The following is a 57,330-nucleotide window of genomic DNA, read 5'->3' on the forward strand; positions in this document are numbered from 1 at the left end:
GTCCTGCTCACCCCTGTGGGGGGGGGGGGGGGGGGGGGGGGGCCGGGGGGGGGGGGGGGGCGCCCGCCGTGCGCGGGGGCACCTGCGGGCAGCACCCCCGCCACCAGCGCGAACAGCGCTCCGCCGGTCACGATCGCCGCTCTCGCCGTACGACGGTGTGTTCCCGCCCTCGTCCGTACGCCCACCGAATCCCCCTCGGTCACCCGTTTTCCACTCTTGCTTTGCTCATGCAAGCTAGTGATTTGCTCAGGTGAACTCAAGGGTTCGGCCGTCACGGTCACGCAACAACGGGCCCCGGACAGCACGAAGCCCCGGCCGCTCGGCGGCCGGGGCTTGTAGCAGACTGTTCCGTCTCACACACCTGAACCTGCGGGCACGGAGTCGGTCGCCTCCGTCCACAGATCCTGCTCGGCGCGATCCGCCTGGATCTGGCGGTACACGAGGAGCCCGCCGATGGCGGCCAGTGCGACCAGGAGAAGCTTCTTCACCGCGCGACCTCGTCTTTCCTTGACGTAAGGGACTTCTGCCGCCCGACTATACACACCGGCCGATACCGATCGGTGACCTCCCCGGAACCCGGCCGCCGCCCCTTCCGGACGCCTTTCGGGACCGTCCGCCACCCTCGGAGCAGCTTCTTCGAGCCGGTTGAACCATAAGAGTGGTGTTCATCGGAAGATCGGCGCACCGGGGGCGTCGGTCCCGGATTCCAGGGGCCCGATCCACATCATCGGAAAGGTAAGCAAACCGGACCACCTGAAAGTGAGGGGCCATGAGCACCATCAGGGCCAAGAGCATCTGGACCGCCTTCGTCACCGCCTTCTTCGCGATTCTCGCGTCGCTGGGCCTCGCCACCGCCCAGGCCACGGCCGCGGAGCCGACGGTCACGAGCCACGAGCACACGGGCGTGACACCGGCAACCGCGACGCCGCCGTCGGTGCGATGGACCCTTCCGCGTGACAGGGCGCTGCCACCCACGATGAAGCAGCGCATCCGCGCCGAGGCGCACGGCTCCTCCCCGGCCACCCGCCAGCTGCCCGCGGACGCCACCGAAGCCGTCCACGCGACGAACAGCACCCGCTCCGCCCACGGCGCCGCACCGGCCGGGAACTCCTCCCCGCTGCCACCGTGAGCGCGCCGCACACGCCCTCCAGGCCCCTGGTCCGGTTCTCCGGCGGGGGCCTTCTTCATGCCCGGAGAACAGGAGAACAGACGGGCGACGGGCGACGGGCGACGGGCGGACGGGCGGACGGGCGGGCGGACGGTGCGAGCCCGCCGGACGGCCCGCACCCGACGGGGCCCAGGAGCCGGCCAGGGCTCACGGCCGTGAGCGAGAAGCCGTCACGACGCTCACGGAGCTCCCGGAAGACGCACCGGTCGGCCGGTGCCACCCACGGACGCCGAAGGCCCCCCACCGTTACCGGTGGGGGGCCTTCGTGCTGGTGGGGCTAACAGGATTTGAACCTGTGGCCTCATCCTTATCAGGGATGCGCTCTAACCAACTGAGCTATAGCCCCGCCGCGCTGTTGCGCTGACTTCTGAAGATTAGCGCACGTCGGGGCCAGTCCCAAAATCGATACCCGTCGCCCTACTCGTCCTCGGCGAGCGTGAGCTCCACGCCACCCACGAAGCCGGCCGACAGGTTGTAGATGAACGCGCCCAGCGTCGCCAGCGCGGTGGCCAGCACCACGTCGATCACCGCGATGACCGAGGTGAAGATGAGCACCCGCGGCAGCGACAGGAACGACTGCAGATCGAAGCCGTTGCTCTCGTTGGATCCGGTGGCCTCGCTGATCGTGCCGCCCACGGTGGAGAAGACACCCATCGCGTCCATCACCATCCAGAGGACGGCGGCCGCGACCACCGTGCAGATGCCGAGCGCGATGGAGAGCAGGAAGCTGACCTTCATCACCGACCACGGATCGGCCTTCGCCACCCGCAGACGCGCCTTCCGGGTACGCGGAGTGGTCCGCGCCCCCGTGCGGGGCAGCCGGGTCGCCTGCGCGCCCCCGACGCCCTGCACGCCGCCCTGTGTTCCTCCGCCCTGCGTACCGCCCCCAGGCGACTGGTACGCCTGGGGCGGGTGATACGGCCCTGCCTGGCCCGGTGCGGGCTCCCGCTCGCCGGGCAAAGGCCCGGTCGCGTACCCCTCGTACTGCGGCTGAGGTCCCCGAGTGTCCGTCACAGTGCCCCCTTGGGAGTCCGTGGCAGAGCCACGGGCGCCGTTCGCGCCGGCTTCGGAAGCGGCCGAACCGGCGCCCGTGGCTCCACTCACGCTCTACTCCTCGTGCTCCCCGGCCGAAGGCGCCGTGCCCTCGACTGTGCCCTCGACCACGTTCTCGGCATGGGCCTCGACCGTGGCGCCTTCGGCTTCATCGGTCCCGTCGACCTCTTCGGCCTCACGACCGGCCTCGGCGTTGCGCGCGATGCCGACGACGGCATCACGCTTGCCCAGATTGATCAGTTGGACGCCCATGGTGTCACGGCCCGTCTCCCTGACTTCATTGACTCGCGTACGAATCACACCACCGCCGAGCGTGATGGCGAGGATCTCGTCCGCCTCCTCCACCACCAGCGCGCCGACGAGCGAACCGCGGTCCTCGACGATCTTGGCAGCCTTGATGCCCAGACCGCCACGACCCTGGACGCGGTACTCGTCGACAGCGGTCCGCTTCGCGTACCCACCGTCGGTGGCAGTGAACACGAACGTACCGGGCCGGACAACATTCATCGAGAGCAGTTCGTCGCCCTCGCGGAAACTCATGCCCTTGACGCCGGAGGTGGCGCGGCCCATGGGGCGCAGCGCGTCGTCCGTGGCGGTGAACCTGATCGACTGTGCCTTCCTGCTGACGAGCAGCAGGTCGTCCTCGGCCGACACCAGTTCGGCGCCGATCAGCTCGTCGTCGCTGCCGTCCTGCGTCTCCCGCAGGTTGATCGCGATGACGCCGCCGGAGCGGGGGGAGTCGTAGTCCTTGAGCGACGTCTTCTTCACCAGGCCGCCCTTGGTGGCCAGGATCAGGTAGGGCGCCGCCTCGTAGTCGCGGATGGCCAGGATCTGTGCGATCTGCTCGTCCGGCTGGAACGCCAGGAGGTTCGCCACGTGCTGGCCACGCGCGTCCCGGCCGGCGTCCGGCAGCTCGTACGCCTTGGCCCGGTAGACCCGGCCCTTGTTCGTGAAGAACAGCAGCCAGTGGTGCGTCGTCGACACGAAGAAGTGGTCGACGATGTCGTCTTCCCTGAGCTTCGTGCCGCGTACGCCCTTGCCGCCGCGCTTCTGCGAGCGGTAGTCGTCCGTCTTGGTGCGCTTGACGTAACCGCCGCGCGAGATGGTGACGACGATGTCTTCCTCGGCGATGAGGTCCTCGATCGACATGTCGCCGTCGAAGGGCACCAGCTTCGAGCGCCGGTCGTCGCCGAACTTGTCGACGATCGCCGCCAGCTCCTCGCTGACGATCTGACGCTGCCGCCCGGGCGACGCGAGGATCTCGTTGTACTCGTTGATCTTCGCCTGGAGCTCGTCGTGCTCGGCGGTGATCTTCTGGTGCTCCAGGGCGGCCAGGCGGCGCAGCTGCATCTCCAGGATCGCGTTCGCCTGGATCTCGTCGATCTCCAGCAGGCCCATCAGGCCCTCACGCGCGATCTCCACGGTGTTGCTGCGGCGGATGAGCGCGATGACCTCTTCGATCGCGTTCAGCGCCTTGAGGAGACCGCGCAGGATGTGCGCCCGCTCCTCGGCCTTGCGCAGGCGGAACCTCGTACGCCGGACGATGACCTCGATCTGGTGCGTCACCCAGTGGCGGATGAAGGCGTCGATCGACAGCGTGCGCGGCACACCGTCGACGAGCGCCAGCATGTTCGCGCCGAAGTTCGACTGCAGATCGGTGTGCTTGTAGAGGTTGTTCAGCACGACCTTGGCGACGGCGTCGCGCTTCAGCACGACCACCAGCCGCTGGCCCGTGCGCGAGGACGTCTCGTCACGGACGTCCGCGATGCCGCCGACCTTGCCGTCCTTCACCAGGTCGGCGATCTTCTGCGCGAGGTTGTCGGGGTTGGTCTGGTACGGAAGCTCCGTGACGACCAGGCACTGCCGGCCCTGGATCTCCTCGACCGCCACCACCGCGCGCATCGTGATCGAGCCGCGTCCGGTGCGGTACGCCTCCTCGATGCCCTTGCGTCCGACGACCAGCGCGCCCGTCGGGAAGTCGGGGCCCTTGATCCGCTCCAGCAGGGCGTCCAGGAGCTCCTCGTTCGAAGCCTCCGGATTCTCCAGGTACCACTGCGCACCGGCGGCGACCTCGCGCAGGTTGTGCGGCGGAATGTTGGTGGCCATGCCCACCGCGATGCCTGCCGAACCGTTGATCAGCAGGTTCGGGAACCGGGCCGGCAGAACGACCGGCTCCTGGTTGCGGCCGTCGTAGTTGTCCTTGAAATCGACGGTCTCCTCGTCGATGTCCCGGACCATCTCCATGGACAGCGGCATCATCTTGCACTCGGTGTACCGCATGGCCGCGGCCGGGTCGTTGCCCGGGGAACCGAAGTTGCCGTTGGAGTCCACCAGCGGCATGCGCATCGACCAGTGCTGCGCCAGTCGCACGAGCGCGTCGTAGATCGAGGAGTCGCCGTGCGGGTGGTACGTACCCATGACGTCACCGACGACGCGGGCGCACTTGTAGAAGCCCTTCTCGGGCCGGTAGCCACCGTCGTACATCGCGTACAGCACCCGTCGGTGGACGGGCTTCAGACCGTCCCTCACGTCGGGGAGGGCACGCGACACGATGACGGACATCGCGTAGTCGAGGTAGGAGCGCTGCATCTCCGTCTCGAGCCCGACGGGCTCGACACGCATGCCCACGCCCGGGACGGCGGGCTCCTCTTCGGGCATCACAGGGGTGTTCTCGTCGGCCATTGCTGGTCAAAGTCCTTTCGCGCTGCGGCTTGGAGGGCCGGACCCTCCACCTTGTTCGGCCGACTCAGATGTCGAGGAAGCGGACGTCCTTGGCGTTGCGCTGGATGAACGAGCGCCGCGCCTCGACGTCCTCGCCCATCAGCACGGAGAACAGGTCGTCGGCCTGAGCCGCGTCGTCCAGCGTGACCTGGCCCAGCACACGGTGGTCGATGTCCATGGTGGTGACGCGCAGCTCCTCGGCGTTCATCTCGCCGAGACCCTTGAAGCGCTGGATCGAGTCTTCCTTGATGCGCTTGCCGTTCTGCTTGCCCAGCGCCACCAGGGCGTCGCGCTCGCGGTCCGAGTACGCGTACTCGAAGTCGTCACGGCCCCACTTGATCTTGTAGAGGGGCGGGCGCGAGAGGTAGACGTGCCCGGACTCGACCAGCGGCCTCATGAAGCGGAACAGGAAGGTCAGCAGCAGGGTGTTGATGTGCTGGCCGTCGACGTCGGCGTCCGCCATGAGAATGATCTTGTGATAGCGGAGCTTCTCGATGTCGAAGTCCTCGTGGACCCCGGTGCCGAAGGCCGAGATCAGCGCCTGGACCTCGGTGTTCTGCAGGATCTTGTCGATACGGGCCTTCTCGACGTTCAGGATCTTGCCGCGGATCGGCAGGATGGCCTGGTACATCGGGTTGCGGCCGGACTTCGCCGAACCACCGGCGGAGTCACCCTCGACGATGAAGATCTCGCACTTCGTCGGGTCGTTGGACTGGCAGTCGCTCAGCTTGCCGGGCAGCGAGGCGCTCTCCAGGAGCCCCTTGCGCCGCGTCAGGTCACGGGCCTTGCGGGCCGCGACCCGGGCCGTGGACGCCGCGATGCCCTTGCGGATGATGTCGGCGGCCTCGTTGGGGTTCCGGTCGAACCAGTCCGTCAGCTGCTCGTGGACGACCTTCTGGACGAAGGTCTTCGCCTCGGTGTTGCCCAGCTTGGTCTTCGTCTGACCCTCGAACTGGGGCTCGCCCAGCTTCACCGAGATGATCGCCGTCAGGCCCTCGCGGACGTCCTCACCGGTGAGGTTGTCGTCCTTCTCGCGCAGCAGCTTCTTGTCGCGCGCGTAGCGGTTGACCAGCGAGGTCAGCGCCGCACGGAAGCCCTCCTCGTGCGTACCGCCCTCATGCGTGTGGATCGCGTTGGCGAAGGAGTAGACGCCCTCCGTGTACTGCGTGTTCCACTGCATGGCGATCTCGGCCGAGAGGAGTCGCTCCTTGTCCTCGGCCTCGATGTCGATCACCGACTGGTGAATGAGCTCGCCCTTGCGGGAGTTGAGGTACTTGACGAAGTCGACGATGCCGTTCTCGTAGTGGTACGTGACCGTGCGGGTCGACTCCTCGTCGGGGACGTCGACCACCTCGGCGCTGTCGGCGCCGGCCGTGGCCTTCGCCGACTCCCGCTCGTCGGTGAGCTTGAGCGTGAGTCCCTTGTTGAGGAACGCCATCTCCTGGAATCGGCGCGAGAGCGTCTCGAAGGAGTAGTCGGTCGTCTCGAAGACATCGCCGTCGGCCCAGAAGGTGACGGTCGTACCCGTCTCCTCCGTGGCTTCGTTCTGCGCCAGCGGAGCGGTCGGGACACCGAGCTTGTAGTCCTGGGTCCAGCGGTAGCCGTCCGTCCTGACCTCGACGGCGACCCGGGTGGACAGGGCGTTGACGACGGAGACGCCGACGCCGTGCAGACCACCGGAGACGGCGTAGCCGCCGCCGCCGAACTTTCCGCCCGCGTGCAGGACGGTGAGCACGACCTCGACGGCCGGCTTGCCTTCGGACGGCACGATCCCGACGGGGATACCGCGGCCGTTGTCGATCACGCGCACCCCGCCGTCGGCGAGGATCGTGACGTCGATGGTGTCCGCGTGCCCGGCCATCGCCTCGTCGACCGAGTTGTCGACAACCTCTTGCACGAGGTGGTGGAGACCGCGCTCACCGGTGGACCCGATGTACATGCCGGGTCGCTTGCGGACCGCGTCCAGGCCCTCGAGCACGGTGATCGCGCTGGCGTCGTACGAGGCGGTCACCTCGCCGGCCGTGGACGGAATGTTCTCGTTGGGGTTGCCGGAATCGGCCACGAAGCGCCCTTTCTGGCACAGCACAGGCCGTTCTCCGGCAGGCGGGAGCGGCTGCGTCGTTCGGCTTGTATCGACGACTCCCGCGAGGAAGCGGGATTGTCCACCAGTCTACCGGTAGCTCTGACATGAATGGGGGTTTGCCGGTGCCTGAGTACGCATGTGCCGCCCTGAATGAGCGGTTGACGACTCCCCATATTCAGGAAGGGCCCCCGAGGGGCTCACGAGGGCTTTGTGCGCTTCGGCCTGTCAACCTCCGGCTACGGTGAGGGACGCCTCTCGCCCCCCGCGCGACGCGAAGTCGAACATAGGGGGACAAACCGGAAACGCCATGCCGGAGGCAAAGCAGGGCAGAAGCGGATGCACCATCCTCGGCCCTTCCTCGCGCGCGTTGGCGCCCTGCGCCGCCGGGCGAGGAAAAGCCCTGCTCAGCCGTAGGTGTCGCCGGGACCCTTGCTTCCGGGCGTACGGAGAGGGCCGAATCTGCGCTGCGGACCCCCCGGGCCCATTACCTTGATCATCCGTACGGTGCCATGGCCCAGATCCGTGTTCAGCCGGGCCACCAGCTGCGGGGCCAGCAGCCTCAGCTGCGTCGCCCACGCCGTCGAATCGCACTGCACGGTCAGGACCCGCTCGGCCGGATCATCGTCGTACCGCACCGGCACGCAGTGATTGGCCAGATCGTCACCTACGATCTGCGGCCAGCGGCCCATCACACCGCCGACAGCCGCCGGGGTCTCCCAGCCCCGCTCGGTGATCAGCCGGCTGACCGCCGACCCGAGCGGCAGCGGATCCCGGCCGTCGGAGCGCGCGCCCGACCGCAGACCGCCACCGCGCCGCGCCTGATTCTTCTGCTGCACCGCCGCCCCCCGGGCCCGGGCCTGTTCCTTCGCCGCGCGCAGGGCCACGCGGGCCAGATCGACCCCGGACGCCTCCGGCGGCTTCGCGGACCCCCGCGAGGGGCCGCCCTGCTCCTCCGAACCGCTCACAGCCGCTCCACCTCCCCGGCGGACACCGCGTACCGCGCTCCGGCCAGCACACCCGGCACGTCGTCGTCCACGGCGGCCGTCACCAGCACCTGCTCACCCGGGGCCACCAGCTCCGCCAGCCGCTCGCGGCGTCGCGCGTCCAGCTCGGCGAACACGTCGTCGAGCACCAGCACCGGTTCGTTGCCCTCGGTGCGGAGCAGATCGTAGGAGGCCAGCCGCAGCGCCAGGGCGTACGACCAGGACTCCCCGTGGCTCGCGTAGCCCTTCGCCGGCATTCCGCGCAGGCCCAGCACCAGGTCGTCGCGGTGCGGGCCCACCAGCGTCACCCCGCGCTCGATCTCCTGCTTGCGTGCCTGCACCAGCGCCGCCATCACCTGCTCGTACAGCTCCTCGCGTGTCCGCGCGGGCTCCACGTCGGCGCCGACGGAGCTGCGGTACTCCAGCGTCACGGGGCCACCGCCCGGGGCGACGTCCGCGTACGCCTTGTCCGCCAGCGGCTGCAGGGTAGCGATCAGATCAAGCCGCTGCGCCAGCAGTTCGGCCCCCACCCGGCCCAGATGCTGGTCCCACACGTCCAGGGTGGACAGGTCCATCGAACGGCCGCCGTGCCTGCGGGCCATCGCCGCGGACTTCAGCAGGGTGTTGCGCTGCTTGAGCACCCGCTCGTAGTCGGAACGCACCCCGGCCATACGGGGGGAGCGCGCCGTGATCAGTTCGTCCAGGAAGCGCCGGCGCTCACCCGGATCGCCCTTCACCAGGGCCAGGTCCTCCGGTGCGAACAGCACCGTCCGCACTATCCCCAGGACGTCGCGCGGCCTGACCTGCGACGACCTGTTGATACGGGCCCGATTGGCGCGGCCGGGGTTGAGCTCGAGCTCGATCAGCTGCGAGCGCTCGCCCTGGGTGACCGCGGCCCGCACGACGGCGCGCTCCGCACCCATCCGCACCAGGGGGGCGTCGGACGAGACCCGGTGGCTGCCGAGCGTGGCGAGATAGCCGACGGCCTCCACGAGGTTGGTCTTGCCCTGGCCGTTGGCCCCCACGAACGCGGTGACGCCCGGGTCGAGAGGAACCTCGACCCGGGCGTACGAGCGGAAGTCGGCCAGCGAGAGATGCGTGACGTGCATGGTCGCCGACCCTTCCGACTGTGCTCTGCTGTGTGCCGCCGTGCCGCGGGCTGTCCGCGGCTGTGTGCTGCGGGCTACTTCTTGTTCTCGACCGCGTGGCCGCCGAACTGGTTGCGCAGCGCGGCGATCATCTTCATCTGCGGCGAGTCGTCCTGTCGCGAGGCGAAGCGCGCGAACAGGGACGCGGTGATCGCGGGCAGCGGCACGGCGTTGTCGATGGCGGCCTCGACCGTCCACCGGCCCTCGCCCGAGTCCGCGGCGAACCCGCGGAGCTGGTCGAGGTGCTCGTCGTCGTCCAGCGCGTTGACCGCGAGGTCGAGCAGCCAGGAACGGATGACCGTGCCCTCCTGCCAGGAGCGGAAGACCTCGCGCACGTCGGTGACGGAGTCGACCTTCTCCAGGAGCTCCCAGCCCTCGGCGTAAGCCTGCATCATGGCGTACTCGATGCCGTTGTGGACCATCTTGGCGAAGTGGCCGGCGCCGACCTTGCCCGCGTGGACGGAGCCGAAGTCGCCCTCGGGCTTGAGCGCGTCGAAGACCGGCTGGACCTTGGCGACGTTCTCCTCGGTGCCGCCGTACATCAGGGCGTAGCCGTTCTCCAGGCCCCAGACACCGCCGGAGACACCGCAGTCGACGAAGCCGATGTCCTTGATCCCCAGCTCGACGGCGTGCTTCTCGTCGTCCGTCCAGCGGGAGTTCCCGCCGTCCACGACGACGTCGCCCGGGGACAGCAGATCGGCCAGCTCGTCGATGGTCGACTGGGTCGCGGCGCCCGCCGGGACCATCACCCACACGACGCGCGGGCCCTTGAGCTTGCCCACAAGCTCTTCGAGGCTGTGGACATCGGCGACGTCCGGGTTGCGGTCGTAACCGATGACCGTGTGCCCTGCGCGGCGGATGCGCTCGCGCATGTTGCCGCCCATCTTGCCGAGGCCGACGAGACCGAGCTCCATCAGAGATTCCTTAAGCGTTGTGCCGATTCGTACCCAGGACCGAGCCTACGCCCGGCCGGGGCAGCACGGCGGGGTGCAGCACGGTGGGCCCGCTCTGCGCTGAGCCTGCCCGCCGGACACTGCCATGACAGGAACGACCGCCGGATCAGCCGGAGAGGCGGACCGGCATGATCAGGTACTTGTAGGCGTCGTCGGCCTCCGCGTCGACGGCCGGCCGGCCGCTGAGCAGAGCCGGCTTGGTCGACGTCGTGAAGGAGAGCTGGGCGACCGGGGAGTCGATCGCGCTGAGCCCGTCCAGCAGGAAGGTCGGGTTGAAGGCGATCGAGATGTCGTCGCCCTCGAGCACGGCGTCGACGCGCTCCACAGCCTGTGCGTCGTCACTGGACCCGGCCTCGAGGATCAGCACGCCCTGCTCGAAGCTGAGCCGCACCGGGGTGTTGCGCTCGGCGACGAGGGCCACACGCTTGACGGCCTCGACGAACGGGGCCGTCTCGATCACCGCGACCGAGTTGAACTCGGTGGGGAAGAGCGTCCGGTACTTCGGGAGGTCGCCCTCGAGCAGCCGCGTGGTCGTGCGGCGCCCTGCGCCCTCGAAGCCGATGAGACCTTCGCCCGCGCCGGAGCCGGACAGCGCCAGCGTCACCGTGTCACCGCTGGTCAGTGCCTTGGCAGTGTCCAGGAGCGTCTTGGCGGGCACCAGGGCAACGGCCGAGGCGTCGGGGTTCTCCGGCTTCCACAGGAACTCGCGGACCGCGAAGCGGTAGCGGTCGGTCGACGCGAGGGTGACGGTCTCGCCCTCGATCTCGATCCGGACGCCGGTCAGGACGGGGAGGGTGTCGTCACGCCCGGCCGCGATCGCCACCTGGGCGGCGGCGGAAGCGAAGACCTCACCCGGGACGGTGCCCGTCGCGGTCGGCATCTGCGGCAGTGCCGGGTACTCCTCCACAGGCAGGGTGTGGAGTGTGAACCGCGAGGAGCCGCAGACCACGGTGGCCCGTACACCGTCTGTGGAAATCTCCACCGGCCGGTTGGGCAGGGCACGGCAGATGTCGGCGAGGAGCCGGCCGGAGACGAGCACCGTGCCGTCCTCCTCGATCTCCGCGTCCACCGAGACCTTGGCCGAGACCTCGTAGTCGAAGCTCGAGAAGCTGAGGGCGCCGTCCTCAGCCTTCAGCAGAAGGCCCGCGAGAACGGGCGCCGGCGGACGGGCCGGGAGGCTGCGGGCCACCCAGGCCACCGCCTCCGCGAGTACATCGCGCTCCACCCGGATCTTCACCGGAACCGCCTCCTGCTGTTGCTCGCTCGCCCTGCTGGCCTTCGTCGTCTGACAGGGGCTCCTCGCCAAGGGGCTGGGGAGACCGCCGGGGTCCAGTCTGACGTACGGCGCCGACACTCGTTGCTGCTCGGGGTCAAGTCGCGCCAAGAGCTCGGCCGAGCTCGCTGCTCGAGTTGTGCACAGGCCCCACTTCGAAGCTGATTCCTGGCTAACTCTGAGTGGTAGTAGTAGTAGGCCCTGTGGAAACCGTGGATAACGTCGTCTGCGCAGGTCAGAAGCTGTTTTTTGTCCACCGAACCTGTGGGTGGCACCGGTGGACAACCGCGCGTTTCTGTGGACACGCGAAAGTTCTGCACACCCGATGCACAGGGCTGGGTGACTTCTCCCCAGGGCTGTCCCCAGCTTTACCCACGTTCCCCACAGCTCAACCGACCCCCCTCGTGTGACGCCTTTCACTCTCGGCAGTGAAAGGCGGTGTCGGGTTGCCGAACAGTGGACAGGGGTGTGGAGAAGCTGGGGACAACCGGGGCCCGCCTGTGGGCCGCCGGTGGACAACATCATCGCGACCCTGTGGACGAAAAATCTGTCCACAGGCTGTGGATCATCGTTGACCACAAATCCCCAGGCACGTGACCTGGCCTGATGGAGTATCGACAGCCGCCCCTGTGGACGCAATCTGGACAACTTCACAGTCCCCAGGCTGTGGACGCCGGATTCCTCGATCTTCTGTGGAGAAGCGCTGGTCAGCGGCACGTATTCGAACACCCCACACGGAACCGGGCCTCCTGAAGGCCTGAAAAGTGGGCTGGGAGCGACTGCGTGGGCCGCCCGGGAGCCGTCCTCGGAGGCCTCCGGCGCTCCCCAGGGACGCTCCTGGAGCCGCTCTCGGAGGCTCCTGACGACGAAAGGCGCCCCACGGAGGACGTCGTGCGTTCCTCGTGGGGCGCCTTCGGGCGCGCTGGGCGGGCCGGTCGCGGTGCCGGCCGTCAGCCGTTCTTGATGCGGTTCGTCAGCTCGGTGACCTGGTTGTAGATGGAGCGCCGCTCCGCCATGAGGGCCCGGATCTTCCGGTCGGCATGCATCACCGTGGTGTGGTCGCGCCCGCCGAACTGGGCGCCGATCTTGGGCAGGGAAAGATCCGTCAGCTCACGGCACAGGTACATGGCGATCTGGCGCGCGGTCACGAGGACTCGGCTGCGCGAGGATCCGCAGAGATCCTCCACGGTCAGCCCGAAGTAGTCCGCGGTCGCCGCCATGATGGCGGGAGCGGTGATCTCGGGAGCCGAGTCCTCGCCTCCCGGGATCAGGTCCTTGAGCACGATCTCGGTCAGACCGAGGTCCACCGGCTGCCGGTTCAGGCTCGCGAAGGCGGTCACACGGATGAGCGCGCCCTCCAGCTCGCGGATGTTGCGCGAGATGCGGGACGCGATGAACTCGAGCACCTCCGGCGGGGCGTTGAGCTGCTCCTGCACGGCCTTCTTACGGAGGATCGCGATCCGCGTCTCCAGCTCCGGCGGCTGCACATCGGTGGTGAGCCCCCACTCGAAGCGGTTGCGAAGCCGGTCCTCGAGAGTCACCAGCTGCTTGGGCGGGCGGTCCGAGGACAGCACGATCTGCTTGTTCGCGTTGTGGAGCGTGTTGAAGGTGTGGAAGAACTCCTCCTGCGTCGACTCCTTGCTCGCCAGGAACTGGATGTCGTCGACCAGGAGGATGTCCACGTCGCGATAGCGCTTGCGGAAGGTGTCGCCCTTGCCGTCGCGGATCGAGTTGATGAACTCGTTGGTGAACTCCTCGGAACTCACGTAGCGCACCCGGGTCCCCGGGTAGAGGCTCCGTGCGTAATGCCCGATGGCGTGCAGCAGGTGGGTCTTGCCGAGCCCCGACTCCCCGTAGATGAAAAGGGGGTTGTACGCCTTCGCGGGGGCCTCGGCGACGGCCACGGCCGCGGCGTGCGCGAAGCGGTTCGACGCGCCGATGACGAAGGTGTCGAAGAGGTACTTCGGATTCAGCCGGGCGTGCGGCTCACCCGTACCCGGAGGGGGCGCGGACTGCGTTCCCATGGGGCCGCCGCCGCCGGCCCTCCCGGTCCCGGGTCCGCTCTGGCGGTGCTGGGGCTGCTGGTCCTGCAGATCGCGGCGGTCGCGGCCGTCCCGCTGCTGCTCGTAGCCCTGGTGCTCCTGCGGCTGCGGACGGTAGTCGTGCTGCGGCTGCTGGGGGCGGGGGCTCGCGTACGGGTCGCGGTCCTGGTAGCCGCCGTGCCGGGGCTGCCAGGAGAGGTCCTCCTGGGCGCGGGGCCAGGCACCGGGCGCGGGGCGGTGCTGCTGGTACTCCGGGTAGGCGGGCCGTGCTGTCGGCATCCCGTCGTCGGAGGGCCGCGGGCCGTAGCTGTCGTACCCGTCGTTGCGCGAGGGCTCGTCGTGCTGCGGTCCCTGGTAGCGGTGGGACTGCTGGCCCTGGTGCTGGTGCATCGGCGGTGCGGGCGGGGCAGGAGGCTCGCCCGCGGAGTCGTCGACGGTGATCGCGATCCGGATCGGGCGCCCGCACTCCCGGGTCAGCGACTCACTGATGAGCGGGGCGAGCCTGCCCTCCAGGACTCGCTTGCCCCACTCGTTGGGTACGGCCAGCAGGGCGGTGTCGGCGACGAGTGCCAGGGGCTGACAGCGCTCGATCCACTGCTTGTCCTTCGGCTCGATGCCCTGCTGGCCCTCCCCGAGGAGTTGTTCCAGCACTCGTGGCCACACTGCGGCAAGATCGGCAGGTACGTCAGCCACAAGGCACGCTCTCTCGCATGTCCCACGAATGTGTGCTTCTCGGGACGGGATGGGTCGGGTCGGGTGAGGCCCGGCAGGCAGGAAGGAAAGGAACCGGAGTTCATCCACGGTAGTCAGGCCGACCCGCGTGGTTCAAGTTGTTGTCCACAGGCTGTGTACAGAACGGGGTGACGCGGAGCCGGTTTGACCGAATGGCGCAGCCGCGCGTACCGTGACCAGGTCGAGTTGTCGATGGCTGCTGCCGCCTGCCTCCGATGGGCAAAGATCACGATCTGTGATTGTGAAGCGGTGCACTAAGGCGTTTACGCGAGTTCCTCGTGGGCGCACGGTGACAGCCAGGCGATGTCCCGCCAACACACGAATCATTTCTGGAGCCCCCGAGTGAGCAAGCGCACCTTCCAGCCGAACAATCGTCGTCGCGCCAAGACCCATGGCTTCCGACTGCGTATGCGTACCCGTGCCGGCCGCGCGATTCTCGCGAACCGTCGCGGCAAGGGTCGCGCCAACCTGTCCGCCTGATCGCGGTCAGGTCATGACGTGCTGCCTACCGAGAATCGGCTGAGGCGGCGCGAGGACTTCGCGGCCGCTGTACGCCGGGGACGTCGGGCCGGACGCCCGCTACTCGTCGTACATCTACGCAGCGGTGTTACGGACCCGCACGTGACAGGGGAGAGTGTTCCCCCGCCGCGTGCGGGTTTCGTTGTCAGCAAAGCAGTGGGTGGAGCGGTCGTTCGCACCGCGGTGAAGCGGAAGCTTCGCCATCTGGTCCGCGATCGGCTTCCTCAGCTGCCCCCCGGTAGCCTTGTTGTCGTACGAGCGCTGCCCGGATCGGGCGACGCCGACCATGCACAGCTGGCCCGAGACCTGGATGCCGCCCTTGAGCGGCTACTGGGAGGGGGCGCGCGATGAAGTACCCGCTGCTGGCTCTCATCAAGCTGTACCAGTGGACGATCAGCCCGCTCCTCGGGCCTGTCTGCCGTTACTACCCGTCGTGTTCCCACTATGGATATACGGCGATCGACCGGCACGGTGCCATCAAGGGAACAGCGCTGACCGCATGGCGCATCCTGCGGTGCAATCCGTGGTCACCCGGCGGCGTGGATCACGTACCGCCACGCAAACGTCCGCGTTGGCACGAACTGCTGCGCAGCTGTGTGCGTGGTGGCAAGGGCGGGGACTCCGCCGCCGATGTGCCTTCCGGGGGGTCGGTCTCCGAACCCCTGAGCCCGGCCACAGAGACCTCGCCCAATGCTCAAGGAGCCTGATTAGTGGACACGATTGCCAGTCTGTTCAGCTTTATCACCACACCCGTCTCGTGGGTCATCGTCCAGTTCCACAAGCTGTACGGAGCGCTCTTCGGCGATGACACGGGGTGGGCCTGGGGCCTGTCCATCGTGTCCCTGGTGGTCCTGATCCGGATCTGCCTGATCCCGCTTTTCGTGAAGCAGATCAAGTCGACCCGGAACATGCAGGTGCTCCAGCCGAAGATGAAGGCGATCCAGGAGCGCTACAAGAACGACAAGCAGCGTCAGTCCGAAGAGATGATGAAGCTGTACAAGGAGACGGGTACCAACCCCCTCTCCTCGTGCCTTCCCATCCTGGCGCAGTCCCCGTTCTTCTTCGCCCTGTACCACGTGCTCTCGGCCATCGCCTCGGGCAAGACGATCGGTGTCATCGACCAGCCGCTGCTGGACAGTGCCCGTCAGGCCCATATCTTCGGTGCCCCGCTGGCCGCGAAGTTCATGGACAGCGAAGAGAAGGTCTCGGCGCTCGGCGCCTCGCTGACCGACGTCCGGGTCGTCACGGCGATCATGATCGTGATGATGTCCGCGTCGCAGTTCTTCACGCAGCGCCAGCTGATGACGAAGAACGTCGACCTGACGGTGAAGACGCCGTACATGCAGCAGCAGAAGATGCTGATGTACGTCTTCCCGCTGATCTTCGCCGTCATGGGCATCAACTTCCCCGTCGGTGTCCTCGTGTACTGGCTGACCACCAACGTCTGGACCATGGGTCAGCAGATGTACGTGATCAACCAGAACCCGACTCCTGGCAGCAAGGCGCAGGACCAGTACCTCGGCCGTCTGCTGAAGAGCGTGACGGCGCACGGCGAGGTCCGCGGCAGGACGCGGCGCAACACGGTCAAGCGGATCTTCGCCAAGGGGACCGACCGCAACGACATCGAGCGCAAGTTCATCACCGGTCTGAGCAAGCTCGGCCTCGCGGCCCAGGAGGACGGGACGGTGGCGAAGAGCGAAGCCGCCGTACTCGAGGCCGAGGGCGGCGCGGCGCCCAAGCGCCAGCAGCCCAAGCGGCAGACCAAGGCACAGCGGCACACCGCTGCCACGCACCCCGGCAGCGCCAAGGAGGAGGACTCCGCCGATACGGAGCCCAAGACCTCGCTGGAGAAGCAGGACGCATCGCAGGACGACAAGCCGAAGCCGGCGGGCAAGCCCGCCGCGTCCGGCTCCTCACGCCAAGCCAAGTCCGGACAGCGCAAGGGCCCGCAGCGGCCCAAGCACCCGTCCAAGAAGTAAGAAGGAGTCCATCCGTGACGGAAGGCACCATCACCACGGCCGCTGAGGGCAGCGACACTCTGACCCGCCTCGAGCAGGAGGGGGAGATCGCGGCTGACTACCTCGAAGGCCTGCTCGACATCGCTGACCTCGACGGCGACATCGACATGGACGTGGAGGCGGACCGGGCCGCGGTCTCGATCATCAGCGACTCGGGGCGTGACCTGCAGAAGCTCGTGGGCCGTGACGGTGAGGTGCTGGAGGCGCTTCAGGAGCTGACGCGCCTGGCCGTGCACCGCGAAACCGGTGACCGCAGCCGGCTGATGCTGGACATCGGCGGCTTCCGTGCCAAGAAGCGCGAGGTTCTCGCTGCACTGGGCGCCAAGGCCGCGGACGAGGTCAAGAGCTCGGGCGAGCCGGTGAAGCTGGAGCCGATGACGCCGTTCGAGCGCAAGGTCGTTCACGACGCGATCGCGGCCGCAGGCCTCCGCAGTGAGTCCGAGGGCGAGGAGCCTCAGCGCTTCGTCGTCGTTCTTCCGGCCTGACCGGATCCTTGTACTGTCGGCCCCGTCTGTTCGCAGGCGGGGCCGATCTTTGTCAGCCTGATAGTCAGCGTGCTAGTGCGGTACGGAAGGACGGTCCCCCGTGACGGAGGAAGCAGAGCTCCCTCAGGCGCCCAAGGAGGCGCAAGCGGTATTCGGTGAGTTCTTCCCAGAGGCTGTCAGGTATGCGGAACTGCTCGCGGACGCGGGCGTCAAGCGTGGCCTGATCGGTCCTCGCGAGGTGCCACGTCTCTGGGAACGGCACTTGCTGAACTGTGCAGTGCTCTCCGAGGTCGTCCCCGAGGGGGTCACGGTGTGCGACGTGGGATCGGGGGCCGGTCTTCCCGGCATCCCCCTCGCCCTGGTGCGCCCCGACCTGAAGATCACGCTGCTCGAGCCGCTGCTGCGCCGCACGAACTTCCTCCAGGAGGTCGTCGAGCTCTTGGGGCTCGATCACGTGACGGTCGTCCGCGGCCGTGCCGAAGAGGTGCTCGGAACGCTTCAGCCCGTCCATGTGGTGACGGCCCGGGCGGTTGCCCCGCTCGACCGGCTGGCCGGGTGGGGGGTGCCCCTGCTCCGCCCGTACGGAGAGATGCTGGCACTCAAGGGAGGGACCGCCGAGGAGGAGATCCAAGGAGCTCGTGCCGCCCTGAGCAAACTCGGAGTGGTGGAGACCGAGGTGCTGCAGGTCGGTGAGGGCTTGGTCGATCCGGCGTCCACGGTGGTGCGTGTCGTGGTCGGGGAAAGTCCTGGCGGTGTGAGGTTCGCCGCAAAGCGAGCCAAGGCCGCACGCGTGGGCCGGACGCGACGACGTCGCTGAGCAAAGGCTCGGCAAGCTAATTTTGTTCCTTTTGCGCGCTAAGTGTCTCTTTGTGGAGATGCTCCATGCAAGCAGCGATATGCCTATCTGCGGAGTGTCGGGACCCCGCCGCTGGGCTGCAGAGGCATCGTGTTTCACGTGAAACGTCGCTCTCTGCTGCAGGGCATCATCGGCCGCGGTCGTGTGGCTGCCACGCCGCGCGACCGCAAGCCCGTAAGGGTTGCCGAGTTGTCCACAGAACCGGATTCATCCACAGAACAGTCGGCCTCGCTGGTTCACGACCCCGAAAGCATGGCAGGCTCTGTTTATTGCGAGCCTGTAGTCGAGGAGAGTGAATCCTTGCGGTCCGACGCCAACATCGCGGGACCGATGACCGATCCGGTCCCCGGTCCCCGTACCGAGTCCTTGGGGGACGGTGTTTCACGTGAAACACCGCCACCGATGGACGACACGCCCATTGGCCGTGCCGCCCAGCTTGCGGTTGAGGCCCTTGGCCGCGCCGGTGAAGGGCTGCCACGGCCCGACCGGACGCGCGTCATGGTCGTCGCCAACCAGAAGGGCGGTGTGGGCAAGACGACCTCGACGGTCAATCTCGCTGCATCACTCGCACTTCATGGTGCCCGCGTCCTGGTGGTGGACCTCGACCCGCAGGGAAATGCCTCCACGGCTCTGGGGATCGACCATCACGCGGAAGTCCCCTCCATCTACGACGTCCTGGTGGAGAGCATGCCGCTCTCCGAGGTGGTACAGCCGGTGCCGGATGTCGAAGGTCTCTTCTGTGCCCCTGCGACCATCGACCTCGCCGGCGCGGAGATCGAACTCGTGTCGTTGGTGGCGCGGGAGAGCCGGCTGCAACGGGCGATCCAGGCTTATGACCAGCCGCTCGACTACATCCTCATCGACTGCCCGCCCTCGCTCGGCCTGCTGACGGTCAACGCCCTCGTGGCAGGAGCGGAGGTGCTCATCCCGATTCAGTGCGAGTACTACGCGCTGGAGGGCCTTGGGCAGCTGTTGCGCAACGTCGACCTGGTCCGGGGGCATCTGAATCCTGACCTGCACGTGTCGACGATCCTCCTCACCATGTACGACGGCCGGACCAGGCTCGCGTCCCAGGTGGCGGAGGAGGTGCGCAGCCACTTCGGCAAGGAGGTGCTGCGCACCAGCATTCCGCGCTCCGTTCGCATCTCGGAGGCGCCGAGCTACGGGCAGACCGTCCTGACGTACGATCCGGGCTCCAGCGGATCCCTGTCCTACCTCGAGGCAGCCCGCGAGATCGCACTGAGAGGCGTAGGGGTGCATTACGAGGCCCAGCACGCCCCTGCGGGCGATCCTGCCCACACGGGCGTCCAGAACAGCCGGCAGAGCAATTCGGAGGGCATGCAGTGAGCGAGCGTCGTAGAGGGCTGGGGCGTGGACTCGGCGCGCTGATTCCCGCAGCTCCGCAGGAGAAGCAGGTCCCGAGCCCGGCGTCCGGTGGAGCCGCGGCAGGAGTGTTGCCCGTACTGACCGCCGAGCGTGGGGTTGCCGCTGCGAAGCTGGCTGCGCTCCCTTCCGGCCCGCTGGTCCCGGAGCCGAGTTCGCCGGTGGGGGAAACGGAGCCCGTCGCCGATCAGGCCAGTACTGCCGGGGCGTACTTCGCTGAGCTTCCCCTTCCTTCCATCACGCCCAACCCGAGGCAGCCTCGAGAGGTCTTCGACGAGGACGCTCTGGCGGAGCTGGTCACCTCCATCAAGGAGGTGGGCCTCCTCCAGCCCGTCGTCGTGCGCAAGGTCGCTGAGGACCGCTACGAGCTCATCATGGGTGAGCGCCGTTGGAGGGCGTGCGGTGAAGCCGGCCTGGAACGCATCCCGGCCATCGTCCGTGCGACTGATGACGAGAAGCTCCTCCTCGACGCGCTTCTGGAGAACCTCCACCGCGCCCAGCTGAATCCGCTGGAAGAGGCGGCTGCGTACGACCAGCTGCTGAAGGACTTCAAGTGCACCCATGACCAGCTGGCCGACCGGATCGGCCGGTCCCGCCCCCAGGTGTCCAATACGCTCCGCCTGCTCCGGCTCTCCCCGCCGGTACAGCGCAGGGTCGCGGCAGGAGTTCTCTCCGCCGGGCATGCAAGGGCTCTGCTTTCGGTGGATGACTCCGCGGAACAGGACCGGCTGGCCCACCGCATCGTGGCCGAAGGGCTCTCGGTGCGCGCAGTCGAGGAGATCGTGAATCTTCTCGGATCCGAGCCCACGAGTTCAGCGAAGCCTCGTGGGCCCAGGGCCGGTGGACGGGTCTCCCCGGCGCTGACCGATCTGGCTTCGCGTCTCTCGGACCGCTTTGAGACGCGAGTGAAGGTCGATCTCGGGCAGAAGAAGGGAAAGATCGTCGTCGAGTTCGCCTCGATGGAGGATCTGGACCGCATTCTCGGCAGCCTTGCTCCAGGCGAGGGGCGTGTCCTGGAGCGGAGCATCGAGGAAGAGGAGGCTGTGGCCGACGAGGCCTGAGTCTGCTGGATGCAAAGGGCGGGCCGAGTCACGGAAAGTTCTTCGTGACTCGGCCCGCCCTTTGCCGTCTCTCGGTATCCCCATCACCTCTGGGTGGATACGATGCGTTCTGGTATGCCGTATCCACCACCGTGATCCACCTCAGAGGAGGCGGGGGCCGTGCGATCAGTGAATCGCAGCCACCTGGTGACAGCCGGGTTGGGGCTTGGTGCTGTCGGAGGGTTCGTCGGCAGCTTGTTCCGAGAACGGAGTGCGCTGACGGCCGCGCGTGATGCGGCGGGCGAAGGAAGTGAGGAACCGCCTACATGGGGCGACGGCTTGTACCGCTCACACTGGACAACCTTCCGGATCTCCCCAGGCGATGCCGCTCGTGTGTCTTCTGGGAACTTGATCCGGTCAGCGGGGAAGCTGCGGTAAAGGAAGGCAGAGCCGAGCTCGAGAAGGAAGCATGGATCTCCGCTGTGCTGCTCGAGTGGGGTTCCTGCGGGCGCGTCGTCTACGTGGACGATGTCGCGGCAGGTTTCGTTCTCTACGCTCCCCCTGCGTATGTTCCCCGGTCCACGGCTTTCCCGACGAGCCCTGTGTCCCCTGACGCCGTGCAGCTGATGACTGCGCTGATCGTTCCGGGCTTCCGGGGGCAAGGGCTCGGCCGCGTGATGGTGCAGACAGTGGCCAAGGACTTGTTGCGCCGTGGCTTCAAGGCTATCGAGGCCTTTGGCGATGCCCGGTGGAGCGAGCCGGCATGTGTACTGCCGGCGGACCATTTGCTCGCGGTCGGCTTCAAGACGGTGCGCCCGCACCCCACGCATCCGCGGCTCAGACTTGAGCTGCGTACGACGCTCTCCTGGAAGGAAGACGTCGAGCTGGCATTGGACAGACTGCTGGGGGCCGTACAGAAGGAGCCGGTGCTCCGGCCTCTCTGAACACCGGGACCGGTGGCGGGAACATGCAGAACGGGCCCACCCTCCGGGTGGGCCCGTTTCACGTGAAACCTTCAGCTGCTACTGCCCTGCTACTTCTGGGCGATGAAGCTCTCGAGGTCCCGAAGGATCGCGGCCTTCGGCTTGGCGCCGACAATGGTCTTGGCGACCTCGCCACCCTGGTACACGTTGAGCGTGGGGATCGACATCACGCCGTACTTGGCAGCGGTGGCCGGGTTCTCGTCGATGTTGAGCTTGACGATTTCGATCTGATCGCCGTGCTCAGCCGCGATGGCTTCCAGCGAAGGTGCGATCTGGCGGCACGGGCCACACCAGGCGGCCCAGAAGTCCACCAGCACGGGCTTGTCGTTCTTCAGGACGTCCTCATCGAATGAGTCGTCAGTTACGTTCTTCAGCGCGCCAGCCACGGCGGCCTCCTTAACTTCGCGGGGGTGTGGGTTAGGGGATGCAGTCAGACTGCCGGGGTCTTCTCCGGCTCGGCGAGCTGCTCGTCCGAGAGCGCGGCCAGGAATCGCTCCGCGTCGAGAGCTGCCGAGCAGCCGGTCCCGGCAGCGGTGATGGCCTGGCGATACGTGTGGTCGACGACGTCACCGGCGCCGAAGACACCCTTCAGGTTGGTGCGCGTCGAGGGGGCGTCGACCTTGAGGTAACCCTCGTCGTCGAGGTCGAGCTGGCCCTTGAAGAGCTCCGTGCGGGGGTCGTGGCCGACAGCGATGAACAGACCCGTCACAGGAAGCTCTGAGGTCTCACCGGTCTTGGTGTTGCGCAGGGTGAGGCTCGAAAGCTTCTGGTCGCCGTGAACCGTGGCGACCTCGCTGTCCCACGCGAACTTGATCTTCGGATCGGCGAAGGCGCGCTCCTGCATGGCCTTGGAGGCGCGCAGCGAGTCACGGCGGTGGACGATCGTGACGGACTTGGCGAACCGGGAGAGGAAGGTCGCCTCCTCCATCGCGGTGTCGCCGCCACCGATCACGGCGATGTCCTGGTCCTTGAAGAAGAAGCCGTCGCAGGTGGCGCACCAGGAGACACCGCGTCCGGAGAGCGCGTCCTCGTTGGGCAGTCCGAGCTTCCGGTGCTGGGAGCCGGTGGTGACGATGACGGCCTTGGCGCGGTGCACCGTACCCGCGGTGTCCGTGACGGTCTTGACGTCTCCGGAGAGATCGACGGAGACGACATCGTCGGGAATGAGCTCGGCACCGAAGCGCTCGGCCTGGGCGCGCATGTTGTCCATGAGCTCCGGTCCCATGATGCCGTCCTGGAAGCCCGGGAAGTTCTCCACGTCGGTGGTGTTCATCAGCGCACCGCCGGCGGTGACAGCGCCCTCGAACACCAGCGGCTTCAGAGACGCGCGAGCGGTGTACAGGGCGGCGGTGTAACCAGCCGGTCCGGAGCCGATGATGATCACATTACGGACGTCGCTCACGGGTTCTTCCTCGTCTCTGCGGACTGCCTACTGACTGCGGGGGCCGGTTCCATGACTCTCACCCCACCCAACGGATCCTACGGGGCGTGCATTCCCGAAATGCCGGTCCGGCTCCCGCCAGGCTGTCAGCGGCGTGCGTAGGAGTGCGTGAACAGGAGCTGTCCCTTTGTCGCAGGCGTCGAATTCACGCAGGCTGCGTCGACCACATAGGCCTGGACACGTCTCGAGTCGGTTGCGTGGGGCAGAAGGACGAGGAAAGCGGCGGTTCCCTGGTAGCTGCCCCCTTCCACGGCCAGGGCAGGGGTGTCCCGCCCGGTGCCCTCCTGGACGCAGGGCGGAACATCCACGGCAGGTGCGCGCATTGGTGTGCGGGGAGACGCGACGGCATCGGGGGAGACGTTCCCCGGGGACGACTTGGTGTCCAGGGACGGCTTGCCCGGGTCGTTGCCCGGAGCCTCGGAGGCCGTTCCCCCATTCAGGAGTGCGTGCACCTGGTTCTCCAGCGTGCCTTCCGAGAAGTCTGCCGCGCTCTTCTCGGCGGAGCTGACTCCTCGGTCAGCCATCGAGCTGCCCGAATCTTGGGACGGCTGGAGGGACTGGAGCAGGAAGACGCTCATGCCTACGGCCGCCGCCCCGAAGGCCGTGCCGAGAATGACCGTGCGGCGGCGACGGCGCGACGTCCGGCCGGGGCCGGTGGCCCCCCGAGGCCGGCCGGCCGGCCGAGGCGCGATAGCTCCCTCGGTGGGAGAGTCATATGTTTCACGTGAAACAGACTTCGTCGCATCGGAGGGCGTGCTGACAGGTGCCGCTTCCGCCACCAGGGCCGCGTCGATCCGATCGGCGACGTCTTGAGGCATGTGTTCGTGAAGCGGCAGGACCGTTCCCAGTAGCGAGCGGATCTCTTCCAGGGAGGCGTGGATGGCGCCGCAGTCCTCGCAGGCGTCGATGTGGCGGCGGAGCGCTACCGCGCGGGACGGCGGGAGGAGGCCTTCGGTGAGGTCGGAGATCTCCGAGACGTCCGGGTGCTGAGCCGTGTCGGCCGTAGATGTCATGCGAGCCCACCTCCACCCTTCATCGCGGCAGGGTCGCCGTCGCCTGCGTCTCTTGGCCCTGACGCCGGTGGGACGGATGCCCCCTGCGTCCGGTTCCTTTCCATGGATCCGACCTCGCCGCCACCTCTGGTGCTGCGCAGGTGAGACAGCAAGGGCAGCAGTCTGGCCCGGCCTCGTGCGCAGCGGCTTTTCACAGTGCCCGTCGGTACCTCGAGGATGCGGGCTGCCTCCGCCACGGGGTATGCCTGCATGTCAACGAGGACAAGGGCGGCGCGCTGTTCGGCGGGCAGAGTGGAGAGTGCTGCCAGAAGTTCGCGGTGCAGGTCCTGCCGTTCGGCGGGGGCCTCGGCGGATTCGTGCGGCTCCATGAGCTGATCGAGTCGCTCTGCGTCGTCGACCGGCGCTGTCTTGCGGGAGGCTGCCTTGCGGGCCCGGTCGAGGCATGCGTTGACAGTGATTCTGTGCAGCCATGTGGTGACGGCGGACTGACCGCGGAAGGTGTGTGCGGCGCGGAATGCGGAGACCAGGGCGTCCTGCACGGCGTCGGCGGCCTCTTCACGGTCGCCCAGCGTGCGCAGGGCCACGGCCCAGAGTCGATCACGGTGTCGCCGCACCAGCTCACCGAAGGCATCCGGCTCGCCGGCTACGTGCTGTGCCAGGAGATCCTGGTCGCTGGTGTCGGCGAATCTGGCGTCGTCCAACGGTGAGCCCCCTCCCCTGGTGCCTTCAGCCCCTTGGTTCCTTCAGCTGGTGACCTTGATCTCCGAGACCTTGCCCCTGTAGTTGCCGTCGTCACTCGGAGGCAGTTTGGTCAGCCAGACCAGAAGGTACCGTGCCTGCACCGGCTTGTCGGGCTTGAGGGACACCTTTGTTCCGGATCCCTTGGCAGCCTTGGTGAATCCGTCGGGCATCTGAGGAACGGACTCGTCTTCGGTGGTCCTCAGCTCCACAGAGGTGCTCCCTCCGAGGAAGGACACTTCGACGTTGCCGACCTGCTGGACCTTGCCGAGGTCGAGAACGACTCCGACGCCTTCCTTGAGCCGTCCGAAATCGGCGCTGAAATAGCCGTCCGTGTTCCAGTAGGAGCTCGTGTCCCCGTCATAGACGTTCTTTATCGAGGCAGGCTTCTCGGAGCCGTCCACGCCGAGCGGATCGTAGTCCTGGGCATGCGCGATGGTGACGGGCTTGCTGGGTTCGACCGTGCTGTTGTTGTCGTCTCCCCCGTCATCGGTGGTCTGCGTGGGGGCCTGCTCATCCGAGCCCTTGTTGCGGTCGAGGACGGTCTCCGCCAGCTGCCAGCTGCCTAGGCCCAGCGCCGCGATGAGCAGCGCGGACACCGCCCACTTCAGCGCCTTGCCCGTGCGGCTCTGGAGAGGGGCCGGAGGGACCGCGATGACAGGCTGGGTGGCCGAGGTGGGGCGTGCCGACGGGCGCCCGTAGGTGCCCTGCTGGTAGGTCGTGCGTTGGTACTCGGGCGGTGCGGTGAAGGTGGGCTCAGGGGGGAGTACACGCGGCATGGCCGCGACTGCCTTCGCGAGCTCGTCCGGTGTGGTGCACGGCTGTTCCTGTCGCGACGCGGTCGCACCGTCGTTGGCCAGCGCGCGCATGGCGAGCTCGGACAGACCTCGGTGGACGCCTGCGCGTACCTGGTCCGGGGAGATCAGGCCCAGGTCCTTGGGGAGGCCGGAGAGGCCGTACGCGTCGCTCTCGTAGGGCCAGCGCCGGGTCAGTGCCGCATAGAGGAGTGCGCCGATGGCCTCGGTGTCCGTGCGGAGCGGCTGATCGGCCGTGATGCCCCGCAGCGCGGCGTTCACGGCCAGGCCGCGGATCCGGTACTGGCCGGTCGAGCTGCGCAGGACCGCACCGGGCGTGAGGCGCAGATGCGCGAGCCCTTCACGGTGCGCGGCGGCCATGGCCTGGGAGATCTGGCTCACGAGCTGGTAGGCGTCGTGGGCTTCCAGAGGACCGGCCGCCAGCAGAGCGGTCAGCTCAGTGGCGTCAGGGAGCCATTCGTGGACGACGTAGACGAGGTCGTCCTCTTCCACCGCGTCCAGGACCTGGACGAAGCGAGGGTCACCGAGCAGAGCGGAGGAGCGGGCCGCGGCCAGCACCGAGCGGGCGCGCGGATGGTCGGCGGGAAGCAGGTGGACACCCACAGCACGCCGCAGCTTCTCGTCCACAGCACGCCAGCTGCTGAATCCGTCCAGCCGGGTGACGCACTCCTCGAGGCGGTAGCGTCTGGCCAGTTTGTGACCGCTGTGCAGATCGGGCGACGCCGGCACGGAGCCCGAGCCGTCCCGCCCGCTCTCCGTGTCTTCGACGCCTGCTCCCTCTGCGTCCTGGGTTTGTGCCGTCCCGTCGGTCGTGGCCGCGTCCGCCTTGGCGGTCAGCGGCTCGTCGCCGCTGTTGTCGGCCACGTCGACAGCAGCCGTGCTACGTTCCGCCACCGTCGTTCCTGCCTCCCCATCCGTTGCGCGATGCCCGCCAGCCGGCTCCGCGCAGTCACGCCAATTGTGCCCACACTCCGGTGCTATGCACGACACGCGGTGTCCAGCGATGGTTGTGCGGTTCGGAGTGTGTTCAGCGTCCGAGGCGTCCCCGGACCATGCCGACCATGCCGTTGAGCTCCTCGATACGCATCTTCTTCGCAGCGACGAAGAAGATGCCCAGCAGCACGACGCTGCCGCAGACCAGTGCCACCACCGACCCTCCGGCCCCCTCACCGAGGGCCTTCAGGAGCGCGAAGCCGACGCCGCCACCGACAACTGCCGCAGGGATCGCGGCCAGGCAGAGTCGGGCGTAGGTACGCACCACACGGGCGCCGTCGAGGTCACCGCCGAGCCGGCTGCTGAGCCTCCGCCAGGCGATTCCGACTCCGACCGCGTAGGCCAGCCCGTAGGAGGCCGCCATACCCACGACTGCCCACTGGGCCGGAAGAATCACGTAGCAGAGGGCAGACGCTGCCGCGTTGAACGCTGCGACGATGACCGTGTTGTAGAAGGGGGTGCGGGTGTCCTCGTACGCGTAGAACCCGCGCAGCACGACGTACTGCACGGAGTACGGGATGAGGCCGAGGCCGAACGCCATCAGGATGAAGCCCATGGACCGGGCGGCCTCGGTGCCGCTGGAGGCGTAGAGCAGGGTGCACATCGGCAGGCCGAGCGCGAGGAAGGTGAAGGCGACCGGCACGATGGCCACCGCCGAGTTGCGCAGCCCCTGCGAGATGTCGTCACGGACGGCGCCGGGGTCGTTGTCGTGGGCGGCGCGGGAGATGCGGGGCAGCAGGGCCGCCATGACCGAGACCGTGATGATGGCCTGGGGCATGCCCCAGATCAGCTGGGCGTTGGAGTAGGCGAGGAAGCCGGAACCGTCTTTGTCCGCGAGCTTGCCCGCAGAGGTCGCGAGCTGGGTGACGACCAGCACGCCGGCCTGGTTGGCAAGGACGAAGAGGACCGTCCACTTGGCGAGCTTGACCGTCTTTCCGAGCCCGTGGCCCTTCCAGTCGAACCGGGGACGGAAGCGGAATCCGGCTTCGCGGAGATACGGGATCATGGCCAGTGCCTGCACCACGAGGCCGAGCAGCGTTCCGATACCCAGGAGCCGGACGCCCTCCGGCGGGATCGTCTCCACGCCCATCCGGGATTCGGCCGAGGTGCCGTAGACCCAGATGAACAGGCCGAACGTGAAGATCATGACGATGTTGTTGAGGACCGGGGTCCACATCATCGCGCCGAACTTCCCGCGGGCGTTGAGGATCTGCCCCATCACCACGTGGACGCCCATGAAGAAGATGGTCGGCAGGCAGTAACGGGCGAAGGTGACCGCCACCGTGTCCGCTGCGGGATCGTTCGCGATCGTGCTCGACATCAGGTGAACCAGCTGCGGTGCCGCGAAGACGGCGATCGCGACGATCACGCCGAGCGCGACCATGACGAGTGTCAGCAGGCGGTTGGCATAGGCCTCGCCGCCGTCCTCGTCGTCCTTCATGGAGCGGACGAGCTGAGGCACGAAGACCGAGTTCAGCCCACCACCCACGGTGAGGATGTAGATCATCGTCGGCAGGGTGTATGCGATGGTGAAGCTGTCACCGAGGAGAGCCGCACCGAGCGCGGCCGTGATCACAAGACTGCGCACGAAACCGGTGAGCCGGGACACCAGGGTGCCCGCCGCCATCAGCGCACTGGACTTCAGTATCCCCGCGGCCTTGCCACCGGACTTCGGCGGAACGGGTGCCGGAGCCGCCTCGGGCTCAGCGGAAGGCCCCGGAGGCCGACCCGACCCCTCTTGGTCGCGGAAGAGGTGAGCGAACGCGTCCTGCTCCTCACGGTCGCCCGAAGCCTGCGTGACCAGGTCGTCCACCCCTACGTACTGGGTGGTCCCGGCGTTGTCCCCGTAGGGAAGGTGCCGGGAGGGGCCTGCAGGCTCCGGTGGCGGCGTCTGGGCCCAGATGCGGGGGTCGGGGGCGTGCTGGGCCGGGGGAGGCTGCTGATAGAGGGCCTGAGGCTCCTGATAGGTGCCCGGAGGAGGTGGGGGGTGTGAGGCGCGGTCGTAGAGCGCCTCGGCCACAGGATCCTGCGAGGCGAGGTCCTGGGCACGGTACGGATCGTGGTCGTACGCGTGCTGCAGGTAGGGGTCAGGTGCTTCCCCGCCCTGGCCGGCGCCCGGAGGCACCGGCGGACCGCTGGAAGACCCAGCTCCGCCCGCGCCCTGGCCGCGGTCACCGTCGTACGGCGCGTTCATCGAAACCCCACCTCATTGTCCCCGGCCGACAGGCCCCGACAGACATCGCTCAACGGTCCACTTTCTCACCCGGGTCCGATGGGTTCCCGCTTTCCGGACCGGTGTCCGGGGTCGGGTCACTCGGCTGCTCGGGTTCGCCGCCGTTGCCGTCCACCGCTCCGCCCGCGACGGTGCGCTTGCGGTGGGTGTACATCCTGATGCCCGCGAGGACAAGCAGCAGCAGCCCGCCGGCGATCACCAGGAGCACCGTCGGTGTGACCTCCGAGACCTTCACCGTGAAGGTCATCTCCTCGCCGTACGGCGCACCGTCCGCGGTGAAGAGCCGTGCCGTGATCTGTGCCTGCCCGTTGGCATTGGCCGCGGCGTCGAACTTCACGGACTGGCTGTGCCCGCCGGCGATCTTGACCGGCTTTTCGGCGACAGCCCCGCCGTCGTTGAGCTTGAGCCGTGTGGCGTTGCCCGATGTCAGACGGAGAACCAGGTGATCGACACCCTGGACCAGCTTGTTCTGCACGGTCACCGGGATCGTCGCGCTGCGCCCGGACAGGGTCAGGTCCGACTTCGTGATCAGCTGGACCTCGTTGCTGAGGCCCTGCAGATAGGTGCGGACCGAGTCACGGTACCGCTGCGCCTCCAGCGGTCTGCCGCGCCACGACGTCGACACGGAGCGGTTGATCGCGTTCCCGAAGGGCGTCACCACCCGGTCGGGCTGCGTCAGGATGACCTGGAAGCTGTTCAGCGAGTCCTGCGTCGTCCTGATGTCCTGGAACGCCTGGGTGGGCAGCTCCTGGCTGCGCAGCTTCTTCGGGTACTGCGAGGCCCCGGGCACCCTGGTGGTGGCCTGTGCGTCGGGTTTCTGTTCAGCTGCCGCCGTGAGGTCGACGGGCTGGGTCCAGTGCTCGGCAGTGAGCGCCTGCAGGGCGCGCGCCATGCTCTGGGCCTGGGCCGCTGTCGGTGTCCGCTGCGGGGCGACGACGATGCTGCGCTCGTTGTCGGGATCCTGCTCCGTCAGGGCCAGTGTCTGGGCGAGGAACTTCTGGACGGCCAAGGTCGAGGCGCCGGCCTTCGACATGTCCCCGGTGAACGCGGTGGAGAGCCGGTAGTCGGCGACGACGGCTGTGGTGCCACCACCGATCGGCCGGGCCGAGGTCGGCGTGTAGAGCAGTCCGCCCGTCTCCTTGAGACTGTCGCTCCGGGCGATCACCTTGTGCGCGCCGGCTGAGGTGGCGACGTCGATCACGGAGGGGTCGACCGCACCGTCCACGGGCCACGCGAAGTCCGTCGACGGCTTCACGTGAAGGACGGTTTCCACTGTCGTGCCCGCCACCTCGGTGGCCGTCTGCAGATGACTGAGGGCACCCGAGACGTTCTTGCCGCGGTGGGCGATGGACGCGAGGTCGGGGTCGGCGAACGGCAGGGCCACCACCTTCCCGTCCTTCACCGCCGCTTGCAGGTCCGTCAGCCACTTCTTGGCGATGGTCTGATTCGTTCCCGCGACCGTGGTGTCACCGACCTTGACGCGGTAGTTCTTCGTCATCGCGTCGACAGTGGCGAGCAGGTCCGGGTCGATCACCCATGTCACAGGGAGCTGGCGGCCCAGCGAGACCAACTGCTCCAGGCGGCCGCCGGGAGCGAGCTCGAGGGCCAGATCGTCGTTGGCGAGCACGGGGGTCTGCTGTTCGTCGGAGCCCGTCTCGGCGGTGACGTGCGCTGAAGCGATCAGCGGCCAGAGGAAGGTGAGTTTCGTCTTGCTCCCGGTGTCCTCGGGCTGCCACGGCAGGAAGGTCCGCTGGATACCGAGCACTTGGTCGTAGGCGTAGTCCGTGGTCGTGCCCGTGACGGACACTCCGAGCTGGTAGACGCCCTCGGCGTCCAGGTCCAGCTTGTCCACCGGGACGGCGAGGGTGAAGTCCTGGCTCACGCCGGAAGCGAGCTTGGGGACCTTCATCGTGTACGAGCCGCCGAGCTTGGCCGGGTCACTGCCGGGCTGGTACCCGGTGCGCTTGGCGGCCTCGTCGACCGCACCCCGTCCGGTCAGCCTCGGGCCGACCCGAAGATCGACCTCGGCGTCGGTGACCGTGTTCTTGCCCTTGTTGGTCAGAGTGCCGGAGACGGTAAGTGTGTCGCCCTCGACCGGGGCGCTGGGGGCGAGCGTGTCCAGGGACACATCGACGGTGCGCGATCCGGTAGGGGCCTTCGTCGCACCCTCGGCCTGGGCCGGGGAAGCTGTCGGACCTGCCAGAAGGCCGGCGACCAGTGGTGCCCCGACGATCAAGGAGGCCGTGCGCCGGAGCCACCGGCGGGCAGGGGAGGGATTCATCCCCTGAAAGTCTGCCGCCTCGGCCACGCGTATCCGTCCCTCGTCGTCGTCAGCTGGTGCCGGCGCTGCCGGTCTCTGCGTCCCCGCATGGTAACGATGCGCCCGACACCTCAGTGCCGGGGACCTTGCCACATGATCGGGAGAGTCTCGCAGGGCCGCAAGAAACGATGACGCCCGGGCCGGTCCGGGCACGTACCCTTTTCTGTTGTGCCGAACGCCAACGAAGACAGCCCCCGTGCACTGAGCCAGGTGCAGCACCGCGCAGTCAGCGAACTGCTGCGGGTGTCCCCCGTCGCCGATGACCTCGCCCGTCGATTCCAGGAGGCCGGATTCGGCCTCGCCCTGGTCGGCGGGTCGGTCCGCGACGCGTTGCTCGACAGGCTGGGGAACGACCTGGACTTCACCACCGATGCCCGCCCGGAGGACGTGCTCAAGATCGTCCGCCCCTGGGCCGACTCGGTCTGGGAGGTCGGGATCGCATTCGGCACCGTCGGTTCGCAGAAGGACGGCTACCAGATCGAGGTCACGACCTACCGGTCCGAGGCGTACGACAGGACCTCGCGCAAGCCCGAGGTCTCCTACGGCGACTCGATCGAGGACGACCTCGTGCGTCGTGACTTCACCGTCAACGCCATGGCCGTCGCGCTGCCGCAGAAGGAGTTCATCGACCCGCACGGCGGGCTCGACGACCTCGCGCAGCGTGTCCTGCGCACGCCGGGCACTCCCGAGGCGTCCTTCTCCGACGATCCGCTGCGCATGCTGCGCGCCGCCCGCTTTGCCGCACAGCTGGACTTCGAGGTCGCCCCCGACGTCGTCAAGGCCATGACGGACATGGCGGGACGCATCGAGATCGTCTCGGCCGAGCGGGTTCGTGAGGAACTCAACAAGCTGCTGCTCTCCGGTCACCCCCGTAAGGGACTGGGGCTTCTCGTGGACACCGGCCTGGCCGACCACGTTCTGCCCGAGCTTCCCGCGCTGCGCCTGGAAAGTGATGAGCATCACCGCCACAAGGACGTCTATGAGCACTCCCTGACGGTCCTGGAGCAGGCCATCGATCTGGAGGAGGACGGGGCGGACCTCGTGCTGCGCCTCGCGGCCCTGCTCCACGACGTCGGGAAGCCGCGGACACGGCGCTTCGAGGAGGACGGACGCGTCTCGTTCCACCACCATGAGGTGGTCGGAGCCAAGATGGCCAGGAAGCGTATGACTGAGCTCAAGTACTCCAACGACATGGTCAAGGACGTGTCGAAGCTGGTGGAGCTGCATCTGCGCTTCCACGGATACGGCGACGGCGAGTGGACCGACTCCGCGGTGCGCAGGTACGTGCGGGACGCTGGGCCCTTGCTGGACAGGCTGCACAAGCTGACGCGCTCCGACTGCACGACGCGGAACAAGCGCAAGGCGAATGCCTTGTCGCGCACGTACGACGGTCTTGAGGAACGCATCGCTCAACTGCAGGAGCGGGAAGAGCTGGAGTCGATCCGGCCCGACCTGGACGGCAACGAGATCATGCGGATCCTGGATGTGGGCCCCGGTCCCGTGATCGGCAAGGCGTACGCGTTCCTACTGGAGCTGCGACTGGAGAACGGTCCGATGGACCGCGATTCCGCGGTCGCGGCTCTCAAGGACTGGTGGGCGACGCAGGGCTGAAGGCACTGTCGCCCCGGGCCCACACGGGGGCGAGAGCTGAGGGGTGCGTCATGTTTCACGTGAAACATGACGCACTCGTCGGCAGGGCGGCCCGTAGGCCAGCAATGACGTTTCACGTGAAACAGCGCCCGTCATTCCTTGATGCGGGAGCGCTGGAGCGCTTTGCTCACACGCCGTCGGCGAAGCATGGCGACCGAGACGAGCGCATAGAGCACAGCCACGGTGAGAACCACGACGACGGACTTCCCGTCAGCGGGGAGCACGAGGGCGGACATGGCGGCCGCGGCCACGAAGGCGACGTTGAACAGCACGTCGTAGAGCGAGAAGATCCGGCCGCGGTAGGCGTCGTCCACGGAGGTCTGCACCTCGGTATCAGTCGCGATCTTCGACCCTTGAGTCACGAGCCCGAGGACGAAGGCCGCCGCCAGCATCGGGGCAGGGGCGAACGGGAGGCCCAGGGTCGGTTCCAGGAACGCGGCCGCCCCGGCGCAGCCCGCGAGCCAGCCGTAGCGACCGAAGCGCCCGACCGCCCAGGGGGACAGGACGGCGGCCGCGAAGAACCCCGCGGCTGAGGCGCCGAGCGCGATGCCGAGGAGGGCCAAGCCGTCCGACTCGCCGTCGGACCAGGCGTAGCGGCACAGCATCAGCACCATCACGGTCAGGGCCCCGTAGCAGAAGCGGAGCACCGTTATGGCGGCAAGTGCGTGCGCCGCGTCCCTCCGCTCGGCCAGATGGCGCAACCCCGCGACGAGACCTCTGGCGGTGGTGGTGAGCGCCTCCCGCAGTGGCACATGGTGCAGGGACCGATCCGGTCCGAGGAGTGTGCGAGGCAGGGTCAGCGAGACGAGGGCCGAGAGAAGGTAGAGGACCGCGCCCAGCAGGACCACAGAGGCATCGGAACCGCCCGTCAGGAGGCTGATGCCCAGGGCGAGGCCCCCGCCCGCGGTGGCGGCGAGCGTGCCGGCTGTCGGGGAGAGGGAGTTGGCGAGAACGAGCCGATCGGTGTCGACGACGCGGGGCAGGGCAGCGGACAGCCCCGCGAGCACGAAGCGGTTGACAGCGGTGACGCAGAGGGCGGAGGCGTAGAACAGCCAGTCCGGGACCGAGGCCAGGAGCAGCAGGGCCGTACAGCAGGCCAGCGCGGCGCGCAGCAGGTTCCCGTACAGGAAGACCTGGCGGCGGGGCCATCGGTCGAGCAGGACTCCCGCGAACGGGCCGATCAGCGAGTACGGGAGCAACAGCACCGCCATGGCGGAGGCAATGGCTCCCGGCGTGGTCTGGTTCTCCGGTGAGAAGACGACGTAGGTGGCGAGCGCGACCTGGTAGACGCCGTCGGCCGACTGCGAGAGAAGTCGTACGGCGAGCAGGCGGCGGAAGTTCCGGAGGCGCAGGAGTACGCCCAGATCACGCACGACAGGCATGTGTGCAAGGGTCACACACGTGGGGGGCCTCCGGGCGGATTGCCGGGGACCCCCCACATGGAGAAGCGTCGATGAAGCAGTGACCCTCCGGGTCAGCGCTCGACGTCGCCGGCGATGAACTTCTCGACGTTCTCGCGGGCCTCGTCGTCGAAGTACTGGACCGGCGGGGACTTCATGAAGTACGAGGAGGCCGAGAGGATCGGGCCGCCGATGCCGCGGTCCTTGGCGATCTTGGCGGCGCGCACCGCGTCGATGATGACACCGGCGGAGTTCGGGGAGTCCCAGACCTCGAGCTTGTACTCCAGGTTCAGCGGAACGTCACCGAAGGCGCGGCCCTCGAGGCGCACGTACGCCCACTTGCGGTCGTCCAGCCAGGCCACGTAGTCCGAGGGGCCGATGTGGACGTTGTCCGCACCCAGCTCGCGGTCACGGATCTGCGAGGTGACGGCCTGCGTCTTCGAGATCTTCTTGGACTCCAGGCGCTCACGCTCGAGCATGTTCTTGAAGTCCATGTTGCCGCCGACGTTCAGCTGCATCGTGCGGTCCAGGATGACGCCCCGGTCCTCGAAGAGCTTCGCCATCACGCGGTGGGTGATCGTGGCGCCGACCTGCGACTTGATGTCGTCGCCGACGATCGGGACACCGGCCTCGGTGAACTTGTCGGCCCACTCCTTGGTGCCGGCGATGAACACCGGGAGGGCGTTGACGAACGCGACCTTGGCGTCGATGGCGCACTGCGCGTAGAACTTCGCAGCCACTTCGGAACCGACGGGCAGGTAGCAGACGAGAACGTCGACCTGCTTGTCCTTGAGGATCTGGACGATGTCGACGGGCGTCTCGGAGGACTCCTCGATCGTCTCGCGGTAGTACTTGCCCAGGCCGTCGTGCGTGTGGCCGCGCTGAACGGTCACGCCCGTGTTCGGCACATCGGCGATCTTGATGGTGTTGTTCTCACTGGCGCCGATGGCGTCCGCGAGGTCGAGGCCGACCTTCTTCGCGTCGACGTCGAAGGCGGCGACGAACTCGACGTCGCTCACGTGGTACTCGCCGAACTGGACGTGCATCAGGCCGGGCACCTTGCCGGCCGGATCGGCGTCCTTGTAGAACTCGACGCCCTGCACCAGCGAGGCGGCGCAGTTGCCCACGCCGACGATGGCTACGCGAACCGAACCCATGCCGATTGCTCCCTGTGTGTTCTCGGTGTTCCCCGTTGACGCCTCACGGGTCTGCGGGGATGTCACTTGGTGTCCTCGGACGGATCCGGCCGGGTGTCGTCCCGGTGCCGGGGCAGGCCGCCCGTCTCTCCTGATGTGTCGTGCTGAGTGGAGCTCTCGGGCGAGGACCGTTGCTGGTCCCGTCCCGACCGCTCGCTCTCGATGAGCTCGTTCAGCCAGCGCACTTCGCGCTCCACGGACTCCATGCCGTGTCGCTGCAGCTCAAGCGTGTAGTCGTCGAGTCGTTCCCGGGTGCGGGCGAGAGAGGCGCGCATCTTCTCGAGGCGCTCCTCCAGCCTGCTGCGGCGGCCTTCGAGCACGCGCATCCGCACCTCGCGCTCCGTCTGCCCGAAGAAGGCGAAACGAGCCGCGAAGTGCTCGTCCTCCCAGGCGTCCGGACCGGTGTGCGAGAGCAGCTCCTCGAAGTGCTCCTTACCTTCTGCCGTCAACCGGTAGACGATCTTGGCCCTGCGTCCTGCCAGCGAGGACGCAGGGGCTACCCCACGGCCTGTGGAAGGCGGCAGGGCCGGAACGTTTCCCGGTTCCTCGATCAACCAGCCGCTGGCGACGAGCGTCTTGAGGCAGGGGTAGAGGGTGCCGTAGCTGAAGGCGCGGAAGATCCCCAGTGAAGTGTTGAGGCGCTTGCGCAGCTCGTACCCGTGCATGGGGGACTCGCGGAGCAGGCCGAGTACCGCGAATTCGAGGATGCCGGAGCGTCTGCTCATTTTCGCCTCCTCCTTCGCCTGGTGCTTCCGCGGGCCGTTGGAGCCCACCTTATGCCGTGCTGATGTATCGACTCGATACATCAGCACGATAGATCGACTCGTGATGTTCGACAAGAGGACGGTTCGTGAGCGGCGTCACATCCCCGATTCATAGGGAGTGACTTGCGTAATTTGGGGTGAAGTTCGGTCCACGGAGGTTTTTGACCGTGCGTAGTCTGTGCGGCATGCAGACCACCGGGAACCATGACGCGCCACTGTGCGTCAGTAATCGCGGACTGCCGGATGTGCTGCGGGTGAGCCTTCCGCAGGGCTTGTCCGTAATTCGGGGGGACCGGATCACAACTGCCGCTTCCAGGCGCTCTCGCCTGCCCGAGGAGTAGTCGTTCGATGAGCGAGCACCGTCGCAAAGCGCCGCAACCTCAAGGTGGCGGGCGCGCAGCGGCCAGACGAGCCGCCCAACAGCCTGCTGGACGCCGCACCGATTCGTCACGCAGAGCAACTTCGTCATCACCTTCCGAAGCGCACGGCGAGGAGCCGACATACGGCAGCCGTGCCGAGGCGCGTCGAGCCGCCCAGCGTGGCGGGGGACGGCGGCGGGGAGGTGGGGACAGCAGCGGTCACGAGGGCCGCGGCCGGGGTCGTACGGACTCCGGGAAGAAGCGCTTCGTCGACTACCCGCGTGCCGGCAAGTACGGCTTCCGCCGCTGGGTCCCGTCGTGGAAGCTGGTCTCCGGCCTGTGCCTGGGATTCCTGGGCCTCATGATGGGCGTGGCCGGCGTCGCGTATGCCTTGGTGGTGCCGCCCGAGCCCCAGAAGCTCGCCACCGCGCAGAACAACGTCTACTACTGGGCCGACGACACTCAGATGGTCGCCACGGGCGGTTCCGTCAACCGTCAGTCGCTCGAGTACGCCCAGATTCCCGCAGCGATGCGGAACGCCGTCATCTCGGCCGAGAACAAGTCGTTCAACTCCGACCGTGGCATCGACCCCATGGGTATCGCCCGCGCCTTCTACAACATGGCCCGGGGTGGTGAGACCCAGGGCGGTTCGACGATCACCCAGCAGTACGTGAAGAACTCCATGCTCTCCCAGGACCAGACGCTGAGCCGGAAGTTCAAGGAGCTCTTCATCACGCTCAAGGTCGGTGAGACCGTGAGCAAGAAGAAGGTCATGGAGGGCTACCTCAACGTCTCCTACTACGGCCGCGGCGCGTCGGGCCTCCAGGCGGCGGCACGTGCGTACTACAACAAGGACGCCACGGATCTCAACGCGAGCGAGTGCGCCTTTCTCGCGACGCTGCTCAAGGGCGCGAGCTACTACGACCCCGCGGGCGCTCCTGAGGTCGACACAGTGAAGGCTTCCGCCAAGGAGAACACCAGGCGGGCCAAGGAGCGTTGGACCTGGATCCTCGACGAAGAGGTCAAGGACGGCACGCTCAGTGCGGAGGAGCGGGCGAAGTACGACACGTTCCCCATGCCGATGCAGCCGAAGAAGGATGCCAAGCTCGGCGGTCAGACCGGATACCTGGTCGACCTCGCGACCAAGTACTTCCTCGCGCACAGCGACGGCAGTGTCACCGAGAAGGAACTGGCTCAGGGCGGCTACGAGATCCACACGACCTTCGAGAAGAAGAAGGTCGACGAGCTCGAGAAGTCGATCCAGAAGGTCCGCGAGGCCAAGATCGATCCGAAGAAGCGTCCCGACAAGGACACGCACGTCCAGTTCGGTGGCGCGTCGGTGGACACCAAGACGGGCGCCATCGTCGCCACGTACGGCGGCGAGGACGCGACCCAGCACTACACCAACAACGCCGACGCGACCGGTGCGCAGGTCGGCTCGACCTTCAAGCCCTTCGTGCTGGCAGCCGCGATGAAGTACGGGAAGCGGAACCCTGAGCTCCCGAAGGAGCAGAGCGAGTCGGAGCGCAAGCCCGTCTCACCGAAGAGCATCTACAACGGTGACAACAAGCTCAAGATCACCAACTATGACCGCTCCGTCTGGATGAACGACGACGACAAGGAGTGGCTCCAGACCAACGACGGAGACCGCAGCTACGGAGACATCAGCCTTCGGTACGCCATGCAGGAATCCGCGAACTCCCCGTACGTCCAGCTCGGTATGGACGTCGGCACCGACAAGGTGAAGGCGGCGGCCATGTCCGCGGGGCTGCGTGACGACGACTACATGGCGAACGCCGACGTCCCCTCCTTCTCCATCGGCACCTCTTCGCCGAGCGCCATCCGGATGGCCGGCTCGTACGCCACCTTCGCCACCAGCGGTAAGCAGCGGGAGCCGTTCTCCGTCACCGAGGTCAAGCACGACGGCGCGGTCATCTACCAGCACAAGATCGAGAGCAAGCCCGCGTTCTCCAGCGCCGTCGCGGACAACGTCACTGATGTGCTGAAGAACGTCGTCGAACACGGCACGGGAACGCCTGCCAAGCTGGCAGGGCGTGACGCGGCCGGCAAGACCGGCACCACCGACGGCAACAAGTCGGCGTGGTTCGTCGGCTACACCCCGCAGCTGTCCACCGCCGTCAGCATGTTCCGCATGGACGACGACGAGAAGAACAAGGACCGCGAGTTCCTGGAGATGTACGGGACCGGCGGTGAGAAGTCCATCCACGGTGCGTCGTTCCCCGCCCAGATCTGGCACGACTACATGACCAAGGCGGTCAAGGGCACCAAGGTCGTCGCCTTCCCGAAGCCGGAACCGATCGGTGAGACCGTCTTCGGCGGCGGCGCGGTGAGCCCCACCCCTACGCCGAGCCCGACGCCCACGCCTTCGGAATCCAGCGCCTCGCCCACGCCGTCCGCCACACCGTCCTCGCCGACCCCCACGCCGAGCGAGACGTGCCAGCCGCTCGACTGGGAGTGCAGGAACAACCAGAACGGCGGGGCCACCAACGGCAACGGCACCGAAGGGAACACCGAGGGAACCACCGACGGTGGGACGGACGCCGGGGCCACCGACGGCGGGACGGACACCGGGACGACCGAGGGAACGACGGAAGGCACGACGGAAGGCGACGAGAACGAACGCGGAGGGATCTTCGGAGGCGGGTAGCACCACCGCCTCCGGAGTCTCCTCGGAGCCTGCCGGGACACATGACGAGGGCCGCCGCACCTGCCGGGTGCGGCGGCCCTCGTCATGTGTGCGGACGTGTGCCACGCCCGCACACAGCGCCGTACGGCAGGATGTGCGGCATGCCAAGCGCAGAAGACACGAGCGTGCACCAGGAGCCGTCCGTCGTACCGCCGACGCGACAGGACGAGATCGCCGCGGCGGGCAGCGAGCTGATCGGCGGTCCCGCGGGCCGTCGGGCACGGTTCGGATCGGGCCCGCTCACACCGGTCCGCGTCATCGTCCTCGTGGCGATCGGGATGTTCGCGCTCGGCATGGTGCAGAAGGTCCCCTGCTACGACTGGGCGTGGTTCCGCGGTGCCAGCTCGCAGTACACGCACGCGTGCTACTCCGACATCCCGCACCTCTACGTCGGCCGCGGCTTCGCCGACGGCCTCGTGCCGTACGCCGACCGGCTCGGCGGCGACATGGCGTACCTCGAGTACCCCGTCCTGACCGGCCTGTTCATGCAGGTCGCGTCCTGGCTGACACTGACCCCTTCCTCGGACCCCGTGCAGCAGCGCGAGCAGATGTACTGGATGGTCAACGCGGGCATGCTCATGGTCTGCGCCGTCATCCTCGCGGTGTGTGTCGCCCGCACGCACCGGCGCCGCCCCTGGGACGGCCTGCTGGTCGCGCTCGCCCCGGCCCTCGCGCTCACCGCGACCATCAACTGGGATCTGCTCGCCGTCGCGCTGACGGCCGCGGCGATGCTCATGTGGTCCCGCGGCAGGAACCTCGCGTTCGGTATTCTCCTCGGCCTGGCGACCGCTGCCAAGCTCTACCCCGTGCTGCTCCTCGGGCCCCTGCTGGTGCTGTGCTGGCGGGCCGGGAAATGGCGGGAGTACGGAATGGCCGTCCTCGGGGCGGCTGCTGCCTGGCTGCTGGTGAACCTTCCGGTGATGGCGTACGCCCCGGAGGGCTGGAAGAAGTTCTACACGTTCAGCCGGGAGCGCCAGATCGACTACGGCTCGTTCTGGCTGGTCATCACCCAGCGCACCGGACGGCCCATCGACGTGGCGACGGTGAACACGGCCTCGGTGCTGTTGATGATCGTGCTGTGCGCGGGGATCGCCGGGCTGGCACTGACCGCCCGGCACCGGCCACGCTTCGCTCAGCTGGCGTTCCTCGTGGTGGCCGCCTTCATCCTGACGAACAAGGTCTACTCACCGCAGTACGTGCTCTGGCTGATCCCGCTGGCCGCCCTGGCCAGGCCCCGCTGGCGGGACTTCCTCGTCTGGCAGGCCTGCGAGGTCATGTACTTCCTGGGGATCTGGCTCTACCTCGCCTACACGACGAGCGGAGACAAGCACCAGGGGCTGCCGCAGGACGGCTACCAGGTCGCGGTCGCCCTGCACCTGCTGGGAACGCTCTACATGTGCGCCGTGATCGTCAGGGACATCCTGAGGCCGGAGCGGGACCCCGTACGGCAGGACGGTTCCGACGATCCGTCGGGCGGGGTGCTCGACGGGGCGCCGGACCGGGTGCCACTGATGCGGGTGCAGCCTCATCCGTCCCGGCACACGGCACCCGCGGTCGAGGGACCGCGGGTGGAGTGGGGGACGGCGCGCACAGCGGCCTCGGACTGAGAGGGCCGGGACTACCGGTCCACGAGGCGGTCGAACTGGGTGGTCGTGTGCCGCAGATGGGCCACCAGTTCGTCGCCGACCTTCGGCTCCTGGGCGTCCGAGGGCACGAAGAGGATCGACACCTGCATGTGCGGAGGCTCGGCGAACCAGCGCTGCTTGCCCGCCCAGACGAACGGCGACAGGTTGCGGTTGACCGTGGCCAGTCCGGCGCGTGCGACCCCCTTGGCTCGGGGCATCACGCCGTGCAGGGCCTTCGGCGCCTCCAGGCCGACACCGTGGGAGGTCCCGCCGGCGACGACCACGAGCCAGCCGTCGGACGCGGCCTTCTGCTGGCGGTAGCCGAACCGGTCGCCCTTGACGACACGCGTGACGTCGAGCACCGCACCGCGGTACTCCGTCGCCTCGTGGTCGCCCAGCCAGAGCCGCGTGCCTATGCGCGCCCGGAAACGGGTCTGCGGGAACTGCTGCCGCAGGCGGGCCAGTTCCTCGGCCCGCAGATGGCTGACGAACATCGTGTGCAGGGGCAGCCGGGCGGCACGCAGCCGGTCCATCCAGGAGATGACCTCCTCGACCGCGTCAGACCCGTCCGTACGGTCGAGCGGCAGATGCAGCGCGAAGCCTTCGAGGCGCACGTCCTCGATGGCCGCGTGCAGCTGGCCGAGCTCCTCCTCCTTCACGCCGTGGCGCTTCATCGAGCTCATGCACTCGATGACCACACGTGCGCCCACCAGGGCGTGGACACCGTCCACGGAGGAGACGGAGCGGATGACGCGGTCGGGCAGCGGCACCGGCTCCTCGCCGCGGCGGAAGGGCGTGAGCACCAGCAGGTCGCCGCTGAACCAGTCCTTGATGCGCGCGGCCTCGTACGTGGTCCCTACGGCCAGCGTGTCGGAGCCGAAACGGATCGCCTCGTCGGCCAGCCGCTCATGTCCGAAGCCGTACCCATTGCCCTTGCAGACGGGGACGAGCTCGGGGAACTGGTCCAGCACGGACTTCTGGTGCGCCCGCCAGCGCGCGGTGTCGACGTAGAGGGAGAGCGCCATGGCCGGCCCGGAACCTTTCTGGTGGCTGCGGTGTAAGTGAGAGAGAAGAGAAACACTGGGGGACGGGGGTCGGGGTGCGGTCAGCGACGGGACATGTACATATCCAGTGCCTTGTGCAGCAGCTTGTTGAGGGGGAAGTCCCATTCACCGACGTATTCGACGGCTTCGCCGCCGGTGCCGACCTTGAACTGGATCAGCCCGAAGAGGTGGTCCGTCTCGTCCAGCGAGTCGCTGATGCCGCGCAGGTCGTAGACGGTCGCGCCCATCGCGTACGAGTCGCGGAGCATCCGCCACTGCATGGCGTTGGAGGGACGGACCTCGCGCCCGATGTTGTCCGAGGCGCCGTAGGAGTACCAGACGTGCCCACCGACGACGAGCATCGTGGCGGCCGACAGGTTCACCCCGTTGTGTCGGGCGAAGTACAGCCGCATGCGGTTGGGGTCCTCGGAGTTGAGCACCGACCACATGCGCTGGAAGTACGAGAGCGGGCGGGGCCTGAAGTGGTCACGCACGGCGGTGATCTCGTAGAGCCGCTGCCACTCGGCGAGGTCCTCGTAGCCGCCCTGGACCACCTCGACGCCGGCCTTGTCGGCCTTCTTGATGTTGCGGCGCCAGAGCTGGTTGAAGCCCTTGAGCACGTCCTCGAGAGAGCGGTTGGCCAGCGGGACCTGGAAGACGTAACGGGGCTGCACGTCGCCGAAACCGGCGCCGCCGTCCTCGCCCTGCTGCCAGCCCATCTTGCGCAGCCGGTCGGAGACCTCGAAGGCGCGGGGCTCGATGTGGCTTGCCTCGACGTCACGCAGCCGCTTCACGTCGGGGTCCTGGATGCCCGACTTGATGGCGGCCGAGTCCCAGCGGCGGATGACGACGGGCGGGCCCATCTTCACGGAGAAGGCGCCCTGCTGCTTCAGGTGGGCGAGCATGGGCTGGAGCCACTCGTCCAGATTCGGGGCGTACCAGTTGATGACCGGGCCCTCGGGGAGGTAGGCGAGGTAGCGCTTGATCTTGGGCAGCTGGCGGTACAGCACCAGTCCGGCGCCCACCATCTCGCCGTTCTTGTCGAACCATCCCAGGTTCTCCGAGCGCCATTCGGTTTTCACGTCAGCCCACGCCGGGACCTGGCAGTGACTGGCCGAGGGCAGGCTCTGGATGTACGCCAGATGCTGTTCTCGGCTGATGGTCCTCAGGGTCAGGCTCATGCGGGGCGCTCCTCGGCAGGTGTGTCCCCATCGGTCAGGGGCTCCGGCTCTCGCGCCGAAGCCTACTGTGACCGAGGGGCGCCCGGTCTGGCCCGTCCGGACCGTTCCGAGCGCCACCCGCGTGGGATCGCCTTGCTGCGCACCGCGTGGGGTGGTCGGCCTCGCCGGCCACCGCTCTGCCGGTCAGGTGACGACGCCGCCGAAGAGGCCGCCGTGCGCCATACCGAGGAAGAAGCCGACGGCGGATGCGCCGAGCCCCATGATCAGACCGAACCGCTGCCACGTGGTCCTGGAGATGTACTGGCCGTAAGCGCCGGTCAGGATGCCGATCAGCCCGGCCCACGAGCTGATCAGGTGCAGGTTGTGGAACATCGCCGTCACGAACGCGAGGACGCCGAGGACCCCGGTCACCACCATCAGCGCTTCCTGGAGCGGATGCGGCCTGCCGTCCGTGGCGAAGAGGGATCCGGTGGCCGGCCGGGCATTGGCCATCCGGCTGGGGGCCGGTCGGCTGCCGGCAGGGCGGACTGTCTGTGCCATGGAGTACCTCCTGGCTGACGGGCGGTGCAATGTAGCGCCTCTCACACCGCATCTGTCTCGATTGTGCGCGCTGAACACCGGATTTCAACCGGAAGCCGGTCTGCGGGTACTCTGGACGGTCTGCACCGGTGTCTGCCTCGAGCCAGCACTGCAGCCCCCCTCGACTCTGGAAGACGGGCGTTGTCAGTGGCGGCTGTTTTAGTCGGAGACACTGTTGCTTTACGCATCACGACCCTCCTGCCACGGAACGACCGTGGCCGCTGAGTCCAAAGGAGGTGGGTTCCACATGCGTCACTACGAGGTGATGGTCATCCTCGACCCCGATCTCGAGGAGCGAGCAGTCTCCCCGCTGATCGAGAACTTCCTCTCCGTCGTCCGTGAGGGCGATGGAAAGGTTGAGAAGGTCGACACCTGGGGCCGTCGTCGTCTCTCTTACGAGATCAAGAAGAAGCCTGAGGGCATCTACTCGGTCATCGACCTGCAGGCCGAGCCTGCGGTCGTCAAGGAGCTCGACCGACAGATGAACCTGAACGAGTCGGTCCTCCGGACCAAGGTCCTCCGTCCCGAGACCCACTGAGCTTCTAGCTCAGCGGTCATCGGGTTCGAGTAGCAAGCAGCCAGAAGCAATCCCCGCCGAGAGGTTCACCCATGGCAGGCGAGACCGTCATCACGGTCGTCGGCAATCTCGTCGACGACCCCGAGCTGCGCTTCACCCCGTCCGGTGCGGCGGTCGCGAAGTTCCGTGTCGCGTCCACTCCCCGCATCTTCGACCGGCAGACCAATGAGTGGAAGGACGGCGAAGGCCTGTTCCTCACCTGCTCGGTCTGGCGTCAGGCGGCGGAGAACGTCGCGGAGTCGCTCCAGCGAGGCATGCGCGTCGTCGTGCAGGGCCGGCTGAAGCAGCGGTCCTACGAGGACCGTGAGGGCGTCAAGCGCACGGTCTACGAGCTGGATGTCGAGGAAGTCGGCCCCAGCTTGAAGAGCGCCACGGCCAAGGTCACCAAGACCACGGGTCGCGGTGGCCAGGGCGGCGGCCAGGGTGGATACGGCGGTGGCCAGCAGGGCGGCGGCAACTGGGGCGGCGGTCCCGGTGGCGGCGGCCAGCAGGGCGGCGGCGGTGCTCCCGCCGACGACCCGTGGGCCACCAACGCTCCGGCCGGCGGCCAGCAGGGCGGGGGCCAGCAGGGCGGCGGGGGCAGCTGGGGCGGAAGCTCCGGCGGCTCCGGCGGTTCGTCTTCCGGCGGCGGCTACTCGGACGAGCCGCCCTTCTAGGGCTGCTCGTACCCCACTTCTTGATCACACAGGAGAAACACCATGGCGAAGCCGCCTGTGCGCAAGCCTAAGAAGAAGGTCTGCGCGTTCTGCAAGGACAAGACCCAGTACGTGGACTACAAGGACACGAACATGCTGCGGAAGTTCATTTCCGACCGCGGCAAGATCCGTGCCCGCCGCGTCACCGGCAACTGCACGCAGCACCAGCGTGACGTCGCCACGGCAGTCAAGAACAGCCGTGAGATGGCGCTGCTGCCCTACACGTCCACCGCGCGATAAGGGAAGGGTGACCGAATCATGAAGATCATCCTCACCCACGAGGTCACTGGCCTCGGTGCTGCCGGCGACGTCGTGGACGTCAAGGACGGGTACGCCCGTAACTACCTGGTTCCGCGTGGCTTCGCCATTCGCTGGACCAAGGGCGGCGAGAAGGACGTGGCGCAGATCCGCCGCGCCCGCAAGATCCACGAGATCTCGACGATCGAGCAGGCCAACGAGATCAAGGCCAAGCTCGAGGCCGTCAAGGTGCGTCTGGCTGTTCGCTCCGGCGACGCCGGCCGCCTCTTCGGCTCCGTCACCCCGGCTGACATCGCCTCGGCGATCAAGTCCGCCGGTGGTCCGGACGTCGACAAGCGTCGCGTCGAGCTCGGCTCGCCGATCAAGACGCTGGGCGGATACCAGGTATCCGTCCGTCTGCACCCTGAGGTTGCCGCGAAGCTCGGTATCGAGGTCGTTGCTGCCTAAGGGCGCAGCTCAGCAGAGCTAGGTGAAGGGCCGCACCCCTGGGTGCGGCCCTTCGTCGTTTCACGTGAAACCGGGCGGCCCGGTGGATGTCAGATGCTCGCGGTTCAGCGCGTGGCTCCCGTCACGATCCATCGGCCGGACCGCGTACGCAGCCACAGGGTCACCAGTCGGACGGTCATCATCAGTGTCATCGCCCCCCAGAGAGCGGTGAGACCCCCGCCGAAGTGGGGGACCAGGAGAGCGGCCGGGGCGAAGACGGCCAAGGTGAGGACCATGGCCCAAGCGAGGTAGCGCCCGTCCCCGGCTCCCATGAGGACTCCGTCGAGAACGAAGACCACCCCGGAGATCGGCTGGGAGAGTGCGACGACCAGAAGGGCAGGCAGCAGAGTGTCCTGTACGGACGTGTCGCCGGTGAACAGCGGGATGAAGAGCGGCCTGGCGAGGATGATCAGGCCTCCGAGGATCACGCCTGAGACGATCCCCCACTGAACCATTCGCCGGCACGCCTCGCGAGCGCCCTTCACATCGTTCGCCCCTAGGTATCGGCCGATGATCGCTTGTCCGGCGATGGCGATCGCGTCGAGGGCAAAGGCTGTGAGGCTCCAGAGAGACAGGATGATCTGGTGCGCGGCGATGTCCGTGTCGCCCAGGCGGGCGGCGACGGCTGTCGCGATCATGAGGACCGCTCTCAGCGAAAGCGTACGGATCAGCAGGGGGACGCCTGCCTGAGCGCTCGCCCGAATGCCCTTGGCGTCGGGGCGCAGCGATGCTCCGTGACGTCGTGCCCCACGGACCACGACGATCAGGTAGGCCAGCGCCATGCCCATCTGGGCGATGACGGTCCCCCAGGCAGATCCTGCGATCCCTAGCCCGGCGCCGTAAACGAGCCCGGCATTCAGGGCACCGTTGGCTGCGAATCCCCCGATGGCGACGTAGAGCGGCGTCCGGGTGTCCTGCAGTCCGCGCAAGACACCCGTCGCGGCCAGAACCACCAACATCGCGGGGATGCCGAGACTTGAGATCCGCAGGTAGGTGATGGCATACGGGCTGGCGGTGTCGGAGGCGCCGAAGATCTCGACCAGCCACGGTGCCAGGGGGAGCGTCAGGGCGATCACCGCAGCTCCGATCAGCAGAGCGAGCCAGATGCCGTCCATTCCCTGACGAATGGCGGACGCCAGATCGCCTGCGCCCACCTGTCTGGCAACGGCTGCTGTGGTGGCGTAGGCGAGGAAGACGAAGATGCTCACCGCAGTCGTCAGCAGCGCCGCGGCAACCGCCAGGCCGGCCAGTTGCGGAGTGCCGAGGTGTCCGACGATCGCACTGTCGACCATGACGAAGAGTGGCTCGGCAACGAGTGCGCCGAAGGCCGGTACGGCGAGTGCGATGATCTCGCGGTCGTGCCGACGACGGGATGGCGGCTGGGCCGTGGGCGCCTGGGTCATGGGGACAATCTAATCTTCCACAGGTAAGAGATGCAATGTGCCTGTGGTCCTTACTGGACCGCAGTTCCGGGGCGGGGCGGGAGGGCGATTCCGGTGATCTTGCGTTGAGGGCAAAAGTTTTTCTCCCCCACAGCCGGTGGATCGAGAAAGACCAGGTCAGAGAAGTCTTTGGTGAGCCGGTATGAGTTTGTCCACAGTGCTGTCCCCCGGTCCGTGCACAGGATCCGATGAGTTCTCCACAGCATCTGGTCCGTCGTCCACATGCCCTGTGGATAACCAGATTGGCTGACGGTGCGGAGCGGCCTACCGTGGTGCGGCGCCCGCACTCCGTTCCGGCTTGGAAGTCCGCAGAACTTGACGCGCCGGAACCGGAGTCGGGCGTCTTGTTTGTCGGTGCCGTGCCGTAAGAAAGAGTGGCACGGCTAGGTCCGCGAAGCGGACGGGAGGAGGTGGCCCGGTGAGCATTCCCGAGCCTTTGGACGACCCCTGGGCCGATGTCGGTCCCAGCGACCGTCTGCCCGTTTCCCGTCAGCGCCGCGGAGAGGGCAAGGGGCGCGACGAGCAGCACGAGCGGGGCCGGGAGAGCGGCTGGGACGGCGGGTCGTCGGGCTTCGAGCGGGTGCCTCCGCAGGATCTCGACGCCGAGCAGTCCGTCCTGGGTGGCATGCTCCTCTCCAAGGACGCCATCGCCGACGTCGTGGAGATCATCAAGGGGCACGACTTCTACCGCCCCGCCCACGAGACCGTCTACACGGCGATCCTCGACCTCTATGCCAAGGGTGAGCCGGCCGACCCGATCACGGTGGCGGCGGAGCTCGTCAAGCGCGGCGAGATCACCAAGGTCGGCGGAGCCCCGTATCTGCACACGCTGGTGCAGTCCGTGCCGACCGCGGCCAACGCTTCGTACTACGCGGAGATCGTCCACGAGCGGGCGGTGCTGCGGCGTCTCGTCGAGGCCGGCACGAAGATCACGCAGATGGGATATGCGGCCGACGGCGACGTCGACGAGATCGTCAACTCGGCGCAGGCCGAGATCTACGCGGTCACGGAGCAGCGCACCAGCGAGGACTACCTTCCGCTCGGCGACATCATGGAAGGCGCTCTCGACGAGATCGAGGCCATCGGTTCCCGCAGCGGTGAGATGACCGGTGTGCCGACCGGTTTCACGGACCTCGACTCCCTGACCAACGGGCTGCACCCGGGGCAGATGATCGTCATCGCCGCCCGCCCCGCCATGGGTAAGTCCACTCTCGCCCTGGACTTCGCCCGCGCCTGCTCGATCAAGAGCAATCTGCCGAGCGTGATCTTCTCCCTGGAAATGGGGCGCAACGAGATCGCGATGCGTCTTCTGTCCGCCGAGGCCCGGGTGGCGCTCCACCACATGCGCTCCGGCACCATGACCGACGAGGACTGGACGAGGCTTGCCCGTCGGATGCCCGACGTGTCGGCTGCTCCGCTCTACATCGACGACTCGCCGAACCTGTCGATGATGGAGATCCGGGCGAAGTGCCGCCGCCTCAAGCAGCGCAACGACCTCAAGCTCGTCGTCATCGACTATCTGCAGCTGATGCAGTCCGGCGGGGCCAAGCGGGCGGAGAGCCGTCAGCAGGAGGTCTCGGACATGTCCCGAAACCTCAAGCTCCTCGCCAAGGAGCTCGAGCTCCCCGTCATCGCCCTCTCCCAGCTGAACCGTGGTCCCGAACAGCGCACGGACAAGAAGCCCATGGTCTCCGACCTGCGTGAGTCCGGTTCCATCGAGCAGGACGCCGACATGGTGATCCTGCTCCACCGTGAGGACGCGTACGAGAAGGAGTCACCGCGCGCGGGCGAGGCGGACCTGATCGTGGCCAAGCACCGTAACGGTCCGACGGCGACGATCACCGTGGCGTTCCAGGGGCACTACTCCCGCTTCGTGGACATGGCACAGACCTGACGTCGCGCCCTGCGGGTGCGTGGCGTCCGTGCCACGGGTGAGAGCGGATCGCGCCCTCCCCCTTCACCGGGGGCGGGCATCGTCACCGTTCCGGCCGATCGCGGCCAGCGCGCGGTCCAGGACCTCCTGGACGTGGCCGAGGGCCGAGATCGCGGTCACCAGCCCCTGGGCCCGGTAGTGATCGACGACCGGCGCCGTCTCCCTGCGATAGACCTCCAGCCGCTTACGAACAGTCGCCTCACGGTCGTCATCGCGTTGGTGGAGCTCACCGCCGCAGGTGTCGCAGACGCCTGCTCGTTCGGGCGGGCTGTGGTCGACGTGGAAGATGTGTTCGCGGTTCCGGCGGCACAGCCGCCGTCCGACGGCCCGCTCGACCACGTGTGCCTCGGGAATCTCCAGGTCGAGCACGGCGTCCAGCCTCGACTGCGAGTCGGCCAGGATGCCGTCCAGCGCCTTCGCCTGTGCAGGGTTGCGGGGGAAGCCGTCCAGCAGGAATCCGCGCTCGGCGTCCGGGCGGGCAAGGCGCTCCTTGATCACCCCTAGCGTGACCTCGTCCGGTACGAGAAGGCCGTCGCGCAGGTGCGAGCGGGCATTCTGCCCGAGCTCGGTGCCCCGGTCGATGTGCTCGCGGAACAGGTCACCGGCGGAGATGTGCGGGATCGACAGATGCGCGGCGAGGCGCACTGCCTGCGTGCCCTTGCCTGCTCCGGGCGGCCCGATCAGGAGGATGCGCATCGATGGAGGTGTCCCTTCGTCATGCCTGGTCAGGGTCAGTCCCAGATTCCGAACCAGCTGGGCATGTGAGCGTGTGGACGCCTTCGTGCACTGCCCGTCGGAAGCGCTGCTCGGAGATCAACGATCAACGAAGTCGGACGCCGGGAGAAGTCCCGTGCCTGTGTTGGTCACCCGGGGAGCATTCCAGCTCGGCAGTCCTGTCACAACTGGCCGACGGGCAACGGTGGAAGCCGGCCGCAGTACCCGAGTGAGAGGCTGCCGCACATTCGCACTGCCGTGGTCCTGTGCAGCTTCGTGATCACCATCCACGGTTCGCGGACCACAGGAGGGCTTCACCGCCCGAGGCCAGCGGCCTTGGCTGCGCGCCGGGCGAAGACGTCCTCACTGTGCTTTGCCATCTGCCGCAAGGCGTCCTTGCGCTCCTTGTCGGAGAGCCGGTCGAGGTAGGTGTGACCGGAGAGGTGATCGGACTCGTGTTGCAGACACCGTGCGAAGTAGCCCGTTCCCTCGATGACGAGGGGCTCGCCCTCCTTGTCGAGCCCGCGGACGACGGCGTGATCGGTGCGGGGGACCGCCATGCCCGCGCCGGGCACGGACAGGCACCCCTCGAAGTCGTCCACGAGTCGGCGGTCACCCGGGTCGGGCAGGTCCAGGACCGGATTGATGATGTGACCGACGTGCCGGATCCCGTAGTCGTCCGGGCAGTCGTACACGAACAGGCGCAGGTCGACATCCACTTGGTTGGCAGCCAGGCCGGCACCGTCGGCGACGTACATCGTCAGGAACATGTCGTCGATCAGAGTCGCCAGCTCGGGGGAGCCGAACGCGGTCACCTCCTGGCAGGAGCGGCTCAGGATCTCCTCACCCACCACCGTGACCCGGCGCACAGATCCCCGCCCCGTCCCGGTGGGCGGAGCTGGGCAGGCGTCGGTCGGCCGGCCCTGCACACGGACGCGTCGGTCGACGGGCCCGGGCCGTCGGTGGTGAACAGACACAGATGTCTCCCCTGTCGTGTGCACCGCAGACACCGGACGTCACTGCGGCCTGATGCTCCGGCAAGAACTGCTTGCCAAGCCCTTTGCAAAGTAGCAGACTTTGCAAAGTGACTGAAGATGGCGTCAATACTCCGATGGGCCGGGCACGCAGCACAGGCGAAGACCTGCGCGAGCATGAGGTTCGGACAGCCTTGCTGGGCCTGCTCGCCGAAGTCGGCGCCGTCACGGCGACCGAAGCCGCCTCCCGGCTGGGCTACAGCTCTGGTCTCTGCTCATTTCATCTGCGGCAGCTGGCACGCCACGGGCACATCGAAGAAGCGCCCCACAACGGGGGCCGCGCGCGCCCCTGGCGTCTGAAGCAGCCCGCCCCACTTGCCGACGGCCCCGTGGAGGCGCAGTTCGATGACCTGGCCCGAGGACTGGAGGACGAGAGCTGGCATCGATGGCTGACCCGGCGGGACGAGGCGCCGTCCGAATGGCGCCACGACGAAGCCTTCAGCGCAGTCGCTTACCTGACGCCCGAAGAGATGAGCCGGGTCGCGGACGCGATCCGACGGGCCCTCGCGCCCTACCGGGACCGGGAGCAACGCCCCCTGGCCCGTCCCGAGAACGCTCGGCCGGTTGCCCTCATCACTCGGTTGTTCCCCCTGCTTCCCGACGCGGCAGGCAATGCGGGCGGCCAGGGCTGAGAGGGCGCCGGTCGGCGCGCGCTCGCCCCAGTAAGAGGCATGAGGCTGGCGCTGCCCCGGGCGCGTCCGATGCGTGCGACGAGTCGATTTCGCCGACGAACCCGCGGCCGCGCAAATGGTTCGTCAGGCTGAGGACGCGCGGGTCATGCTTGGGTATGACCTCTGACGAAGTACTGCTTCCCACCACCCGGCGCGCCCTGTTGCACCGCGTCGCCACCGCGCAGACCGAAGGGCGGACACCCTCCCTCGTCGCCGCGGTCCAGCGGGACGGACGGATCGCCTGGAGCGGTGCGCGCAGCTGTGTGGACGGTCACGAGCCCGATGGCGACACGCAGTTCAGGATCGGCTCCATCACCAAGACGTTCACCGCTGTGCTGGTGATGCGCCTGCGGGACGAGGGGTTGCTGGACTTGGACGACCCTCTGGAGAAGCACCTGCCGGGCACGGACGCCGGGCAGGTGACCGTATTCCAGCTGCTGGGCCACAGTGGGGGCCTGGGGGCCGAGACACCTGCTCCATGGTGGGAGAGGACGCCGGGTGGTACACGTCCGGAGCTGGCGGATGTTCTGGGCGAGAAACCATTGATCCACCCGTCCGGCCGCAGGCACCACTACTCCAACCCCGGCTACACCCTGCTCGGTTCACTCGTGGAGAGGTTGCGCGGCGACTCCTGGGCCGAAGTACTGCGGCGCGAGATCCTGGAACCCCTGGGGATGGATCGTACGACCCTCCAGGCGCATGCCCCGCACGCCGGGGGCTGGGCCGTCCACCCGTGGGCCGATGTCATGTTGCCCGAGCCCGCCGAGGACCTGGGGCTGATGGCGCCGGCCGGCCAGCTCTGGTCGACGACCACCGATCTGCTCCGCTTCGCGGCCTTCCTGGCTCAGGGGGACGAACGCGTGCTGCGCGTCTCGTCGACAGCGGAGATGAGGGCTCCCGCCGCACCCGCCGAGGCAGGTGACTGGGCAGGAGCGTACGGTCTCGGCCTCCAGGCCGTACGGCGAGGCGACCGTACGCTCCTCGGCCACTCGGGGTCGCTCCCGGGCTTCCTGGCCACGCTCTGGTTCAGTGTCGAGGACGACGTGGCGGCCGTGGTGCTCTCGAACGCCACCTCCGGCCCTCTGGTCGGTTCGGTTGCAGCGGACCTCGTGCAGATCGTCGCCGACGCGGAGCCGAGGATCCCGGCGCCCTGGCGCCCGCTGCCCGACTTCGACGAGGAGCTGCTGGAGCTCACCGGGCTCTGGTACTGGGGCACGCTGGTCTACGGTCTGAAGCTGCTCGCGGACGGAGAGTTCGAGCTGCAGCCGCTGAGGGGGGCGGGCCGCGCCGCACGTTTCCGAGCACGTCCTGACGGGACCTGGACGGGCCTGGCCGGTTACTACGCGGGGGAGACGCTCCGGGTCGTGCGCTCTGCGGACGGCACGGTGGACCATCTCGACCTGGGGTCGTTCGTCTTTACCCGGGAGCCGTACGACCGGAGTGCGGCCATTCCCGGGGGTGTCGACGAAGGCGGTTGGCGAGGGCTCGCCATCTGAGGAGAGACGGTCGGCGTTTCACGTGAAACGCCGAAGGGTGACACACGAAGCGTGAGACGCCGATCCAGGTGGCCTGCCCCCCACTCTCCGGGAACGGACGGGTCAGGCCGTCAGCTCGCGTTCCAGGGGCGTACGGAAGCGCGGGGTGATCCGGGCAGGGCCCACCCAGGCCGACAACCGGGCGGCCTGCGCCTCGATGATCCGTGAAGCGTCCCGGCCGATGTCGGAGAGCAGGCGCCAGACCACCTCGCCGTCTCCGCGCTGGGCCCAGCCGCCGACGATTCCACCGTTCCACCACACGGTCGGACCGATGTTGCCGGCGCGGTCGAAAAGTGACGCACGATGCCCGCTGGGCATATGGAAGCCGCGGTCGGCCCAGCCCATCGCGCTCGGGTCCAGACCGGGCAGCAGAGCCGCCCAGGGCTCCGGGGGCGGCTCGGTGGCGAGGTCCCCGGAGGTGACGCGGCCGACGGCGCCGTTGTCGAGCAGGACCTCCTCGGCGCCGATGGACGACAGGGCCGCACGCGTCTCGCGCACGCCCCAGCCCGTCCACCACTTCAGGTCGGCTTCGGTCGCGGGGCCGTAGGAGTGGAGCCACCGGCGGGCGACCTCCGCCCGGGCGTCGGCGGGATCCGACGCCGGCCAGGGTTCCGCGGCCGTCCAGCGGAACTGGCTGGAGGTCCAGGAACCCCGCGGGCGATCGCGCCGGATGCGTCCGTCGGCGGCCAGCACACGGATCACCCGGGAGGCGATGCCCTGTACCGCCTCCTGCTTCGTGCCGGGGAAGACCGTGATCTTTGTGCGAAGAACGGGGACGGCAGCGGAGAGCTCGCTCCCCGTGGCGTGGCCCCGGTCGGTCAGCGCGGCGAGCGTCTCCCGCTCGGCGTCGGCGAGCCACCGCTCGTCCAGGCCGTTGGCGTCCTCCCGTAGATGCTTGAGGAGCCTGGCGCGTTCCTTGGTCGCCACGGCCCGTGCGTTCGACGCGTCGACGAGGGGTGCGACGTCCGTGGACATGGTGAACAAGGTGTTCCGCATGGCCAGCAGCCGCACCAGCGAGATGTCCTCGTAGAGCGCCCGCTCCACCGCTCCGACCTGGGGATCGGTCAGCCGTGCACAGGCGGAGAGGTACACGGTGGCGGCATCGGTCGCGTGCAGGGCGACGACCGCGTCGGCCACCGCGACGACGGAACCTGCCTGCGCCGAAGGGGCCAGCAGGTGCCGGCGGCCGAGCCTGGCCCTGCGCTGCTCGTCGCCAATGCGGTACATGGGAACCTCCCGGGTGTCTGCCGGGACTCTACGTTTCAGAGAGTGAGTTTGAACCCGACATGGCTCGCGGAGAAGCCGAGCCGTTCGTAGAAGCGCCGCGCATCGGTGCGGGTGACGTCCGACGTCAGCTGCACCAACTGGCAGTTCTGGCGCCTGGACTCGTCGACGGCCCACTGGATCAGTTGTGTACCCAGGCCACTGCCGCGCTCATCGGCGTGCACGCGGACACCCTCGATGACGGAGCGGGTCGCGCCACGCCGGGACAGCCCGGGAACGATCGTGAGCTGGAGGGTGCCCACGACGCGGTCCTCGCGCACAGCCACGACCAGATGCTGGTTCGGGTCGTCGGCAAGCCGACGGAACGCGGCGTGATACGGGCGCAGGTCGTCCGGGGACTCGCGCTGCGCACCCAGCGGGTCGTCGGCGAGCATGGCCACGACGGCGGGGATGTCGGCGAGTGCCGCGGAACGTACGTCGAGATCGCTCATGATCAGCAGACTACGCAAGCCCGGCCGGTTCAGGCCGGGACCTTCAGCGCCTCGACCGTCCGGACCAACGGGGCGAGCTCCGGGTTCTCGGCAGCCTCGTCGAGTGCGGTGCGGAGCGCGGTGTCGTTGGTCGGCCTGGCCTCACTCAGTAGCGTCAGGCCCGCTTCTGTGACGTCCGTGTAGATGCCCCGCCGGTCGGTGTCGCACAGGTACCGCGTGAGCAGTCCACGGTCCTCGAGCCGGGTGACCAGCCGAGTGGTGGCGCTCTGGCTCAGCACCACGGCGTCGGCCACCTGCTTCATCTGCAGGTGGCCGCCCGTGCCGCTGTGCTGGCGGCTCAGGACGTCGAGCAGGGAGAACTCACGGGCGCTGAGGCTGTGGTGGGACTGCAGGGCCCGTTCGATGCGGGCCTCGATCTTCCCGTGGAGCAGGGAGAGGGCGCACCAGCTCTGGGCGAGGGCCGTCAGTGCGGGATCAGTCGCTGTCATGGTCTCTCCTCCGTGCGGGAGCTGCTTGCCTCCAGGATAGGGCACGTGCGCAATAGCCCGCGCTTGCAATTAATCGGCGCGTGCAATTATTGTGGACGCTTGTAAGGCGCAGATGCAATCTCCCAGGAAGGTGAACCCATGCCGCTCGCGCTCCTCGCCCTCGCCATCGGGGCATTCGGTATCGGAACAACAGAGTTCGTGATCATGGGACTGCTCCCCGACGTCGCGGCGGACTTCCAGGTGTCGATCCCGACCGCCGGCTTTCTGGTCACGGGCTACGCCTTGGGTGTGGTTCTCGGGGCTCCGCTCATGACTGTCCTGGGCACCCGGGTGACCAGGAAACGGATGCTGATGCTCCTGATGGGGCTGTTCATCGTCGGGAACGTGGTGTCCGCACTCGCCCCCGTCCTCGGTGTGATGCTTGCCGGACGAGTGATCGCCTCGCTTGCCCACGGGGCCTTCTTCGGTATCGGATCGGTCGTCGCCGCTGACCTGGTAGCTCCGGAGAAGAAGGCTGGTGCCATCGCCATGATGTTCACCGGGCTCACCGTCGCCAACGTCGTCGGGGTGCCCTTGGGGACTTTCATCGGCCAGAACCTCGGCTGGCGCGTGACGTTCTTCGTTGTCGCGGGACTCGGCGTCCTGGGTCTCCTCGGAGTGGCCAAGCTGGTCCCGGAGCAGCCGAAGCCCCAAGGCGTGCGCATCCGTCATGAGCTGGCCGCCTTCCGCAACGTGCAGGTGCTGCTCGCCATGGCGATGACGGTTCTGGGGTTCGGCGGCGTCTTCGCGGCCATCACCTACATCACTCCGATGATGACGGAGACCGCCGGCTATGCGACGTCGTCCGTCACCTGGCTGCTCGTCCTCTTCGGGCTCGGCATGGTCGGTGGGAATCTGCTCGGCGGCAAGTTCGCGGACCGTCACCTGATGCCGATGCTGTACATCTCGCTCGGGGCGCTCGCCGTGGTCCTGGCCCTGTTCACGCTGACGGCGCACAACAAGGTCACTGCGGCGGTGACCATCGTTCTCATCGGGGCACTCGGCTTCGCGACCGTACCGCCGCTGCAGAAGCGTGTGCTCGACCAGGCCGCCGGGGCCCCCACTCTTGCCTCGGCCGTCAACATCGGGGCATTCAATCTCGGCAACGCGCTCTCGGCGTGGCTCGGGGGGATCGTCATCGCGGCCGGGCTCGGCTACACCGCGCCCAACTGGGTCGGTGCAGCGCTGGCAGGGTCCGCGCTGGTCCTGGCCGTCCTCTCCGGGTCGCTCGAGCGTCGGTCGGTCACCCGCGGCCGGCTGGAGTCCGCGCACGTTCCGGAGACTTCCGCAGGCGCCGGCCCCGGCGAGTCGGTCCCCACGGCTTCAGCACCGATATCGCGGTGATGAAGAGATACGTGGCCGTGGCCACCGAGGGTGCGACGACCAGGTCGATGTCGGTCGTACCCCGGGCCGCGGCCTCGTTGATGCCTGGGCGGAGCGAGAAGACGGAGAGTCCGGTGGTGGCCAGGGTGAGCCAGAACTTCGTCCAGACCCAACGGTGTCTGGCCAGGCCCCACGGGGTGCCCAGCGACAGCACCAGACCGCTGAGGAGAGACAACAGGGCGACCGGCACCACGAGCCAGTCGCCGAATACCTTCATGGCGCGGGTGGCCGCCTGAGCCATGGTGGCATCGTCGGTGACGAACGCGGCGAGGCCGAGGGCGAGCAGCCCCACGGTCAGGCCGAGCCAACTCACGGACACGGCTACATGGGTGACGAGGATGCCTCGCCGAACGGGACGCTTGAGTGGTTTCACGTGAAACACGGTGCCAAGCGCGGATAGCGCGGTCATCCGACGGCGGGAGTATCCACGGCTACCGGCCTCGGCGTACGCACGGCGCAGGGACCTGCTGCAGAACACGTTCGCCATGCAAGTGTCCGGGGCCGCGGACTGGTGCCCGGACCGCCGTGCACCGCAGGTCCGACGCGTGCACCGTGCCGGCGATCCGGCTTCAGCCCAGGTCTGGAGCGTGCATCGCCCGTACGCCCTCGATGTTGGCGTCCAGATAGTGCCGCAGCGACAGGGGGACGAGATGGACGGCTGCGATCCCCACACGGCTGAAGGGCACCCGGACGATCTCGTACTCCCCGCAGGGCTCGTCGATCTCCGGTCCATGCCGACGCGACAGGTCCATCGTCGCCAGTCTGCAGACGAAGAAGTGCTGTACCTTCACGCCTTTGACGCCGCCGCCGGCGATGTGTTCGACGGTGTCGACGAAGCAGGGCACGACATCGACGACCTTGGC

At 67.8% G+C, this 57,330-nt stretch carries 51 protein-coding genes and 1 tRNA gene (1 of these 52 only partly in view); 21 read left to right on the forward strand and 31 right to left on the reverse strand.

Translation table 11 applies throughout. From position 1 onward, the window contains the following. Nucleotides 1-353 precede the first annotated feature (353 nt). The gene (locus ACFUNE_RS17445) at nt 354-488 is read right to left on the reverse strand and encodes a DLW-39 family protein (RefSeq protein WP_003958712.1); all 135 of its coding nucleotides are present in this window, start codon (nt 486-488) and stop codon (nt 354-356) included. Between the two features lie 281 nt (nt 489-769). On the opposite strand from ACFUNE_RS17445, the gene ACFUNE_RS17450 reads away from it, so the two are divergent. Further along, nucleotides 770-1,129: a DUF6344 domain-containing protein gene (locus tag ACFUNE_RS17450; protein ID WP_383568049.1), complete on the forward strand. Its 360-nt coding sequence runs from the start codon at nt 770-772 to the stop codon at nt 1,127-1,129. A 308-nt stretch (nt 1,130-1,437) separates the two neighbouring features. Here ACFUNE_RS17450 and ACFUNE_RS17455 read toward each other — a convergent pair. The 9 genes from ACFUNE_RS17455 to dnaA form a co-directional block, all read right to left on the reverse strand. Further along, nucleotides 1,438-1,514: transfer RNA gene (locus ACFUNE_RS17455), tRNA-Ile, on the reverse strand. A 71-nt stretch (nt 1,515-1,585) separates the two neighbouring features. Further along, the gene (locus ACFUNE_RS17460; RefSeq protein ID WP_383568052.1) at nt 1,586-2,182 is read right to left on the reverse strand and encodes a DUF3566 domain-containing protein; all 597 of its coding nucleotides are present in this window, start codon (nt 2,180-2,182) and stop codon (nt 1,586-1,588) included. 93 nt (nt 2,183-2,275) lie between these two features. Next, a complete protein-coding gene (gyrA, locus tag ACFUNE_RS17465; protein ID WP_383568055.1) occupies nt 2,276-4,903 on the reverse strand; it encodes a DNA gyrase subunit A in 2,628 nt (875 codons plus the stop codon). 64 nt (nt 4,904-4,967) lie between these two features. Then, entirely contained in the window at nt 4,968-7,028 is a 2,061-nt protein-coding gene (gyrB, locus tag ACFUNE_RS17470; protein ID WP_383568058.1) for a DNA topoisomerase (ATP-hydrolyzing) subunit B, read from the reverse strand. 401 nt (nt 7,029-7,429) lie between these two features. Beyond that, nucleotides 7,430-7,990, reverse strand: coding sequence for a DUF721 domain-containing protein (locus ACFUNE_RS17475; RefSeq protein ID WP_383568061.1), 561 nt, complete (start codon nt 7,988-7,990; stop codon nt 7,430-7,432). Further along, a complete protein-coding gene (gene recF, locus ACFUNE_RS17480; RefSeq protein WP_383568064.1) occupies nt 7,987-9,117 on the reverse strand; it encodes a DNA replication/repair protein RecF in 1,131 nt (376 codons plus the stop codon). Before recF ends, ACFUNE_RS17475 begins: the two co-directional genes overlap by 4 nt. A 74-nt stretch (nt 9,118-9,191) precedes the next feature. Beyond that, the gene (gene gnd, locus ACFUNE_RS17485) at nt 9,192-10,070 is read right to left on the reverse strand and encodes a phosphogluconate dehydrogenase (NAD(+)-dependent, decarboxylating) (RefSeq protein ID WP_124277886.1); all 879 of its coding nucleotides are present in this window, start codon (nt 10,068-10,070) and stop codon (nt 9,192-9,194) included. Between the two features lie 145 nt (nt 10,071-10,215). Next, nucleotides 10,216-11,346 carry a DNA polymerase III subunit beta gene (gene dnaN / locus ACFUNE_RS17490; RefSeq protein WP_356709447.1) on the reverse strand — a complete coding sequence of 377 codons (1,131 nt, stop codon included), beginning with the start codon at nt 11,344-11,346 and terminating at the stop codon, nt 10,216-10,218. A 986-nt stretch (nt 11,347-12,332) separates the two neighbouring features. After that, the gene (gene dnaA, locus ACFUNE_RS17495) at nt 12,333-14,117 is read right to left on the reverse strand and encodes a chromosomal replication initiator protein DnaA (protein WP_383568068.1); all 1,785 of its coding nucleotides are present in this window, start codon (nt 14,115-14,117) and stop codon (nt 12,333-12,335) included. Nucleotides 14,118-14,498: 381 nt separating this feature from the next. On the opposite strand from dnaA, the gene rpmH reads away from it, so the two are divergent. From rpmH to ACFUNE_RS17540, 9 genes are all read left to right on the forward strand, one after another. Next, nucleotides 14,499-14,636: a 50S ribosomal protein L34 gene (gene rpmH / locus ACFUNE_RS17500; RefSeq protein WP_014047156.1), complete on the forward strand. Its 138-nt coding sequence runs from the start codon at nt 14,499-14,501 to the stop codon at nt 14,634-14,636. Between the two features lie 18 nt (nt 14,637-14,654). Next, complete coding sequence (gene rnpA, locus ACFUNE_RS17505) at nt 14,655-15,026, forward strand: ribonuclease P protein component (RefSeq protein WP_383568073.1); 372 nt, start codon at nt 14,655-14,657, stop codon at nt 15,024-15,026. Beyond that, on the forward strand, nt 15,023-15,382 hold the full coding sequence (yidD, locus tag ACFUNE_RS17510) for a membrane protein insertion efficiency factor YidD (RefSeq protein WP_103760661.1): 360 nt from the start codon (nt 15,023-15,025) through the stop codon (nt 15,380-15,382). Before rnpA ends, yidD begins: the two co-directional genes overlap by 4 nt. 3 nt (nt 15,383-15,385) lie before the next feature. Continuing rightward, nucleotides 15,386-16,654, forward strand: coding sequence for a membrane protein insertase YidC (yidC, locus tag ACFUNE_RS17515; RefSeq protein WP_383568077.1), 1,269 nt, complete (start codon nt 15,386-15,388; stop codon nt 16,652-16,654). A gap of 14 nt (nt 16,655-16,668) precedes the next feature. Then, a complete protein-coding gene (locus tag ACFUNE_RS17520) occupies nt 16,669-17,178 on the forward strand; it encodes a protein jag (protein ID WP_383568080.1) in 510 nt (169 codons plus the stop codon). Between the two features lie 100 nt (nt 17,179-17,278). Continuing rightward, nucleotides 17,279-17,995: a 16S rRNA (guanine(527)-N(7))-methyltransferase RsmG gene (gene rsmG, locus ACFUNE_RS17525; RefSeq protein ID WP_329230755.1), complete on the forward strand. Its 717-nt coding sequence runs from the start codon at nt 17,279-17,281 to the stop codon at nt 17,993-17,995. Nucleotides 17,996-18,286: 291 nt separating this feature from the next. Continuing rightward, nucleotides 18,287-19,381, forward strand: a complete 1,095-nt coding sequence (locus ACFUNE_RS17530) for a ParA family protein (RefSeq protein WP_383568661.1) — start codon at nt 18,287-18,289, stop codon at nt 19,379-19,381. Continuing rightward, nucleotides 19,378-20,478, forward strand: coding sequence for a ParB/RepB/Spo0J family partition protein (locus ACFUNE_RS17535; RefSeq protein ID WP_383568084.1), 1,101 nt, complete (start codon nt 19,378-19,380; stop codon nt 20,476-20,478). Before ACFUNE_RS17530 ends, ACFUNE_RS17535 begins: the two co-directional genes overlap by 4 nt. Nucleotides 20,479-20,783: 305 nt before the next feature. After that, on the forward strand, nt 20,784-21,401 hold the full coding sequence (locus ACFUNE_RS17540; protein ID WP_383568087.1) for a GNAT family N-acetyltransferase: 618 nt from the start codon (nt 20,784-20,786) through the stop codon (nt 21,399-21,401). 89 nt (nt 21,402-21,490) lie between these two features. On the opposite strand, the gene trxA is transcribed toward ACFUNE_RS17540, so the two are convergent. The 7 genes from trxA to ACFUNE_RS17575 all read right to left on the reverse strand — a co-directional run bounded on the left by trxA (nt 21,491) and on the right by ACFUNE_RS17575 (nt 30,981). Continuing rightward, complete coding sequence (gene trxA / locus ACFUNE_RS17545) at nt 21,491-21,826, reverse strand: thioredoxin (protein WP_383568090.1); 336 nt, start codon at nt 21,824-21,826, stop codon at nt 21,491-21,493. A gap of 44 nt (nt 21,827-21,870) precedes the next feature. Then, nucleotides 21,871-22,842 (reverse strand): thioredoxin-disulfide reductase, encoded by a 972-nt coding sequence (gene trxB / locus ACFUNE_RS17550; protein WP_383568093.1) that lies wholly within the window; start codon nt 22,840-22,842, stop codon nt 21,871-21,873. A 125-nt stretch (nt 22,843-22,967) separates the two neighbouring features. Then, the gene (locus ACFUNE_RS17555) at nt 22,968-23,894 is read right to left on the reverse strand and encodes an anti-sigma factor family protein (RefSeq protein ID WP_383568096.1); all 927 of its coding nucleotides are present in this window, start codon (nt 23,892-23,894) and stop codon (nt 22,968-22,970) included. Further along, nucleotides 23,891-24,595: an RNA polymerase sigma factor SigM gene (sigM, locus tag ACFUNE_RS17560; protein WP_383568099.1), complete on the reverse strand. Its 705-nt coding sequence runs from the start codon at nt 24,593-24,595 to the stop codon at nt 23,891-23,893. The genes ACFUNE_RS17555 and sigM overlap by 4 nt, the downstream gene beginning before the upstream one ends. A gap of 42 nt (nt 24,596-24,637) precedes the next feature. Then, nucleotides 24,638-26,341, reverse strand: a complete 1,704-nt coding sequence (locus ACFUNE_RS17565) for a serine/threonine protein kinase (RefSeq protein ID WP_383568103.1) — start codon at nt 26,339-26,341, stop codon at nt 24,638-24,640. 133 nt (nt 26,342-26,474) lie between these two features. Then, a complete protein-coding gene (gene murJ, locus ACFUNE_RS17570) occupies nt 26,475-28,634 on the reverse strand; it encodes a murein biosynthesis integral membrane protein MurJ (protein WP_383568106.1) in 2,160 nt (719 codons plus the stop codon). A 49-nt stretch (nt 28,635-28,683) separates the two neighbouring features. Next, complete coding sequence (locus ACFUNE_RS17575; RefSeq protein WP_383568109.1) at nt 28,684-30,981, reverse strand: DUF6049 family protein; 2,298 nt, start codon at nt 30,979-30,981, stop codon at nt 28,684-28,686. A 180-nt stretch (nt 30,982-31,161) separates the two neighbouring features. Here ACFUNE_RS17575 and ACFUNE_RS17580 point away from each other — a divergent pair, with 180 nt between their 5' ends. Beyond that, complete coding sequence (locus ACFUNE_RS17580) at nt 31,162-32,604, forward strand: CCA tRNA nucleotidyltransferase (RefSeq protein WP_383568112.1); 1,443 nt, start codon at nt 31,162-31,164, stop codon at nt 32,602-32,604. A 131-nt stretch (nt 32,605-32,735) separates the two neighbouring features. On the opposite strand, the gene ACFUNE_RS17585 is transcribed toward ACFUNE_RS17580, so the two are convergent. The 3 genes from ACFUNE_RS17585 to ACFUNE_RS17595 form a co-directional block, all read right to left on the reverse strand. Next, a complete protein-coding gene (locus ACFUNE_RS17585) occupies nt 32,736-34,025 on the reverse strand; it encodes an MFS transporter (protein WP_383568115.1) in 1,290 nt (429 codons plus the stop codon). A 92-nt stretch (nt 34,026-34,117) separates the two neighbouring features. Further along, nucleotides 34,118-35,200: an inositol-3-phosphate synthase gene (locus ACFUNE_RS17590; RefSeq protein WP_383568117.1), complete on the reverse strand. Its 1,083-nt coding sequence runs from the start codon at nt 35,198-35,200 to the stop codon at nt 34,118-34,120. Between the two features lie 62 nt (nt 35,201-35,262). Further along, entirely contained in the window at nt 35,263-35,964 is a 702-nt protein-coding gene (locus ACFUNE_RS17595; RefSeq protein ID WP_383568120.1) for a helix-turn-helix transcriptional regulator, read from the reverse strand. 387 nt (nt 35,965-36,351) lie between these two features. On the opposite strand from ACFUNE_RS17595, the gene ACFUNE_RS17600 reads away from it, so the two are divergent. Both ACFUNE_RS17600 and ACFUNE_RS17605 read left to right on the forward strand, forming a co-directional pair. Beyond that, nucleotides 36,352-39,030 (forward strand): transglycosylase domain-containing protein, encoded by a 2,679-nt coding sequence (locus ACFUNE_RS17600; RefSeq protein ID WP_383568122.1) that lies wholly within the window; start codon nt 36,352-36,354, stop codon nt 39,028-39,030. 140 nt (nt 39,031-39,170) lie between these two features. Then, entirely contained in the window at nt 39,171-40,676 is a 1,506-nt protein-coding gene (locus tag ACFUNE_RS17605; protein ID WP_383568125.1) for a glycosyltransferase family 87 protein, read from the forward strand. A gap of 11 nt (nt 40,677-40,687) precedes the next feature. Here ACFUNE_RS17605 and ACFUNE_RS17610 read toward each other — a convergent pair whose 3' ends face one another. From ACFUNE_RS17610 to ACFUNE_RS17620, 3 genes are all read right to left on the reverse strand, one after another. Next, entirely contained in the window at nt 40,688-41,719 is a 1,032-nt protein-coding gene (locus ACFUNE_RS17610) for an alanine racemase (protein WP_383568127.1), read from the reverse strand. Between the two features lie 80 nt (nt 41,720-41,799). Next, nucleotides 41,800-42,918, reverse strand: coding sequence for a peptidoglycan bridge formation glycyltransferase FemA/FemB family protein (locus ACFUNE_RS17615; protein ID WP_033296787.1), 1,119 nt, complete (start codon nt 42,916-42,918; stop codon nt 41,800-41,802). A gap of 183 nt (nt 42,919-43,101) precedes the next feature. Continuing rightward, nucleotides 43,102-43,458 (reverse strand): hypothetical protein, encoded by a 357-nt coding sequence (locus ACFUNE_RS17620; protein ID WP_383568131.1) that lies wholly within the window; start codon nt 43,456-43,458, stop codon nt 43,102-43,104. A 286-nt stretch (nt 43,459-43,744) separates the two neighbouring features. Here ACFUNE_RS17620 and rpsF point away from each other — a divergent pair, with 286 nt between their 5' ends. From rpsF to rplI, 4 genes are all read left to right on the forward strand, one after another. After that, nucleotides 43,745-44,035 carry a 30S ribosomal protein S6 gene (rpsF, locus tag ACFUNE_RS17625; protein ID WP_104787430.1) on the forward strand — a complete coding sequence of 97 codons (291 nt, stop codon included), beginning with the start codon at nt 43,745-43,747 and terminating at the stop codon, nt 44,033-44,035. Between the two features lie 71 nt (nt 44,036-44,106). Next, nucleotides 44,107-44,730, forward strand: a complete 624-nt coding sequence (locus ACFUNE_RS17630; protein WP_383568134.1) for a single-stranded DNA-binding protein — start codon at nt 44,107-44,109, stop codon at nt 44,728-44,730. A gap of 42 nt (nt 44,731-44,772) precedes the next feature. Next, nucleotides 44,773-45,009 carry a 30S ribosomal protein S18 gene (gene rpsR / locus ACFUNE_RS17635; RefSeq protein ID WP_003967857.1) on the forward strand — a complete coding sequence of 79 codons (237 nt, stop codon included), beginning with the start codon at nt 44,773-44,775 and terminating at the stop codon, nt 45,007-45,009. Nucleotides 45,010-45,027: 18 nt separating this feature from the next. Next, on the forward strand, nt 45,028-45,474 hold the full coding sequence (rplI, locus tag ACFUNE_RS17640) for a 50S ribosomal protein L9 (protein ID WP_383568137.1): 447 nt from the start codon (nt 45,028-45,030) through the stop codon (nt 45,472-45,474). A gap of 104 nt (nt 45,475-45,578) precedes the next feature. Here the strand turns inward: rplI and ACFUNE_RS17645 are convergent, their stop codons facing one another. Continuing rightward, the gene (locus ACFUNE_RS17645; protein ID WP_383568139.1) at nt 45,579-46,916 is read right to left on the reverse strand and encodes an MATE family efflux transporter; all 1,338 of its coding nucleotides are present in this window, start codon (nt 46,914-46,916) and stop codon (nt 45,579-45,581) included. A gap of 475 nt (nt 46,917-47,391) precedes the next feature. Here ACFUNE_RS17645 and dnaB point away from each other — a divergent pair, with 475 nt between their 5' ends. Beyond that, on the forward strand, nt 47,392-48,849 hold the full coding sequence (gene dnaB, locus ACFUNE_RS17650; RefSeq protein WP_181011555.1) for a replicative DNA helicase: 1,458 nt from the start codon (nt 47,392-47,394) through the stop codon (nt 48,847-48,849). 63 nt (nt 48,850-48,912) lie between these two features. Here the strand turns inward: dnaB and ACFUNE_RS17655 are convergent, their stop codons facing one another. Further along, the gene (locus ACFUNE_RS17655) at nt 48,913-49,584 is read right to left on the reverse strand and encodes an adenylate kinase (RefSeq protein WP_383568142.1); all 672 of its coding nucleotides are present in this window, start codon (nt 49,582-49,584) and stop codon (nt 48,913-48,915) included. Between the two features lie 332 nt (nt 49,585-49,916). Beyond that, entirely contained in the window at nt 49,917-50,579 is a 663-nt protein-coding gene (gene def / locus ACFUNE_RS17660; RefSeq protein ID WP_383568145.1) for a peptide deformylase, read from the reverse strand. Nucleotides 50,580-50,686: 107 nt separating this feature from the next. Between def and ACFUNE_RS17665 the strand changes: the two genes are divergently transcribed. Next, nucleotides 50,687-51,268, forward strand: a complete 582-nt coding sequence (locus ACFUNE_RS17665; RefSeq protein WP_383568148.1) for a helix-turn-helix domain-containing protein — start codon at nt 50,687-50,689, stop codon at nt 51,266-51,268. Between the two features lie 155 nt (nt 51,269-51,423). Next, entirely contained in the window at nt 51,424-52,803 is a 1,380-nt protein-coding gene (locus tag ACFUNE_RS17670) for a serine hydrolase domain-containing protein (protein WP_383568151.1), read from the forward strand. Between the two features lie 102 nt (nt 52,804-52,905). Here ACFUNE_RS17670 and ACFUNE_RS17675 read toward each other — a convergent pair whose 3' ends face one another. The 3 genes from ACFUNE_RS17675 to ACFUNE_RS17685 are packed head-to-tail and all read right to left on the reverse strand — an operon-like array spanning nt 52,906 to nt 55,045. Then, a complete protein-coding gene (locus tag ACFUNE_RS17675) occupies nt 52,906-54,069 on the reverse strand; it encodes a winged helix DNA-binding domain-containing protein (protein ID WP_383568154.1) in 1,164 nt (387 codons plus the stop codon). Between the two features lie 35 nt (nt 54,070-54,104). After that, the gene (locus ACFUNE_RS17680; protein WP_383568157.1) at nt 54,105-54,557 is read right to left on the reverse strand and encodes a GNAT family N-acetyltransferase; all 453 of its coding nucleotides are present in this window, start codon (nt 54,555-54,557) and stop codon (nt 54,105-54,107) included. Between the two features lie 29 nt (nt 54,558-54,586). Beyond that, nucleotides 54,587-55,045 (reverse strand): MarR family winged helix-turn-helix transcriptional regulator, encoded by a 459-nt coding sequence (locus tag ACFUNE_RS17685; protein WP_383568160.1) that lies wholly within the window; start codon nt 55,043-55,045, stop codon nt 54,587-54,589. A 138-nt stretch (nt 55,046-55,183) separates the two neighbouring features. On the opposite strand from ACFUNE_RS17685, the gene ACFUNE_RS17690 reads away from it, so the two are divergent. Further along, complete coding sequence (locus tag ACFUNE_RS17690; RefSeq protein WP_383568163.1) at nt 55,184-56,428, forward strand: MFS transporter; 1,245 nt, start codon at nt 55,184-55,186, stop codon at nt 56,426-56,428. Here ACFUNE_RS17690 and ACFUNE_RS17695 read toward each other — a convergent pair. Then, a complete protein-coding gene (locus ACFUNE_RS17695; RefSeq protein WP_383568166.1) occupies nt 56,328-56,840 on the reverse strand; it encodes a DUF2269 domain-containing protein in 513 nt (170 codons plus the stop codon). The genes ACFUNE_RS17690 and ACFUNE_RS17695 overlap by 101 nt on opposite strands. A 196-nt stretch (nt 56,841-57,036) precedes the next feature. Next, nucleotides 57,037-57,330, reverse strand: partial view of an NUDIX domain-containing protein gene (locus tag ACFUNE_RS17700; RefSeq protein ID WP_383568169.1) — the 3' portion only. It continues 186 nt past the right edge of the window; only the last 294 of its 480 coding nucleotides appear in the window; the start codon falls outside the window, past its right edge — the gene reads right to left on this strand; its stop codon occupies nt 57,037-57,039.

Origin of the sequence: Streptomyces sp. NPDC057287 (assembly GCF_042667905.1) — a bacterium.
GTDB lineage: Bacteria > Actinomycetota > Actinomycetes > Streptomycetales > Streptomycetaceae > Streptomyces.

Coding starts and splice junctions, on each gene's coding strand:
- ACFUNE_RS17450 (WP_383568049.1), top strand. CDS start 770: ATGAGCACCATCAGGGCCAAGAGCATCTGGACCGCCTTCGTCACCGCC.
- gyrA (WP_383568055.1), bottom strand. CDS start 4,903: ATGGCCGACGAGAACACCCCTGTGATGCCCGAAGAGGAGCCCGCCGTC.
- recF (WP_383568064.1), bottom strand. CDS start 9,117: ATGCACGTCACGCATCTCTCGCTGGCCGACTTCCGCTCGTACGCCCGG.
- gnd (WP_124277886.1), bottom strand. CDS start 10,070: ATGGAGCTCGGTCTCGTCGGCCTCGGCAAGATGGGCGGCAACATGCGC.
- yidD (WP_103760661.1), top strand. CDS start 15,023: ATGAAGTACCCGCTGCTGGCTCTCATCAAGCTGTACCAGTGGACGATC.
- ACFUNE_RS17530 (WP_383568661.1), top strand. CDS start 18,287: ATGGCAGGCTCTGTTTATTGCGAGCCTGTAGTCGAGGAGAGTGAATCC.
- ACFUNE_RS17540 (WP_383568087.1), top strand. CDS start 20,784: ATGGGGCGACGGCTTGTACCGCTCACACTGGACAACCTTCCGGATCTC.
- ACFUNE_RS17555 (WP_383568096.1), bottom strand. CDS start 23,894: ATGACATCTACGGCCGACACGGCTCAGCACCCGGACGTCTCGGAGATC.
- murJ (WP_383568106.1), bottom strand. CDS start 28,634: ATGAACGCGCCGTACGACGGTGACCGCGGCCAGGGCGCGGGCGGAGCT.
- ACFUNE_RS17585 (WP_383568115.1), bottom strand. CDS start 34,025: ATGCCTGTCGTGCGTGATCTGGGCGTACTCCTGCGCCTCCGGAACTTC.
- ACFUNE_RS17590 (WP_383568117.1), bottom strand. CDS start 35,200: ATGGGTTCGGTTCGCGTAGCCATCGTCGGCGTGGGCAACTGCGCCGCC.
- ACFUNE_RS17595 (WP_383568120.1), bottom strand. CDS start 35,964: ATGAGCAGACGCTCCGGCATCCTCGAATTCGCGGTACTCGGCCTGCTC.
- ACFUNE_RS17600 (WP_383568122.1), top strand. CDS start 36,352: ATGAGCGAGCACCGTCGCAAAGCGCCGCAACCTCAAGGTGGCGGGCGC.
- ACFUNE_RS17605 (WP_383568125.1), top strand. CDS start 39,171: ATGCCAAGCGCAGAAGACACGAGCGTGCACCAGGAGCCGTCCGTCGTA.
- ACFUNE_RS17610 (WP_383568127.1), bottom strand. CDS start 41,719: ATGGCGCTCTCCCTCTACGTCGACACCGCGCGCTGGCGGGCGCACCAG.
- ACFUNE_RS17615 (WP_033296787.1), bottom strand. CDS start 42,918: ATGAGCCTGACCCTGAGGACCATCAGCCGAGAACAGCATCTGGCGTAC.
- ACFUNE_RS17620 (WP_383568131.1), bottom strand. CDS start 43,458: ATGGCACAGACAGTCCGCCCTGCCGGCAGCCGACCGGCCCCCAGCCGG.
- rpsF (WP_104787430.1), top strand. CDS start 43,745: ATGCGTCACTACGAGGTGATGGTCATCCTCGACCCCGATCTCGAGGAG.
- ACFUNE_RS17630 (WP_383568134.1), top strand. CDS start 44,107: ATGGCAGGCGAGACCGTCATCACGGTCGTCGGCAATCTCGTCGACGAC.
- rpsR (WP_003967857.1), top strand. CDS start 44,773: ATGGCGAAGCCGCCTGTGCGCAAGCCTAAGAAGAAGGTCTGCGCGTTC.
- rplI (WP_383568137.1), top strand. CDS start 45,028: ATGAAGATCATCCTCACCCACGAGGTCACTGGCCTCGGTGCTGCCGGC.
- ACFUNE_RS17645 (WP_383568139.1), bottom strand. CDS start 46,916: ATGACCCAGGCGCCCACGGCCCAGCCGCCATCCCGTCGTCGGCACGAC.
- ACFUNE_RS17655 (WP_383568142.1), bottom strand. CDS start 49,584: ATGCGCATCCTCCTGATCGGGCCGCCCGGAGCAGGCAAGGGCACGCAG.
- ACFUNE_RS17670 (WP_383568151.1), top strand. CDS start 51,424: ATGACCTCTGACGAAGTACTGCTTCCCACCACCCGGCGCGCCCTGTTG.
- ACFUNE_RS17675 (WP_383568154.1), bottom strand. CDS start 54,069: ATGTACCGCATTGGCGACGAGCAGCGCAGGGCCAGGCTCGGCCGCCGG.
- ACFUNE_RS17680 (WP_383568157.1), bottom strand. CDS start 54,557: ATGAGCGATCTCGACGTACGTTCCGCGGCACTCGCCGACATCCCCGCC.
- ACFUNE_RS17685 (WP_383568160.1), bottom strand. CDS start 55,045: ATGACAGCGACTGATCCCGCACTGACGGCCCTCGCCCAGAGCTGGTGC.
- ACFUNE_RS17690 (WP_383568163.1), top strand. CDS start 55,184: ATGCCGCTCGCGCTCCTCGCCCTCGCCATCGGGGCATTCGGTATCGGA.